The sequence below is a fragment of the Psychrobacter sp. 5A.1 genome (assembly GCF_030407455.1).
Lineage (GTDB): Bacteria > Pseudomonadota > Gammaproteobacteria > Pseudomonadales > Moraxellaceae > Psychrobacter.
The window spans coordinates 1-56,430 of sequence record NZ_JASDDJ010000017.1; the positions used below are offsets into that span (position 1 = coordinate 1).

General features: G+C 42.9%; 50 protein-coding genes. 22 read left to right on the forward strand and 28 right to left on the reverse strand.

The features are described from left to right. Window positions 1-363 precede the first annotated feature (363 nt). The 6 genes from QL982_RS05540 to QL982_RS05565 all read left to right on the forward strand — a co-directional run bounded on the left by QL982_RS05540 (window position 364) and on the right by QL982_RS05565 (window position 7,888). Window positions 364-1,590 carry a serine protease gene (locus QL982_RS05540; protein WP_290164525.1) on the forward strand — a complete coding sequence of 409 codons (1,227 nt, stop codon included), beginning with the start codon at window positions 364-366 and terminating at the stop codon, window positions 1,588-1,590. Between the two features lie 64 nt (window positions 1,591-1,654). Continuing rightward, a complete protein-coding gene (locus QL982_RS05545; RefSeq protein ID WP_290164523.1) occupies window positions 1,655-3,325 on the forward strand; it encodes an NYN domain-containing protein in 1,671 nt (556 codons plus the stop codon). Further along, complete coding sequence (locus tag QL982_RS05550; RefSeq protein ID WP_290190209.1) at window positions 3,325-4,650, forward strand: phosphoribosyltransferase domain-containing protein; 1,326 nt, start codon at window positions 3,325-3,327, stop codon at window positions 4,648-4,650. The genes QL982_RS05545 and QL982_RS05550 overlap by 1 nt, the downstream gene beginning before the upstream one ends. A 42-nt stretch (window positions 4,651-4,692) precedes the next feature. Next, a complete protein-coding gene (locus QL982_RS05555; protein ID WP_290164519.1) occupies window positions 4,693-5,523 on the forward strand; it encodes an HAD hydrolase family protein in 831 nt (276 codons plus the stop codon). A 52-nt stretch (window positions 5,524-5,575) separates the two neighbouring features. Further along, on the forward strand, window positions 5,576-6,757 hold the full coding sequence (locus QL982_RS05560; protein ID WP_290164527.1) for a cysteine protease StiP domain-containing protein: 1,182 nt from the start codon (window positions 5,576-5,578) through the stop codon (window positions 6,755-6,757). A 66-nt stretch (window positions 6,758-6,823) separates the two neighbouring features. Beyond that, window positions 6,824-7,888: an HpcH/HpaI aldolase/citrate lyase family protein gene (locus tag QL982_RS05565; RefSeq protein WP_290164518.1), complete on the forward strand. Its 1,065-nt coding sequence runs from the start codon at window positions 6,824-6,826 to the stop codon at window positions 7,886-7,888. A gap of 128 nt (window positions 7,889-8,016) precedes the next feature. On the opposite strand, the gene QL982_RS05570 is transcribed toward QL982_RS05565, so the two are convergent. Beyond that, the gene (locus tag QL982_RS05570; RefSeq protein ID WP_290164516.1) at window positions 8,017-8,829 is read right to left on the reverse strand and encodes an alpha/beta fold hydrolase; all 813 of its coding nucleotides are present in this window, start codon (window positions 8,827-8,829) and stop codon (window positions 8,017-8,019) included. Window positions 8,830-9,331: 502 nt separating this feature from the next. Between QL982_RS05570 and QL982_RS05575 the strand changes: the two genes are divergently transcribed. Continuing rightward, the gene (locus tag QL982_RS05575) at window positions 9,332-10,129 is read left to right on the forward strand and encodes an enoyl-CoA hydratase-related protein (RefSeq protein ID WP_290164515.1); all 798 of its coding nucleotides are present in this window, start codon (window positions 9,332-9,334) and stop codon (window positions 10,127-10,129) included. Window positions 10,130-10,255: 126 nt separating this feature from the next. Here QL982_RS05575 and QL982_RS05580 read toward each other — a convergent pair whose 3' ends face one another. From QL982_RS05580 to acnB, 3 genes are all read right to left on the reverse strand, one after another. Next, the gene (locus tag QL982_RS05580; RefSeq protein ID WP_290164514.1) at window positions 10,256-10,696 is read right to left on the reverse strand and encodes a PACE efflux transporter; all 441 of its coding nucleotides are present in this window, start codon (window positions 10,694-10,696) and stop codon (window positions 10,256-10,258) included. A gap of 191 nt (window positions 10,697-10,887) precedes the next feature. Then, a complete protein-coding gene (locus QL982_RS05585) occupies window positions 10,888-11,331 on the reverse strand; it encodes a DUF805 domain-containing protein (protein ID WP_290164513.1) in 444 nt (147 codons plus the stop codon). A 211-nt stretch (window positions 11,332-11,542) separates the two neighbouring features. Then, the gene (gene acnB / locus QL982_RS05590) at window positions 11,543-14,146 is read right to left on the reverse strand and encodes a bifunctional aconitate hydratase 2/2-methylisocitrate dehydratase (protein ID WP_290164510.1); all 2,604 of its coding nucleotides are present in this window, start codon (window positions 14,144-14,146) and stop codon (window positions 11,543-11,545) included. A 457-nt stretch (window positions 14,147-14,603) separates the two neighbouring features. On the opposite strand from acnB, the gene QL982_RS05595 reads away from it, so the two are divergent. From QL982_RS05595 to QL982_RS05605, 3 genes are all read left to right on the forward strand, one after another. Next, on the forward strand, window positions 14,604-15,008 hold the full coding sequence (locus QL982_RS05595; RefSeq protein WP_290164509.1) for a carboxymuconolactone decarboxylase family protein: 405 nt from the start codon (window positions 14,604-14,606) through the stop codon (window positions 15,006-15,008). Window positions 15,009-15,172: 164 nt separating this feature from the next. After that, window positions 15,173-16,216 (forward strand): lipoyl synthase, encoded by a 1,044-nt coding sequence (lipA, locus tag QL982_RS05600; RefSeq protein ID WP_290164507.1) that lies wholly within the window; start codon window positions 15,173-15,175, stop codon window positions 16,214-16,216. Window positions 16,217-16,225: 9 nt separating this feature from the next. Beyond that, a complete protein-coding gene (locus QL982_RS05605) occupies window positions 16,226-16,891 on the forward strand; it encodes a DUF6338 family protein (RefSeq protein ID WP_290164506.1) in 666 nt (221 codons plus the stop codon). A gap of 31 nt (window positions 16,892-16,922) precedes the next feature. Here QL982_RS05605 and QL982_RS05610 read toward each other — a convergent pair whose 3' ends face one another. The 4 genes from QL982_RS05610 to QL982_RS05625 form a co-directional block, all read right to left on the reverse strand. Then, entirely contained in the window at window positions 16,923-17,114 is a 192-nt protein-coding gene (locus QL982_RS05610; RefSeq protein ID WP_290190210.1) for a hypothetical protein, read from the reverse strand. Window positions 17,115-17,218: 104 nt separating this feature from the next. Further along, on the reverse strand, window positions 17,219-19,261 hold the full coding sequence (locus QL982_RS05615; protein WP_290165888.1) for a TRAP transporter permease: 2,043 nt from the start codon (window positions 19,259-19,261) through the stop codon (window positions 17,219-17,221). Continuing rightward, window positions 19,233-19,796 carry a DUF1850 domain-containing protein gene (locus tag QL982_RS05620; protein ID WP_290165886.1) on the reverse strand — a complete coding sequence of 188 codons (564 nt, stop codon included), beginning with the start codon at window positions 19,794-19,796 and terminating at the stop codon, window positions 19,233-19,235. The genes QL982_RS05615 and QL982_RS05620 overlap by 29 nt, the downstream gene beginning before the upstream one ends. Continuing rightward, a complete protein-coding gene (locus QL982_RS05625) occupies window positions 19,774-20,793 on the reverse strand; it encodes a TAXI family TRAP transporter solute-binding subunit (protein ID WP_290165884.1) in 1,020 nt (339 codons plus the stop codon). The genes QL982_RS05620 and QL982_RS05625 overlap by 23 nt, the downstream gene beginning before the upstream one ends. Before the next feature lie 793 nt (window positions 20,794-21,586). On the opposite strand from QL982_RS05625, the gene mtnP reads away from it, so the two are divergent. After that, entirely contained in the window at window positions 21,587-22,480 is an 894-nt protein-coding gene (mtnP, locus tag QL982_RS05630; protein WP_290164099.1) for an S-methyl-5'-thioadenosine phosphorylase, read from the forward strand. Between the two features lie 161 nt (window positions 22,481-22,641). On the opposite strand, the gene QL982_RS05635 is transcribed toward mtnP, so the two are convergent. The 6 genes from QL982_RS05635 to QL982_RS05660 all read right to left on the reverse strand — a co-directional run bounded on the left by QL982_RS05635 (window position 22,642) and on the right by QL982_RS05660 (window position 28,601). Beyond that, window positions 22,642-23,685 carry a methyltransferase domain-containing protein gene (locus tag QL982_RS05635; protein ID WP_290164098.1) on the reverse strand — a complete coding sequence of 348 codons (1,044 nt, stop codon included), beginning with the start codon at window positions 23,683-23,685 and terminating at the stop codon, window positions 22,642-22,644. 108 nt (window positions 23,686-23,793) lie between these two features. Further along, complete coding sequence (locus QL982_RS05640; protein WP_290164097.1) at window positions 23,794-24,456, reverse strand: TIGR04282 family arsenosugar biosynthesis glycosyltransferase; 663 nt, start codon at window positions 24,454-24,456, stop codon at window positions 23,794-23,796. 82 nt (window positions 24,457-24,538) lie between these two features. Continuing rightward, complete coding sequence (locus tag QL982_RS05645) at window positions 24,539-25,252, reverse strand: TIGR04283 family arsenosugar biosynthesis glycosyltransferase (protein WP_290190211.1); 714 nt, start codon at window positions 25,250-25,252, stop codon at window positions 24,539-24,541. A 45-nt stretch (window positions 25,253-25,297) separates the two neighbouring features. Continuing rightward, window positions 25,298-26,119, reverse strand: coding sequence for a DUF547 domain-containing protein (locus QL982_RS05650; RefSeq protein WP_290164095.1), 822 nt, complete (start codon window positions 26,117-26,119; stop codon window positions 25,298-25,300). Between the two features lie 77 nt (window positions 26,120-26,196). Continuing rightward, window positions 26,197-27,189, reverse strand: a complete 993-nt coding sequence (arsS, locus tag QL982_RS05655) for an arsenosugar biosynthesis radical SAM (seleno)protein ArsS (RefSeq protein ID WP_290164094.1) — start codon at window positions 27,187-27,189, stop codon at window positions 26,197-26,199. Between the two features lie 221 nt (window positions 27,190-27,410). Continuing rightward, entirely contained in the window at window positions 27,411-28,601 is a 1,191-nt protein-coding gene (locus QL982_RS05660; protein ID WP_290164093.1) for an FAD-dependent oxidoreductase, read from the reverse strand. A 339-nt stretch (window positions 28,602-28,940) separates the two neighbouring features. Here QL982_RS05660 and QL982_RS05665 point away from each other — a divergent pair, with 339 nt between their 5' ends. The 4 genes from QL982_RS05665 to QL982_RS05680 all read left to right on the forward strand — a co-directional run bounded on the left by QL982_RS05665 (window position 28,941) and on the right by QL982_RS05680 (window position 32,993). Then, entirely contained in the window at window positions 28,941-29,897 is a 957-nt protein-coding gene (locus QL982_RS05665; protein ID WP_290164092.1) for an alpha/beta fold hydrolase, read from the forward strand. Window positions 29,898-30,246: 349 nt separating this feature from the next. Then, the gene (dapD, locus tag QL982_RS05670; RefSeq protein WP_194363938.1) at window positions 30,247-31,068 is read left to right on the forward strand and encodes a 2,3,4,5-tetrahydropyridine-2,6-dicarboxylate N-succinyltransferase; all 822 of its coding nucleotides are present in this window, start codon (window positions 30,247-30,249) and stop codon (window positions 31,066-31,068) included. A gap of 224 nt (window positions 31,069-31,292) precedes the next feature. After that, window positions 31,293-32,024: a 7-carboxy-7-deazaguanine synthase QueE gene (gene queE / locus QL982_RS05675; RefSeq protein ID WP_290164091.1), complete on the forward strand. Its 732-nt coding sequence runs from the start codon at window positions 31,293-31,295 to the stop codon at window positions 32,022-32,024. 303 nt (window positions 32,025-32,327) lie between these two features. Further along, a complete protein-coding gene (locus QL982_RS05680) occupies window positions 32,328-32,993 on the forward strand; it encodes a trimeric intracellular cation channel family protein (RefSeq protein ID WP_290164090.1) in 666 nt (221 codons plus the stop codon). A gap of 62 nt (window positions 32,994-33,055) precedes the next feature. On the opposite strand, the gene recJ is transcribed toward QL982_RS05680, so the two are convergent. Next, a complete protein-coding gene (recJ, locus tag QL982_RS05685) occupies window positions 33,056-34,900 on the reverse strand; it encodes a single-stranded-DNA-specific exonuclease RecJ (RefSeq protein ID WP_290164089.1) in 1,845 nt (614 codons plus the stop codon). 353 nt (window positions 34,901-35,253) lie between these two features. Here recJ and QL982_RS05690 point away from each other — a divergent pair, with 353 nt between their 5' ends. Further along, window positions 35,254-35,769 (forward strand): hypothetical protein, encoded by a 516-nt coding sequence (locus tag QL982_RS05690; RefSeq protein WP_290164088.1) that lies wholly within the window; start codon window positions 35,254-35,256, stop codon window positions 35,767-35,769. 110 nt (window positions 35,770-35,879) lie between these two features. Here QL982_RS05690 and QL982_RS05695 read toward each other — a convergent pair whose 3' ends face one another. Then, window positions 35,880-36,194, reverse strand: coding sequence for a hypothetical protein (locus QL982_RS05695; RefSeq protein WP_290164087.1), 315 nt, complete (start codon window positions 36,192-36,194; stop codon window positions 35,880-35,882). A 362-nt stretch (window positions 36,195-36,556) separates the two neighbouring features. Between QL982_RS05695 and QL982_RS05700 the strand changes: the two genes are divergently transcribed. Both QL982_RS05700 and QL982_RS05705 read left to right on the forward strand, forming a co-directional pair. Next, window positions 36,557-36,946 carry a hypothetical protein gene (locus QL982_RS05700; RefSeq protein ID WP_290164086.1) on the forward strand — a complete coding sequence of 130 codons (390 nt, stop codon included), beginning with the start codon at window positions 36,557-36,559 and terminating at the stop codon, window positions 36,944-36,946. A gap of 92 nt (window positions 36,947-37,038) precedes the next feature. Further along, a complete protein-coding gene (locus QL982_RS05705) occupies window positions 37,039-37,533 on the forward strand; it encodes a hypothetical protein (RefSeq protein WP_290164085.1) in 495 nt (164 codons plus the stop codon). A gap of 289 nt (window positions 37,534-37,822) precedes the next feature. On the opposite strand, the gene QL982_RS05710 is transcribed toward QL982_RS05705, so the two are convergent. The 4 genes from QL982_RS05710 to uvrB form a co-directional block, all read right to left on the reverse strand. Continuing rightward, window positions 37,823-38,206 (reverse strand): hypothetical protein, encoded by a 384-nt coding sequence (locus QL982_RS05710; protein WP_290164084.1) that lies wholly within the window; start codon window positions 38,204-38,206, stop codon window positions 37,823-37,825. 275 nt (window positions 38,207-38,481) lie between these two features. Then, window positions 38,482-39,537: a histidinol-phosphate transaminase gene (locus QL982_RS05715; protein ID WP_290164083.1), complete on the reverse strand. Its 1,056-nt coding sequence runs from the start codon at window positions 39,535-39,537 to the stop codon at window positions 38,482-38,484. A gap of 542 nt (window positions 39,538-40,079) precedes the next feature. Continuing rightward, complete coding sequence (locus QL982_RS05720) at window positions 40,080-41,132, reverse strand: histidinol-phosphate transaminase (RefSeq protein WP_290164082.1); 1,053 nt, start codon at window positions 41,130-41,132, stop codon at window positions 40,080-40,082. A 416-nt stretch (window positions 41,133-41,548) separates the two neighbouring features. Then, window positions 41,549-43,660: an excinuclease ABC subunit UvrB gene (uvrB, locus tag QL982_RS05725; RefSeq protein ID WP_290164081.1), complete on the reverse strand. Its 2,112-nt coding sequence runs from the start codon at window positions 43,658-43,660 to the stop codon at window positions 41,549-41,551. Window positions 43,661-44,109: 449 nt separating this feature from the next. Here uvrB and QL982_RS05730 point away from each other — a divergent pair, with 449 nt between their 5' ends. The 3 genes from QL982_RS05730 (at window position 44,110) to dps (ending at window position 46,247) form a co-directional block, all read left to right on the forward strand. Next, entirely contained in the window at window positions 44,110-44,562 is a 453-nt protein-coding gene (locus tag QL982_RS05730; RefSeq protein WP_290164080.1) for an ATP-binding protein, read from the forward strand. 222 nt (window positions 44,563-44,784) lie between these two features. Next, window positions 44,785-45,564 carry a tRNA(His) guanylyltransferase Thg1 family protein gene (locus QL982_RS05735; protein ID WP_290164079.1) on the forward strand — a complete coding sequence of 260 codons (780 nt, stop codon included), beginning with the start codon at window positions 44,785-44,787 and terminating at the stop codon, window positions 45,562-45,564. Between the two features lie 200 nt (window positions 45,565-45,764). Then, the gene (gene dps, locus QL982_RS05740) at window positions 45,765-46,247 is read left to right on the forward strand and encodes a DNA starvation/stationary phase protection protein Dps (protein ID WP_290165093.1); all 483 of its coding nucleotides are present in this window, start codon (window positions 45,765-45,767) and stop codon (window positions 46,245-46,247) included. Between the two features lie 207 nt (window positions 46,248-46,454). Here the strand turns inward: dps and QL982_RS05745 are convergent, their stop codons facing one another. The 4 genes from QL982_RS05745 to QL982_RS05760 all read right to left on the reverse strand — a co-directional run bounded on the left by QL982_RS05745 (window position 46,455) and on the right by QL982_RS05760 (window position 49,868). After that, window positions 46,455-47,543: a cation diffusion facilitator family transporter gene (locus QL982_RS05745; protein WP_290165091.1), complete on the reverse strand. Its 1,089-nt coding sequence runs from the start codon at window positions 47,541-47,543 to the stop codon at window positions 46,455-46,457. 130 nt (window positions 47,544-47,673) lie between these two features. After that, a complete protein-coding gene (locus tag QL982_RS05750) occupies window positions 47,674-48,189 on the reverse strand; it encodes an acyl-CoA thioesterase (RefSeq protein ID WP_290165089.1) in 516 nt (171 codons plus the stop codon). Between the two features lie 326 nt (window positions 48,190-48,515). Continuing rightward, the gene (locus tag QL982_RS05755) at window positions 48,516-48,926 is read right to left on the reverse strand and encodes a DUF2177 family protein (protein ID WP_290165087.1); all 411 of its coding nucleotides are present in this window, start codon (window positions 48,924-48,926) and stop codon (window positions 48,516-48,518) included. Between the two features lie 39 nt (window positions 48,927-48,965). After that, a complete protein-coding gene (locus tag QL982_RS05760) occupies window positions 48,966-49,868 on the reverse strand; it encodes a LysR family transcriptional regulator (RefSeq protein WP_290165085.1) in 903 nt (300 codons plus the stop codon). 108 nt (window positions 49,869-49,976) lie between these two features. Here QL982_RS05760 and QL982_RS05765 point away from each other — a divergent pair, with 108 nt between their 5' ends. Next, on the forward strand, window positions 49,977-51,149 hold the full coding sequence (locus QL982_RS05765; protein ID WP_290165083.1) for an MFS transporter: 1,173 nt from the start codon (window positions 49,977-49,979) through the stop codon (window positions 51,147-51,149). Window positions 51,150-51,250: 101 nt separating this feature from the next. On the opposite strand, the gene QL982_RS05770 is transcribed toward QL982_RS05765, so the two are convergent. From QL982_RS05770 to QL982_RS05785, 4 genes are all read right to left on the reverse strand, one after another. Next, on the reverse strand, window positions 51,251-52,705 hold the full coding sequence (locus QL982_RS05770; protein WP_290190212.1) for a cyclopropane-fatty-acyl-phospholipid synthase family protein: 1,455 nt from the start codon (window positions 52,703-52,705) through the stop codon (window positions 51,251-51,253). Window positions 52,706-52,827: 122 nt separating this feature from the next. Further along, window positions 52,828-53,748: a DUF1365 domain-containing protein gene (locus tag QL982_RS05775; protein ID WP_290190213.1), complete on the reverse strand. Its 921-nt coding sequence runs from the start codon at window positions 53,746-53,748 to the stop codon at window positions 52,828-52,830. Between the two features lie 40 nt (window positions 53,749-53,788). Next, window positions 53,789-55,528, reverse strand: coding sequence for an FAD-dependent oxidoreductase (locus tag QL982_RS05780; RefSeq protein ID WP_290165077.1), 1,740 nt, complete (start codon window positions 55,526-55,528; stop codon window positions 53,789-53,791). A gap of 57 nt (window positions 55,529-55,585) precedes the next feature. Beyond that, entirely contained in the window at window positions 55,586-56,323 is a 738-nt protein-coding gene (locus QL982_RS05785) for an SDR family NAD(P)-dependent oxidoreductase (protein WP_290165075.1), read from the reverse strand. Between the last annotated feature and the right edge of the window lie 107 nt (window positions 56,324-56,430).

The following is a 56,430-nucleotide window of genomic DNA, read 5'->3' on the forward strand; positions in this document are numbered from 1 at the left end:
AATATATTATAATCCTATTATCACTGGTTTTTTAAATGCGAGCAAGATGCTATATGCCATTGTCCGATAGGTGGCTACATCGCCCGACTAGTGGTTGAATAGAGAAATCCTATTATCACTCAATTAAATTTATTTGTTTCAGATAACACGATGTTTTATTTAAAAATTTATTTTTTATAAAAACCATTGTTAATTTAATCTTAATTAATTATTAAATAACTTATATTTTATTATTTTATATAAAATATAAGATAAAAATTAAATTAAACCCACTTATATATTAAGGTTTTAATTTTAGACGGCAGTATTTTTGAATAACCAAAAAAATGATAATCGTATAAAAATTCAATTCAAGGAAGTGTGATGTCAAAGCAAAATGTATTAATATTAGGCGCAAATACAGTGATCGCGACTGCGAATTGTTCGGTCGCCTTTTCTACGACACATCAGCCAAAATTTGGACAGCAGCTTGGGATATTGTGGTTGCCATTAGATGCCAATCGAAAAGCAGTTTGTAGCCCTGCTTATCTGCATGAGCCTAAAGAGTGGGCACAGCTCGACAGCAAAGACAATCCAAGCGCATGGCAGCTAGATTTGGCCCAGTTATTTGAACGACAAGGCGTTAGTTTTTTGCAACTGATTGCTTATGTTTATCATGAGCCAATCCTGAACTTGCCAGCGGTAGAATTAAACGACGTAAGCCTCACGCTCAACAACGGGGATATTTACTATCACTTCACGACAAACGAGCGGCATGTCAAAGCGGCGATTGTATTAGAAATATATCAGCGTAATGGACAGTTCAAATGTCGGGCCCTTGGTGAGGCCTCAACGCAAGGTTTGGCAAGTCTTGAGCATCATGTACAGGTTAGTCTGGATATTCGTCCGCCTAACACCCATACACTTATCCAAGAAGCTCAACAGCAGCAGCGCATTCAGCCCAATAACGAGTCTCGACCACCGCGTCAAGTACAAGCAGGTGAGACTTGGACGGGAACGGCTTTTGCTATTGATCCCTATCATCTACTAACCTGCTATCATGTGATTGAGTCGGCAGCGATGGTTGGTGTGCGACAGCAAGGTCAACCTGACCGCGAAGCGCAAGTCGTGCTCAGTGATATCGGGAGCGACTCAGCCATTATTAGAGTTAGCGAACCTCTGCCTAGCTATTTACCATTAGCACAGCGGTGCGCTGATAACTTGGGCGAGACCATTACCACATTGGGATTTCCGTTGTCAGGATTGAGTAGCCAACTACAAGTCACTCAAGGCTGTATCTCAGGTTTGACAGGCTTAAACGATGATATTCGCTACATGCAATTCACCGCACCCATTCAGCCTGGCTCTAGTGGCAGCCCTTTATTATTGCCGACTGGAGAAGTCATCGGCATGGTCACATCGAGTCTGGTGCATGAGCATGCACAAAACATGAACTATGCGGTGAAATTTCAGTTATTATCTGCCCTACTGGCGAGTGCTGGCATCAGTTTGGAGGGCACGACTGATTTGACCAGCACAACGCCTCTGACAACACCTCAGCTAAGCAAGCAAAGTCGCAGTGCACTATGGCTGGTTGGCTGTCAGGGTTAAAGAATCATAAGACAAACCGAAGAAATATAAAATAGTGACTTAAGAAACGTATTAGGAAATATAAATGTTAGCTAAGCTCCATAATATTGCCGTACTGATTGATGCTGATAATGCTTCTGCAAAAAATATTGGCTATATTTTACAAAAAGTAGAAGCGTTTGGTCGTATCACTTGCAAGAACATTTACGGCGACTGGGGCAATGCTCATATTAAAAGCTGGCAAGAGGCAATGCTAAAACATGCTATCACTCCTATGCAGCAATTCGCTTACGCTAAAGGTAAAAACGCTACTGATATTGGCATGGTCATCGAAGCAATGGATTTGCTATATAGCAATAATTACGATGGTTTTTGTCTAATATCAAGTGATAGCGACTTTACTGCACTGGCGCTGCGTATTCGTAAAAACGGTATCAAAGTGTTTGGCTTTGGCACACACTCTACAGTCAATGCCTTTACTCAATCTTGTGACGAATTTTATTACGTTGAAGATTTATTGGCAGCTCAAAAAATATCAAGTGCTACTGAAATCAAATCTCAAAATATTGTAAAAGATATTAATGTAATTACTCCAATTACAGTGAAAGCATGGGACACAAATAAACTGAAACGCGATACCAAACTACTCAATAGCTTGCGTGCTTCTATCATTAACCATCCTAATGCAGATGCTCAATGTTGGCTAAATTTAGGGTTGGTTGGAAAAAGCCTGAAAGAGCACTATCCAGATTTCGATCCAAAGAATTATGGCTATGATAGACTGGCTGGCGTGCTAAAAAATATCGATATATTTGAGATCAAACTGATAGAAACTTCGTTATATATTCGTGAGAAAAATTATAAGAAAATAGCTAACGTACCTCTATCTATTATTGAAAAACCTCCTGTTCGTTTCACCACCCAACAGTTGCAATCACAAACTCACTTAATTAACATATTAAAAAAAGTTATTGAAGAAGATCCAAAATCTGATAAAGGTTGGTCCAATATTTCCTATATTGCCAGTCAAATCAAACAGCATCATGCGAATATAAATCTTGATAAATATGGGTATAAGAAATTCTCCGATCTCATTGATGCCCTAAATTTATACGAAACACGTAGAAAAAACAGTAGCGTCTCTATTAAGTTAAAATATCAGGATAAACCTTTAGAGTCTCCCGTTAAAAACAGAGAATCCAAGATAAACTTACAATCGAATAAATCAACTAAAGTTAGCCAAATTAACTTGAAAAATAGTACTCTCTCAAAATTTATCCCTAATGAGCATACAACCCTTACTATCTACTCTAGCAGTCAAACTGATGTTAGATTATTTTGTATGAACTCCAAACAAAATAATATTGGTGCTAACGATATTATTCATATCGACAAACGACATAGTAAAGACAATTTTATTTTACTAATGCGAAAAGAAAGAAATGGAGTTGCAAAGTCTACTTTTATGTGTCATTTAGATAAACAAGAAGAAAATACTGATCTACTTGTTTTTGTAGTTGTAAGCAAGCTTAATAATACTTTTAGTAAAAACTGCCCAAATATTGAAGTAACCATAAACAATCGCCTTAAAAAAGTGTTGTTTTTCGAAGAATTTAATGTTCAAAATAAGACTGGCAAAAACCTATTGCTATTGACTCTAAAGCGAATTGATAGTAAGTGGAATTTTTTGCCACAAAATACCATAATCAGCAACGATCTAAGAGAGATTTGCAACATAACGGACACCCTTGAATAATGAGAACTATCAATCATAACTTAACATCTAATAGAACTTATAAACGCAGCATTACCCTACCCCGTGGTACGCTAGATCTGACCTATCAGACCAATTTAGCCACTAATAAGAATGACTTAGAACAAAGTGACAGTTATCAATTAGAAGACTTGCTCGGATTTGCGCAGCGTATTAACCCAAAACGTGCATTTTTATTCGTATCAAAAGTCTTAGGCCGCCATGTCCCAGTGACGCCTAGTACAATGCGTAGTGCCTTTACGGATTTGGCTAACTTAGTGCCGAGCGATTTACCTGAGCCGATTTTGGTTATTGGTATGGCGGAGACCGCTGTCGGTCTATCTGCTGGTGTCCATCAAGCACTCCAAACACGCTATCCTCAAGCTCTACTATTGAACTCCACGCGTCATGCACAGCACGATGAAGATAATGATGCGAATGGTGCCGATTCCTTGCTGACGACGTTTTGTGAAGATCACAGTCATGCCAGCCAGCATTTGATTTATCAGAGCAAAGAGAGCCTCACTCAAGCGCAGCTACTGGCCAGCAAAACGCTGATTATGGTCGATGATGAAGCCTCAACGGGCAATACCTGTGTTAATGTCGTCACTGCCTTACGTGAAGCAGGATTGACACAATTAGAGCAAGTGCATCTGACAACACTGGTTGATTGGTCATTGGATCAAGAAAAACCTAATCAACAGGCAGATACTAAGCCTGCACGAATGGCGGATCGTCTCGTTGGTATTGAGTTTCATCGTCATCATTTACTGTCTGGCGCTTGGCAGTGGACAGATGCGCCCAATCCTGAACCCATTACGATGCCATCGGTTGATACCACCGCTGCTGGGAGTCAAGCGCTTGGTCATACTAGTAATTGGGGGCGTTTTCCAACGCTAGACAGTACTGATGGTTTTGATGACTATCTTTCAAGTTTTCAGGCGGCCTTTACCCGCTTCAATGATCAAGAAAGCTTTGATCTCACTCAGTTGCCAAAAAGAATCCTAGTATTGGGTAGCAATGAGTTTGTTTGGTTGCCATTTTTATTGGCTGAATGGCTTGAAACAGCATCTAAAAAGCTGAGCGGCGATACCACTGCCCTCGTTAATTTTAGTGCGTTGACCCGTTCACCGATTGCGCTTGGTGGGGCGATTACCACGATGCTGAGCTTTAGCGATAATTACGGGCTTGGTATGACCAATTTTGCTTATAACGTTGAGCCTAGCGATTGGGATTTGATTGTATTGTGCATAGAGACATCAGCTGATAGTGTGGACGCTATGTGGCGAGGTTTGGATAATGTGCTGGTGGTGAGTCCTAGTCTTTAAATTGCTCTCTCATTTTTAACCCGATTGTATATGGACGATATCATGACTATCCCACTTTTCAAGACCAATCCTAACATTATGAAGCCTTACGCCTTAATGGATTTGGATGACACGCTATTCCAAACTCAACGCAAAATTGACGCATGGGACTTACCCACTACGGAGCCTGAATCCTTGGTGTGTGCAACGGTCAATAAGCAAGACGAGCCGTTAAGCTTTATGAGCCAGCGCCAAGCGGCGCTATTTAATTGGCTACTTGCCAGCACTGATTTAATCGTAGTGACGGCACGTGACCGTAGTGAAATCAAACGCGTTAAGCTGCCTTTTGATAGCTGGCAAGTATTGACTCATGGGGCGATTATTCTCAGTAAAGATGGCAAGCTACAAGCTCAGTGGCAGCAGCATATGCATAGTAAGCTTACGCCATTGCAGGATAAATTAAATCAACTCAGTCAGCTATTTGCCAATCATAGTAAAAGTGATCAAAACCATCTGGTATTTACACCGCATATCGATAGCTTTCATAATGGCTCTATTGATGAAGAGCTAACCATTTATCTGGCTATCAAGCATGCGCAGAAGGACCATCAAGCGCTCGTAGATTTGGCGGCAAAACTGCCCACTCTAATACGCGATTTTGAGCAAGATTTCTATGTGCATGTGAATGCCAATAACCTAGCAATATTGCCTCATGCGGTTCATAAGCGTCATGCAGTGCAATTTTTATTAGAGCATCATTTAGATCATCAGCGTCCGAGTTTTGGCTTTGGTGACAGCTTGGCTGACCTGCCTTTCTTACAGTTATTGGACTGGTACGGTATGCCCAACCACGGCCAGCTGCATGAGCAATATCAGTCTAAACCATCCGTTTAAACCGCAGCCACACCATCCCACTGTTATCATTACGAGTGCTATTATTCATACTATGACTTTACCTAATATACAAACAAAAAGAGCCGCTCTGCAAAACTATGGCTCAGGCAGTTATCTTGCGAGCGATGTGACTGTCCTACTCGATATGGTTGATAAGGACGCGGTGGCTGATGTGCCTGTCAATCAAAAAGAAGCGCTTATCCAAAGTGGACAACGCCATTACTCTGACATGTTGACCTTGGAGCAAGCACCAACTGCCATGCATGAGCAGCTATACATACAGGCCTTAGAGCAAGGAACAACAAGAGCTGCCACTGATATCGCTCACTTATCTCACACACTGCATCATGTTTTTCAACACAGCATTAGTGATGAGCATCCACTGATTTTGGTCAGCTTGGTGCGAGCTGGTCTGCCAATTGGAGTGTTGTTACAGCGGGCGCTGTCGGACACGGATAGCAGCTATCGTTTACCAAGTGTACATTACGGTATCAGTATCATTCGTGATCGTGGCCTTGATCCAGTGGCGTTGCAAATGCTACTGGAAGCTTATCCAAACAGTCCGATGGTATTCGTCGATGGTTGGACAGGTAAAGGCGCCATTTATCAAGAGCTATCCCGTAGCCTAGAGGCGTTTAGTAATCCTAGCCATCCAAAATTTGCCAATATCTTTCATCAAGGTGCGGATGTCATTCCACTACTCACTCTTGCCGATCCTGCTGGCGTTGCTTGGTTGGCCGCTAGTGAGGAAGACTGGTTAATTCCATCGGGTTTGTTAAATAGCACCGTATCAGGGCTTATTTCACGCAGCTTATACACGGAGCCGCAATCAGGCCTCCATCGCAGTGTTTTTTATGATGATTTGATAGCAGTAGATCATAGCTTGGCATTCATCGAGCATATCGATGCAGCGAGGCAGTCATTGACGACGCTTCCAAAGTGTTTGCCGACTTACCAGCAGCCACGCTACCAGACTGCTGACTTAATCGATACGCTGGCAGCAGATTATGATATCGTCAATCGTAACCGTATTAAGCCAACCATCGCCGAAGCAACGCGCGCCATATTGCGCCGTGATCCAGAGCGTATCTTACTCGCCACTGCTGAGCATCCCGATACCATACTGCTGCGTCATTTATGTGCGCAACGAAATATCACTATCAGCGTATTAGGTGATAAAATACTCCCTTATCAAGCCATCACCCTTATTAAACAACGCGCCAAAGATCATTAACGCATTTAGCACAACCGAACACTTTTATTTTTACTCTCTCACTTCTCTCTATTTATGATGCCAATTATGTCAGATATTCAAAACAACGAGTCAGACCTTTACAACGATACCCAATCTTATGCGCATCTGATTACTGAGCGTCATGCGATGGTCAAACCACACACGCACCATCCGTATCAGCTCGGTGCCAGCTTGTATATGCCTGCGACGCGCCAAGATATTTGGCAAGTAATCAAACGCGATAAGCTACCGACGATCAATAGTATTATTATCTGCCTAGAAGATGCAGTCAGTCAGCAGGATGTTGAATTGGCACTTGAACGCTTGCAAACCTTGCTCGATACGTGGGCGGAGCATGTGAATAGCATCAATGCGCCATCTAAATCAGCGACGATTCATGCCCAACATCCAACGCGTCCATTGGTTTTTATACGTCCACGTAGCCCGATGATGCTACAGCAATTGGCTGACTATACTCATATCGATCTCATCGATGGTTTTGTCATGCCAAAGGTCGATATGTACAGCTTATCCAATTGGCGCATGGCTTGTCAGAACCTGAGAGTTGATCAATTGCTGATGCCAACGCTCGAAACCGCCGCGCTGTTTAACCCACATCACAATCAAGAGCTGGCCATTGCTTTTAAAGAAGCCTTTAGTCAACCAGTTTTTGCGCTACGTATCGGTGGCAATGACTTATTTGCAGCACTGCGCTTACGTCGCCCAAAAAACAGCATCGTCTATGATTCACCTATCGGCACTTTGGCCTATCAAATGCTTGGCTGCTTTGTGCCGCATGGTTTTTATCTCACCGCCCCAGTATTTGAATACTTGGATCAGCCAACACTGTTCATGCAAGAGCTAAACCGAGATGTCAGCTTAGGCATGGTGGGCAAAACCGTCATTCATCCCAGCCAAATCGCCCTAGTACAGCAAGCTTACTGCGTGCCACTAAGTACACTGGACGAGGCGCAAGCGATTCTTCATAGTGAAGCCAAAGCGGTGTTTAAATACAACAATACGATGCTAGAGCCTGCGACGCACCGTGCTTGGGCCACTGAGATTGTCAATCGTGCAGAGGCCTTTGGGACTATAAATGACGGGCATAGCCAGTACAGCTCACGATTGTAGCCATCTGCTATTTAACCTGCTCTGCCATACAAAAAGCCGCTATCACATAAGAGATAGCGGCTTTTTTGTATAGACAACTGTTTTAGCAATCAGCAGTGTCTATTTGTGAATATCAAACACGCCCCATATTAAGCAAAATTTTCCAAAAACTGACGAAGCACTTGATTCACTTGCTCAGGCTCTTCTACCGTCGACGTATGACCAGCACCTTTGATAATAGCAAGCTTAGACCCAGCGATAGCAAAATGCATGCGTTCAGATTTGGCATAAGGCGTTGCCGCATCTTCATCACCCACCACTATCAGTGTTGGCGTCGTAATATCACCCAACTGCTCATAAGTACCCGTACGCTCAATGACGCCCATTGTCGCTTTGACCACGCCGCCCTTGCGATTGCTTTGCAACATGGTAAGCCACTGTTTACGGTCAGATTTGCGCAATTTATCGGCCAAAAATGTACTGCCAAACATGATTGGCATGACTTTATTGCTCACACGCTTTATACCAAGCCAGCGAATGGCTTTGATAAGCTTACGATACTGCGGTATATTTTTTGGGTCTTCAGGATCAGCAGAGGTCTCCAAAAGTGTCAATGACAACAGCAAGTCAGGGCGTTTTAGCGCGATGCGTTGGGCGACAAACCCACCCATGGACAGCCCAACAAAGTGACATTTATCAATACCAAGTGCTGCGAGCAAACCAATAGCATCTTCCGTCAACGTTTCCATATCATAGCCAGACTTGGTCACCTGCGACTGACCTTGCCCGCGAAAATCAAAAGCAATACAACGATAGTCTGTTTGAAAATGCTCCACTTGCTTGTCATACATCTGTGAGCTCCACAGCAGACCATGAGCAAATACGATAACGGGATTTTTTGTGTCGTTCGGTGCACTGTCTTCGTAATAGATATCAGCATCATTTATAGTGATAGTTGGCATAACCACATCCTTGTTTAATCAATGAATAGTGTGAGCGTCACATGATATAGTCTTTTACACTCAGCTTGGCATATTAGGGCGTGTCCTCAATTCAATTGATCATATCTAAACGGGCTAAAAATGGCTAAATTTTGCCAAACATCGTTAAATAGCTGGTTAATATCCCGATATTATCTGCGCTATTTTCCTTGTTTGACTGCAATTTATCTCATTTTTATCACCATTTTTAAAATGAGGACACGCCCTAGCATAATCCATTAGTAACTCAGGTCATAGCCTTTTTACGAGCCAGTCGTTTTGCCTAATTAGCTAGCATTAACTTTTACGATAGAATGGCTAAATTTACCAGCGTTTAGATGTGTCTTGAGCGCCCACAAAACACGCTTTTATAATCGTAGCAAGCTGCTATAGTAATCAGCATTGAACCATTTTTGCCTTTATTTCGTACCATTATCATTCACACAAAATCTTAAAACAGTCATTTAAAATAAGGAAATCTAAAATGTCACAGCCTATCGTCGGGTATCAAAGCGACAATCATATTGCCACCATCACCATGAACGATCCTAAGACGCTCAACGCCTTTAGTACTGCGTTAAAAGAAGCGATGATGGATGCGCTTGATAAGGCCGATAAAGACGCTGACGTCCGCGTGATTGTACTACAAGGATCGAATAACAATTTTTCTAGTGGTGGTCATATCGGTGAGATGCTTGAAAATGGTATGGAATCTGAAGCATTGTTGGCAAAGCTTGATTTTATGCTAAGAGAAGTGGCTGAAGTAAGCCTAAAGCTGCGCAGTATTCACAAGCCAATCATTGCAAAACTAGAGGGTGCGGTGGCTGGAGCAGGAATGAACTTAGCGCTTACCTGTGATTTTCGCATCGCAGCTGATAACGCAAAATTCGTGCAAGCCTTTGTCAATATTGGCCTGATTCCAGATGCTGGTGGTATTTATCTACTGAATCAATTGATTGGTGCGGCCAAGACAACTGAGCTTGTGATGCTAGGTAATAAGCTAAAAGCAGAAGATGTGGCACGTCTAAACTTAGTCAATGAGGTCGTCAGCGCAGACGAGCTAGATGCCAGCGTACAGGCATTGGCAACGCGCTTAAGTCAACTACCTGGTAAAGCCTTATCATCGATGAAGCATATGATTAACGTACATGCATTCGGCGGACTAAACGAAGCGTTAGATATGGAAGTTGAACAACAAAACATGATGGCAGTGACTGACGATTTTAAAGAAGGCATCACCGCCTTTATGGAAAAGCGCAAACCGGTTTATCAAGGTAAATAACAACTTAAATAACGAGACAATAAGCTGTTCAATTGGACAGCTGAACTTGTTTCGACTAGATAGTCTGTAGTGATACTATCAAAAAAAGGCTGCCAATAGGCAGCCTTTTGCGATACTCAACACGCTCTAAGAAGAAGCAGACTCATACTGGTACGGTAACGCAAATATCTTGTCGAAGGCCATTGTAAAAAGAAAGGTATAAACCAAGAAAAATAGCAGTAATGCTACCTCCATCTTAAAGGCTTGGATCAGACCAACATCGTACCAAACCATATACAGTGGCAAGCAAATCAACACCAACCCACCTTCAAAACCAAAGGCATGGGCACTGCGTATCCACAACGTCCGACGTACCACACGTTTGCGACGTTCCCACGCTTCAAAAGCGGTATTGTAAATAAAGTTCCAGATGACAGCTGCTAATGACACCATCACAGCGACGGGTAGAGATTCAGATGCATCACTATTGCTTAGCCACATCAGTACATAGGTGGAAGAAATAATAGCGATAATTTCAAAGACAGTCACGTATAGTAGACGACGTTTGAGTGGGGATAAAGTAATCAACCAAGACTCCAAAGCACATCAGTGCCTATCAAAGTATCGGTCCGTCCCGAGATAGAAAAGATAAATATCGTGCAGAGCCACGGTTTCCGCCTGCCCTTATATTATACAGAAACCAAACTCAAAAATCAGTGAGGACATTTGTAAACAGGCGTAAGCCGTTTTATTAATCATTAGCGCCTGTTTTAGCCGGACTATTTCGCTGGTAGACCCCATTTATTGGTTTCAGGCTTGGTATCACTTGCTAGAAATACCAGCAATATAATAGAGCCTATCAGTGGCACTATCCCTATCAAAAACCACCATCCTGAGCGGCTAGTATCATGTAAGCGGCGGATAGTCACGGCAAGACCAGGCAGAAATAAACCAAGTACTGCTACTATGTAAAATAAACCTGTCTCTGAGCTGAATATTATTGCGTCTAGCAGCATTGCAACGATCATCACCCCCATTTGCACTAGAAAGAAATACCAATACTCCTTACGGCGCGCACGGCCAGAAAAGTTCGTATAATTTCTCATGCCCTTTTTAAACCAGTCAATGATGCCGTAATTTGCTTCAGCATTATGATTGTTAGCCATCGTAGATCCGGGCAATGGTGGCGGTGTCGCTTTATTGAGCTTGATATTATTTTCCATAGGGCTTTTTATCTCAGTCATGAAAAGTAGAAATCGTCAGTGAAAATTATCAACCATTGGTTTTGATTATAGATACTCAATAAAAGTTTGTAAATGAATACTAGTTTTCTTAGAGTCATAAATAAAAAACCCCGCATCATGACGATACGGGGTTTTCTTGTTTTAAATGTAAGACTTCTAGCTTTAGAAAGAAGCCTTACAACATCAAAAACTAGGTCAACTGAGCGACGTTAATTTTATCAGCTTCTTCAGTGTACTCTTCCATACGGTCGAAGTTCATGTACTGATACACTTCCTCGCCCATGCTGTCTAGCATACCAGCATACTGCTGATATTCGTCATTGGTTGGCAATTTACCAAGTACCGCTGCTACTGCTGCAAGCTCTGCAGAAGCAAGGTATACGTTAGCGCCTTGACCTAGACGGTTCGGGAAGTTACGAGTTGAAGTCGATACCGCAGTAGACTTCGGAGCGATACGTGCTTGATTACCCATACATAATGAACAACCTGGCATTTCAGTACGAGCACCGGCTTGAGCGTAGATATTGTAATAACCTTCTTCCATTAACTGACGCGCATCCATTTTAGTTGGTGGCGCAATCCATAGACGAGTCTTTAGGCTTCCTGCTGGTACATCTTTTAGCAGTTTACCAGCGGCACGGAAATGACCAATGTTGGTCATACATGAACCAATGAATACTTCATCAATGGTATCACCAGCGACGTCAGCTAGTGTTTTAGCATCATCTGGATCGTTCGGGCAGCATAGGATAGGCTCTTTGATGTCAGACATATCGATAGTCATATCGATCGTGTATTCTGCATCTTCATCAGCACGCAATAGGCTTGGGTTCGCTAGCCAATCTTGCATCTGCTCAATACGACGACTGATGGTACGTGCATCGCCATAGCCTTCTGAGATCATCCACTTAAGTAGCGTGATGTTTGAGTTTAAGTACTCAGTCACTGACGCTTCAGATAGAGTTATAGTGCAACCAGCAGCACTACGCTCAGCTGAGGCATCAGATAGCTCAAATGCTTGCTCAGCAGTCAAGTCTTCTAGACCTTCGATTTCAAGAATACGGCCGTTGAATTCGTTGATTTTACCTTTCTTATCGACAGTCAATAGACCTTCTTTGATTGCTTGATAAGGAATCGCATGTACTAAGTCACGTAGTGTGATACCAGGCTGACGTTCGCCAACGAAGCGTACACGGACAGACTCAGGCATATCAAGTGGCATAACACCAGTTGCTGCTGCGAATGCCACTAGACCAGAACCCGCTGGGAACGAGATACCCATTGGGAAACGAGTATGCGAGTCACCACCAGTACCAACGGTATCTGGAAGTAGCATACGGTTCAACCAGCTATGAATGATACCATCACCTGGACGTAAGCTTACGCCGCCACGGTTCATGATAAAGTCAGGTAGTGTGTGCTGAGTTTCAACGTCAACTGGCTTTGGATAAGCCGCAGTGTGACAGAATGACTGCATCACTAGGTCTGCTTGGAAGCCCAAACATGCCAAGTCTTTTAGCTCATCACGCGTCATTGGACCAGTCGTATCCTGAGAGCCGACAGTTGTCATTTTAGGCTCACAGTACATACCAGGACGTACTCCCTCTAGACCACAAGCTTTACCAACCATTTTTTGCGCTAAAGTAAAGCCTTTACCAGTGTCTACTGGCTCTTCTGGCTTAGCAAAGATGTCTGAATGACCAAGACCCATGTATTCACGAGCACGATTGGTCAAACCACGACCAACGATCAATGGAATACGGCCACCGGCACGAACTTCGTCAAGCAATGTTGGTGAGTTTAGCTCAAACGTTGACAATACTTCGTCAGAGTCATGCTTAGTGATTTTGCCTTCGTACGGATAGATGTCAAATACATCACCCATGTTTAGGTTATCGACATTCACTTTTTCGATTGGCAATGCGCCAGAATCTTCCATCGTGTTGAAGAAGATAGGCGCGATATTGTTACCCAATACCAGACCGCCGCCACGTTTGTTTGGCACGTTAGGGATATCATCACCCATTAACCAAAGTACTGAGTTGGTCGCAGACTTACGGCTAGAACCAGTACCGACGACATCACCAACATAAGCCAATTGATGGCCTATTTTTTTCAGCTCTTCGATTTGCTTCATTGGGCCGACAACGCCTTCGTCATCAGCATTGATGCCGTCACGAGAGTTTTTGTGCATGGCTAATGAATGCAATGGGATGTCTGGACGACTCCATGCGTCTTGCGCAGGTGACAAGTCATCTGTGTTGGTTTCGCCAGTGACTTTAAATGTCGTATAAGTTGTTTTTTCTGGTACTGCAGCGCGGTTCAAGAACCACTCTGCATCTGCCCAAGATTGAACCACTTCTTTTGCAATAGTGTTACCCGCTTCTGCTTTTTCAGTCACGTCATTGAACGCGTCAAATACTAGCAACGTCTTTTTCAGTGCTTCAGCAGCGTCTTGTGCAACATCGCTATCATCTAGTGCAGCAACCAATGGCTGAACGTTGTAGCCACCTTGCATAGTGCCTAAGATTTGAACCGCTTTTTGCTTGCTGATAAGTGGTGATGATGTTTCACCCTTAAGGATCGCAGCTAAAAATGCCGCTTTAACGTAAGCAGCTTGGTCAACACCAGCAGGAATACGGTTTTCTAGCAAGTTCATCAAGAATGCATCTTCGCCTGCAGGTGGCGTTTTTAATAGCTCAACCAACTCTGCTACTTGTTTTTCATTCAGTGGTAGCGGAACCGTTCCTAGCTCAGCACGTTCTTCGACATGTTTACGATAAGCTTCTAACACAATAGTCGTCCTCGTCAGTTGGTGTTTAGCACATGACGTTGGGTAGTCAGTATGACAGCCTGCGTCCATGTACTAGATGGAATAATTATTTGTGCAATCATAGCTCAAAACGCTCTAAATGTTAATGGCTCAGCTTGGAAAAGGCTTAGAATAAGGCCATATTGGACATTTATTATAAAAATAGTACCGTCAACAATACGCTTGAACGGTCTTTTATATCTTATACGTCGCTCGCTACGCTCATTGACTGCTTTATGATTTTCGGTTAAATAGATACTGTGTGACTGCTATACTCTTTTGTAAGATGTTATTTTTCAAACATGCCTTTTTTCAAATGCGCTTTCGTCATTTGATGCACTCTAGCACAGCAGTTTAATAAAGTAGCACATATCATTAGCATACATATATCATTAGCATACATAGCTAGCACATATAAACCGCCAGTGAGGATAATAAAATGGATGATAAAGAAAACAATGCCAACTATGACAACGGTCTAAAAGTTCGCACCGAGGTAATGGGTGAGCAACATGTCAAACGCTCACTTGATAGCGCGACTGGGTTCACTCAGCCATTACAGGATTGGATCATTGAGCATGCGTGGGGTAGCACGTGGCAAGATGACTCAGTATTACCGCGCAAATATCGCTCATTAATCACTATTGCTTTTTTAATTGCCCAAAAAAGCCCCAATGAGCTAAAAGGACATATTCGAGGCGCTATCAATAATGGTGCCAGTGTCGCGGAGATTCGAGAAGTGCTCATGCACAGTTTGCCCTACTGCGGCGCACCCGCTACCCAAGAAGCATTTCGCGCCGCCATAGATATACTGAATGAGTTAGAAATCGACATAGATATTTAAAACTATGGTTGTAAACAAAATCATAGTAGTCTTAACAAGATTGATTAAAAACAAACACCTAGAAAAACTAGCGCCCAAATTTCTGCTATAATATCGCCACTTATAAAACATTCTGATAATTCCATAAACCCTTATAGCATAAAGGGTTAAGAGGTAACGCCGTTATGACAACTGCCGTACAAACACATATACCTGCTGCCAAGGCCAAACCAAAAAAAGCCATTCAAGGCGAAAAACTACGTGGCTATGACAAAGTTGCACGCATCCCAATTAAAGTGATCCCGACCGTCGAGGCAAAGAAAAAGCCAGATTGGATTCGGGTAAAAATGTCATCGCCTGCCGAAGTCGCTCGTATCAAAGCCACCCTGCGTGACCAAAAGCTTTATACCGTCTGTGAAGAAGCGGCCTGCCCTAACTTGCCACAGTGTTTCGCTGACGGCACGGCGACCTTTATGATTATGGGTGATATCTGTACGCGTCGCTGCCCGTTCTGTGATGTCGGCCATGGTCGTCCAAATGAGCTAGATGCTGATGAGCCACGCCATACTGCTGAGACAATTGAAGGTCTAAAACTCAAATATGCAGTTATTACCTCTGTTGACCGTGATGATCTAAAAGATGGCGGTGCTGCGCATTTCGTTGAGGTACTCAATGAATCTAGAGCGCTTAGCCCGAGTTGCTTGATTGAGATTCTAGTACCAGATTTCCGTGGTCGCATGGACATTGCGTTGGATTTGCTGACAGAAACAGCACCAGACGTGTTTAACCACAACATCGAAACCGTGCCTCGTTTATACAAAGCATTCCGTCCAGGTTCTGATTATCAGCATTCACTTGATTTGCTCAAACTATATAAAGAGCGTCGTCCTGATATCGCGACCAAATGTGGCTTTATGGTTGGCCTTGGTGAGACTGAAGAAGAGATTTATGCGCTGCTCGATGACTTAAAGGCTCATAATGTGGATATGATTACGGTTGGCCAGTATCTACAACCTAGTAAAAACCATGCGCCTGTTGATCGTTATGTTCATCCAGATGAGTTCCAACGTTATATGGACTACGGCAAAAAAATCGGCTTCTTTAATATCTGGGCAGGCCCAATGGTACGCTCAAGTTACTTTGCCGATCGTCAATATTACGGCGAAGACTGCCCTGCACCAATCCGTAGCAAAAAAGCATTGGCAGCAGAAGGCAAACTTGGATGTTAGACTTTTAGCATGGGTGAATTAGCAGAAGGTACTATTCAGCTACTGAATTATTTAATTTCAGGTTTTGTAACTGCTTGGATTTTCTATAGCTTTACTCCTTTCAGAATAAATAACCAGTTTGAAAGGATTATTCAAGCTCTGATTTTCACAGTAATTATTAAATCAAGCTTTTTCTTTATTGAATGGTTACTACTACTTGTTGGAAAAGCTTATTCTTTCGGACAAATTTATGCCAATACGGAAGAGATAATCTCTCTTGTATTGGCAGTATTTTATGGACTATTATTTAGTTACCTATCTAATGGTGATTACATACATAGAATATCTAGGTATCTTGGAATTTCACAGGAGCACTCATACGTTTCTGAGTTATTCTATGCATTTAAAAGTAACCCAGACAAATACATCATACTTAATACTAAAACTGACTCTACTTTCGAAGGCAGAAGGATTTACGGATATCCTGATGAGTTTCCTTCTAAGCATTCAGAAGGTCATTTCAATATCTCTGACCCTTCATGGATTGGTGAAAAGACTGAAACTATAGAAGGAGAGGAGCAAGTAGTAAGTGTGTTAATTGCAATGTCTGGCGTCGAGAATATACTCATACCTAGTGAATATGTTGCATGGATTGAATTTATAAAGCCTGCTGAAAACTCAGACTCTTCCGATTAACCTGAAATTTAATGTGAGATAAAACTATGAATCATTCAGGAAACTCTGATAAAAATAATAGTGAACCTTCTTTTGACAGTTTAAATAAAAGCTTAAATGAGTCATTAAATAAACCAACGCCCCTAGCAGGAGTTACACGTACTAGGCCCACGAACTTTAAACCTGCAGCAATACCGCCGCCACCACCACCGCCGCCATCAAAAAATAAATAGTACTTTATCAAACTTCCAATCAATAATATTATGAATTAAAAAGGGTGAATAACAGATTTGTTATTCACCCTTTTTTTTAGCTTTATTAGATTTACGAATGATTAAACCCAACGTTTTAAACGGTTAAAGTTGGCGTCGGCTTTCCAGCTGTTTTTATATTGAATGCAGCAATACCAATGACAATGACGCCGCCTGCGATACCCGTGGTAATCTCAGGATAAATCAACAACAATGCGCCAACAACCAAAATGACACGGGTGAGTGTATTCATTCCGCCTCTAAAATAGCCTTCAAGCGCAGCGCTTAAGGCGATTACACCAGTGATTGACGTGACTACCACGGTGATGATATCTAAAATAGGAGGCAGTGGGAAATCTTTCGCCGTGACGGCCAGACCTGTTGGATCTATCATTAGCATCGTTGGATTATAGATAAACATAAATGGCACGATAAATCCAGCCAGTGCCAGCTTCAAGGATAAGAAACCTGTCTTCATCGGATCACCGCCCGAAATACCTGCACCAGCAAAGGCTGCCAGACACACAGGCGGTGTAATATTGGCAAAGATACCAAAATAGAAAACAAACATATGCGCTGATAAAATTGGAATATCAAAGCCAGCCAACGCAGGAGCCGCCATCGTTGCTGTAATGATATAGGCAGGAATAGACGGTAGACCCATGCCTAAAACCATCGACGCTAGCATGGTTAAGATGAGCGTAAAGAATAATGAGCCTGCACCTAACGTGACAATAGAGGACGTCATCACCGTACCAAAGCTGGTCAAACTCACGACCCCAATGATAATACCGACAACCGCACAAGCAGCCATGACCGCTAGCGACTGGCGCGCACCATCTTCTAGTGCGCCTAAGATATCAGACAACCCCATGCGAGTCTCAGCACGAAGCATACTGATCACAACGGTAAAGCCAATGGTATAAGCCGCTGCATAGCCGACAGGGACATTTTTGATTAATAAGAAAACCAAAAAGACAATCGGTAATAGCATATGACCACGGGCTTTTAATACTTCTTTTACCGCTGGCAAGTTCTCTTTAGCAATACCTTTTAGATCACGGCGTCCAGCACGGAAATGCACCTGTGCAATCACACCAAGATAGTACAAAATCGCGGGCAATAATGCGGCCAACGCAATCGTGCTATATGGCAGCCCTGTCGTCTCCGCCATAATGAACGCACTGGCGCCCATAATTGGCGGTAATATCTGCCCGCCAACAGAAGCACTCGCCTCAACGGCACCCGCAAAATCTTTATGATAGCCGACCTTTTTCATCAACGGAATGGTGAAGGCACCCGTACTGACCACGTTTGATAACGCAGAGCCATTGATACTGCCCATAAAGCCACTAGAGATGACCGCTACTTTTGCAGGGCCACCTTTTTTGTGACCTGCGATGGCCAATGCCAAATCATTGAATAGCTGCCCCATTCCTGAGCGTGCTAAAAATGCACCAAAGAGAATGAACAAGAAAATAAACGTGACTGATGCACCAATCGCAACAGAATATAAGCCTTCCGTTTTTAGAAATAATTGACCAAAAATATCGCCCATATCGTAAGGGCGAGTCAATAATCTATCGGGCATAAAGTCCAAATGACTGACAAACGGATAGGCCAAAAATATCCCTGCCAATATCGGTAAAATCCAACCAGTGATACGGCGGCTGCCTTCTAATACGCAGACCACGGTAATAAGCGAAAATATCACATCAACCTGATTTGCCATGCCACCGCGTGAAGTCACAATATCTTGGTACTCATAAATCAGATAGCCCATGCCAGATAACGACAGCGCAAACCAAATCCAGTCATACCATGCCACATTTTTTCGGCTACTTTTTTTGCTAGCAGGGAAAATCAAGAATATTAATGCAAAACCAACGCCTACATGCACAGAGCGCTGTAGCAATGCTGGCATCGGGTTAAAGGTAATATAAAGGTGAAATAGCGAATAGAGTATACAAATACCAGCGATAAGATATTTTACTGGTCCTTGGGTAGTATGACGCGTGATTGACTCTCGGTCATATTTTTCCAATACTGCTTTGTTGATTGCCGCAGCTTCAGCGTCGGTATCAACATGAGCGTCTGGCTTGGTAGTTACGCTACCGTGATCCGTCACTTGGGATGTCATGACAAAAGTCCTTTTTGAATCTATCAATTAAACCATACGTCTTAGGCATGATTATTACTTCAGAATAGTCTGGCACCCACTGGTGAATCAAGAAACGATGACCACCGTAATCAATTTCACCTTTGGTCAATCTGGATATGACCCAGTTAAGTTGAGGCAGTTTTTCGTCAATTTGATAACCCAGATAGCCAGGTTTTTGTATAGGAGCAAGCTTTTCGGTTGAGGGAGTGCCCGCACCGAAAGCTTCAAAATAGGTTGTGGTCAGTAGCAGCTCAGCGGCTTCTGTACTGCTGCCGTCTATGCGTTGGTATTGCTCTTCCCACCACTGCTTTTCTACAGAATGTATCCAACGCAGCTGAAAATCGGGCTCAACGAAATAACAAACCTTGTCCTCAGCACCCTCTACGCCTGTGACTCGCACTTCGACGACAGGCTGAAGCGCAAAACCCATCCATAGCGTACAAAAAACCAGCGCGGCAATGAGTGCTGCGCCAGTCGATAACCCTAATAAATTATTTGGCTGCTTGTTCGTCATAGTATTTTTTAGCGCCCGGGTGAATTGGGGCGACCATACCTTCACGAGCCGTTTCTAAGCTAATATCGTTGGCGGCTTGGTGAGCGGTTTTTAGGCCATCTAGATTTTCAAACAGTGTTTTGGTCAACTTGTAACCGTCAGACTCAGACAAGTCAGAACTAACCAATAAAGCATTCATGATGGCTGCGGTTGGAATGGCCACTTCGTTACCATACGTGCCAGCAGGAATCTCAAAGGTCTTGAAGTAAGGCTTGGTCGCAATGATTTCTTTTAGCTTATCCTGATCAATGGTAATCAGTTGTAAATCTAACCCTTGCTCTAGCTCCATCAAAGACGAGTTTGGCAGACCACTACTAAAGAATGCTGCTTCAATTTTACCTGCTTTCATGCCATCAGCCGCTTCAGCAAAGCCCAAATAGTCAACGGTGACATCATCATACGTCATCCCAAACCCTTCGAGTAAGGTTCGAGCATTCACTTCCGTGCCAGAGCCTTGATCGCCTACAGCGATGCGCTTGCCTCTTAAGTCTTCAATGTTTTTGATGCCAGATTTTTTTGACGTTACGATTTGCACGACATTGGGGTATAGGACAGCAATCTGTTGAATGTTGGTGATTGGCTTGTCAAAGTTGTTTTTGCCTTCGACGGCATCCGTGACCACGTCACTGAGCGCCAATACCATGTCGACTTTGCCTTGGGTCAGTAGATTGACGTTTTCGACTGATGCGCCTGTGGTTTGTGTCTTTGAGTTTACGCCAAAGGTTTTGACATAGACTTCAGACAATGAGGTACCGATGATGTTATAAGGGCCAGACGCGCCGCCAGTGGCGATGGTCAAAAACTTGGTATCAAGCGTATCAGCAGCTGCCGTATCCGTTGTAGCACTATCTGCTGCACTGTCGCTACTCTCTGAGCTCGGAGATGAGCAGGCCGTTAGGCCGAGCGTAGCGCTTAGCATCGCTGACAAAAGTAATGGAGATTTTACAGAATTAAGCATTGAATTCATCCTTGAAGTAATCGATTTAATACATCTAATGACATTAGTGTCTATACACTAATACGTTACAGATGAGTAATAATATAGCAATTTTGACAATAAATAAACCGACGCCAATTTTCTCTCGTGCTTTCAACACCTTATGTTTGAAGCGGTTTGAGAAAAGCCGACGGTTTTGTTAGCCAATCAGCAGATATAATGTTTTGCCATGCGGAACAAAGTTTCATTTATCAAATATTAAAACAAAATTTAGTGCTAATGTAAACCTTTATCACCCTCTACAGAAATGTCACTTGCTTGCGATATGCGCTAAAAAGCATTCATAAGAAGTAATTAGGGTCTGTTGAACATTCAAATATGGTGCTGGCAGTCACTATTTTTTAGACAATGTGCAGTGAAATTTTTGATGCCTAGTCATTCTAGGGTAAATAATTTCGCCATATATTGGCAAAAAAGAGTGCTGCCCTCCACTCGAGCACAGCTCTTGCCTTGCGAACGGGCAAAGCAGTGCTTTGCTCGCTCCGTTCTCAAGGCTGATGCTAAAATTCCCCCAAACGTTGTTGCAAACCTAGCTAAGGTCTCGACATTATCGTCGGTTTGCGCCTAGTTTGGTGTAATTTTAGCAATCAGCAGCCCTAATATTTGAATGTTCAACAGACCCTAATAGTAATTTTCGATTTATAACTATAAGCATAAAAGTTCTGCTATATTTTATCTAACCTGTTTTTTGGTTCAGGATATTACATAGCCCTAGTCTGTGCCTCTTTTTTATCAACCCATTCGGATAGCTCTTATGACAATACCTAACACGGAAGTACTGGCAACGTTATCTGCCGACATTGCGATCATTGGTGGCAGTGGTCTCTATCAAATGTCATCATTGACCAACAAACGCAGTATTACGATACAGACGCCTTACGGCAGCCCTTCTGATGATATTGTCTTGGGTGAATTAGAAGGAGTGACAGTCGCATTTTTGACACGGCATGGTCAAGGCCATAGACTGACCCCATCCGAAGTGCCTTATCGCGCCAATATCTACGCACTAAAAACATTAGGCGTGCGCTACATCGTCTCCGTATCAGCAGTTGGCTCTCTACGAGAATCGCTTAAGCCATTAGATATGGTCGTGCCTGATCAAATGATTGATATGACCAAGCAGCGAGTGAGTACGTTCTTCGGTGAAGGTGCCGTCGCCCATGTATCAATGGCAGACCCACTATGTCCTGCCCTAGCAAATATCTTGACGCGTGCTTATGACAATGCAGATATTATAGAAGGCACCCGTCACCCACAGGCGACTTATGTCTGTATCGAAGGGCCACAGTTCTCAACTCGGGCAGAGTCGGAGTGGTATCGCCAAATGCAGGCAGATATTATCGGTATGACCAATATGCCAGAAGCCAAATTGGCTCGTGAGGCCAGTATTGCCTATGCTACGCTGGCACTGGTGACAGATTTTGATTGTTGGCATCCGACTGAAGAAGCCGTCAGTGCCGACTATGCGATAAAAAACCTCATGAAAAATGCGGACAATGCTCAAAAAGTGATTAAAGAAGCCGTCGCTTTGATTGCCGCTGAGCTGCCTGAGTCAATCGCCCATAATGCCCTCGCGCAAGCATTGGTCACGCCTATAGATGCGATGGATGACCATACCAAGATTAGACTGGCCGCCTTGCTAACGTAATCTTAATACGTACTCTCCATTTTGGACTGACTGCTGCTAATCGGTCTAATTTTAATCGTGCTGTTTCCCATTGAATCAAAAAAGGCCATTATCTAAAATAATGGCCTTTTTTATAATTAAGCATGTATATTTAAATTTATGCTAAATACATTACTTTAATGTTAGCAACAACCACCTGCACCAGATGCCAGCATCATAGGTTGATTAAATGGCATCAGCTCACCGCAACCTGCAAAAATACCGTAATGGCGACTGTCATCACCGATAAACTCAAAATACGGCGCAAAGCGAGATTCTTTTAGCATTCTAAACGTGTTACCACATACTGGGAATACCCGACCAGCTTCGATAGCATGATGTTTATCTAAATCAAAACGATGCGGTGACTGCTCGATAGAGCCTTTATATATCACCGCTTGTCCGTGATCTTCGCAAGCATCCTCAAGTGATTCGATTTTAAATAGACGGTAAGTCGCAGAGAAAAACTGAATATCACCAATTTTGGCCGCCAATGCAGGATCTGTAATCTCAAGCGGACGATCCTCGACCAAACGTACGTCTAAAAACCCTGCATCTCGTGACAAACGGGTAAAATCTTTCCAGTACAATGCGCCGCTCAAACACTCTCCATATAAGACTGGGTCATCGATCAGGTGTTGCGGGATACGGCGATCGGCATAGACGTCAGAAAAATAAAACTCTCCACCAGGTTTCAGTAAGCGCTGCACACTGGCCATAACCGCGGCTTTATCTGGTGATAAATTGATAACGCAGTTTGAGACGATAATATCAAAGCTATCAGCCGCTAGATCTAACTCATCTAGTTTCTCGATATAGCCATGCAAAAATGTCACATTGTCATAACCAAACTTGTCGATGTGATATTGCTGATGCTCTTTGGCGACCGCTAGCTGCTCATCGGTCATATCCACACCGACTACGTGCCCACTCTCACCCACCAATTGCGCTAATGCATAGACATCTCGGCCTGAGCCACTGCCCAAGTCTAAAATTCGGCAGCCCTCAAGCAGTGCTGGACATACCAGACCACAGCCGTAATAACGATTCAATACCTCATCGTGAATATTTGCGAGTAAGGGCTTGAGCCACTCAGGCATATTACTAATATCACAACAAGCCGAAGTCTTTAAATCATCGGTACTCTGTAACTCTTTGCCATAGTAATTTTGTACGACGTCATGCATAACAATATCCTTATTAAATGTACAATCCGGTTAAAACTCTTAGTAAATCATCTTAGAATATACAACTACGTTGGTGAGTTTATTAATCCATTTTTCAATGAAGCGTTATCAGCTATTATCGACCTTAATATTGACGTGAGAATCTAACCAGCCTGACGGCAAATGTACTAGATCTTTAGGCTCATCAATATCATGTAACGGTGGTAACAGTGCCAATGTCCAACCCAAATCCGCCATACGCTGCTGGGTCACAGTGGCCACGCTAGCCGTACTCCAGATAATGTCCGAAAACAGGCTTTCATTAACTTGTCTAAACCCTAACAGTACATAACCACCATCAGTCGCTGGAATCATAACCGCATCGTGTTGATTTAGCTGCTGTACCGCTGTCTGAATACATGCTGACGTAAGACTAGGACAGTCCGTACCAATCAACACAACCTTTTTAAAACGTTGCAATGCTTGCTGACTGGCTATCAACATACGCAAACCCAAATCACCATCGGCCTGAGCAGACCAGCGCAACGAGTTGAGAAAATCAAGCACCTGCCAGCATGGATCTGTTGGTGCTGGACTCACACATAACTCAACGGAAAAACCAGTATCAATAGCCTGATCAATACTATGCAGTAATAGTTGCCTTGCCATACGTGCAGCGCCATCTATACCCAGTGCTGGCTGCAAGCGGGTTTTTGCCTTATTGCGCGCTGGATATTTTGCGAAAAGAATAATGCAGGTATCTTGCGGTCTTGCAGATGAATCATCTGTCACTATAACTGTCTCTCAATTGGTCAAATGCATCAGTACGAGTTTGTTTTCGCTCTTACCTACCATGTTTATAAAATAAACAATCTCACTGCTTATAGTAGCGTTGCTTTAAAACGTCAGGCGATACTCTGCGCCAATAATCAAAGCGTAAATGCCACATCAAAAAAATCGTCCGCCACGTGCCATGCTGCTGCCAACGCCGCGCTGAAGTCGTGACTTTACTTTTTAGACAAGCTGGTCGAGCAATTCGCTTGAGCCGCTTACAGAGTTCGATATCTTCCATCAATGGCTGATCAGGATAGCCATCAATCTGTTCGAATATGGATTTTTTGATAAAAATTGCTTGATCGCCAGTGGCGATACTCATTAAGCGTGAGCGCTGATTTATCATGAACCCGACGATTTTTAACAATGGCTCACAGCTGTCTAAGCGCACATCGAATCGTCCCCAGTCATACTGAGCTATTGCTTGTCGAATGTTACCTGTCGCATCAATTGGCAGCTCGGTATCGGCATGTAAAAATAGCAACACATCACCTGTTGCTAACATAGCGCCCGCATTCATTTGCTGTGCACGCCCTACCGTAGATTCGACAACATGCCAGTCAATGATTGATTGAGCAATCTCTGTACTTTTGAGCAAATTGCTGGCGATAGCAACCGAACCATCCACTGAACCACCATCGACCAATATCACTTGCTGCGGTGCTGGATCGAGACGGACAATATGAGCAATAAGCTCAGGCAAGTTATCTGCTTCATTTAATATCGGAATGATGATGGAGATGGAGATGTTCAATGGATATACCGTCACGTTAATCAGCGAGTAAGATTAAAAACTGGCTTATTTTTTGTTCAAATTCCAGTTGTAATCGGTGTAGCTGATTTTTATCTTGCCTTGTTTGAGATCCGCTGTCTGAGCTTTACTCAATCCTAATGACGAGCTATAACGACCTAAAAAACCTGCTAAATCTTTGGTGCCACGCCAGTTGGTTGCAAAGTCTTCTTTATACCATTTAAAAATTGGTGACACTCTTAGCGTATCGCCTTTGAGAGTGTTGCGACTACTGTCTGCTAAAAACTTAGACGTTGCCTGCTCTAATTGACGGTCTAAACGCTTGCCAGTAAAGGCATCATCTTGCAGTGCTGGGCAACCAATACTGGCACAATTGACCGCAAAGTGAATGCGCGGATCGTTGTAGCGTTTAGAGCCACGAATGAGATTGTGCTCGATATCATCAAGTGAGCGCGTCTTACCGAGTACCGAAACAAACTCTTGCTTCCATGGTGACCCAAACAGTCCGCCGATATCTTTGATAGATTTGACGTTTGGATATTTCGTCAATACCAAATCAACCGTACCAGCGTTATAAACGTTGATTAAAAATGCCAACTGCTCGTTTTTACTCCAACGATTGAACTCTGATTGAGATACCTTGCTCGTCGCTTCCAGATAGCTTGTCAGCTTGCTCTTATCTGCTTTCATGCCAGCATAATTGACGACTGAAGCTTTACCACCGTTGGTCATGGTCACATGCTTATTTAATAAACTATCCCAACTCTGATGATTAAAGTCAGCATGAGCGGCCACGCTTGCTAATAAAATAGTCGTGGCAATCACTGGTTGTGCGAACAACGTTTTCGCTGAAAAATTAAATACCGACATAAGGCTTACTCCGTTTACACTGATTGTTTTTTATCTATGTTTTTTTATCTATGCCAAAAGTACTTATATTAGAACGACTAAGGCGTGTCTACTAACGCTGGTTCTACTGCCTCTTCTTCTAACGCGCCGCCACAACTACTGCCCTGTCCTGCTGTACAGCCATAGCAGTGGTCAGCAATGGCGATGTCATCACCAGAAGGGTTTTGCGTTAACAAATCACTTAGGTGTCGCCGTGACTTGTTTGGGACAGGAATCTCTAACTGCTGATTGAAATCACAATCAAACAGCTCACCCAACCAGTTGACACTAATGGTCGAACGGCACATGACCTCGGCTAAATTAGCAGCCATATAATTAGCTTTGAGCAAATCCATATACGGGTGGAACTGTTTTTTTGCCAATAGCACCGCCCCAAAACGCTGAATCGGCATGTTTGTTAGGGCAAATAGATGGTTAAACTCAATATCAAAGTGTGCTTTTAACTCACGCTTATAATCCGCTTCAAGCTGCTGTTGATTGGGGGGCAGCGTCGCACCTTGTGGGTTGTAGACCAAGTTTAATGTTAAATTTGAATCAGGCTTGCCGTACCCCAACTGATTGAGCTTCTGCAATCCCAATATACTGTCGTCAAACGCGCCTTTACCGCGCTGCTTATCTACATTTTCTAAGGAATAGCAAGGCAAAGAAGCCACCACTTCCACTTGGTTGTCTGCTAAAAACTGAGCCATATCCTCATAACCCTCTTCCATAAGAATGGTCAGGTTACAGCGGTCTATCACTTTGACGCCTAATGCCCGAGCGGCCTTGACCAAATACTTAAAATCCTCGTGCATCTCAGGCGCACCGCCTGTCAAATCAAGCGTATCGATATTTTGTGCTTGCAATACTTCTGGTATCAACTCGACCAATTCACGCGACATCATCTCGGTACGATAAGGGCTGGCAGCCACATGACAATGTACGCAAGACATATTGCATAAATAGCCCATATTCACTTGCAATATGGTCAGTTGACGACGTTTTATCGCTGGAAAATCCGTATGCTCAAGTAACTCAATTGTTGATTTCATAATGGTATAAAACCCTGTTAGCGGTACAACTAAAAAAGGATAGCAACGTAACATTAAAGATTAGAAAACAAAGGTAGCGCATTGCTTTTACTGTTTATTTTTAATATTTACAACGTAAAACCTGATTGCTTACTTTACGGTTTATCTAATCAATCATACCTGATTATGAATACACATTGATGACTAATCAGATGGATTTTATGGTTTATTCCAAATGAGCATTAACCCTTATCAGCCTCTATGAAGCGCTTATCAATGTACTTTTTGAGATGCCATACCCAGCGACCTTGTAGATTTATATTGCCCCAACTACCAATGGCATATTTATCGCCGCACGATAGCAGGTATAGCGTGCGTGACTTTGGCTGATAGCTCTTCATTACGCTATCTTTCAGATAGGCCATTAAATTATCAGCTTCGACAGCACCGCCATGTACGGAGTGAACCCCCGAGTGCGCCACGTATTTATCGATTCGTGTCGCCACATCACCAACCGCAAACACATTAGGATGAGAGACGCTCTGTTGCTTATCGTTCACCGCGACAAACCCATCGCCTTCGGTTTTCAAATCCGTAGAAGCCGTCCATGCCGACCCTATGACGCCAGTCGCAGCGATGACCGCATTGATGGGCAATGATTTATGCGTGGTCAATAATTCTCCATCACGATAATCGGTCGCTCGTTCTCGAATTATCGTAATACCATGTCGATCTAGCTGCTTAATCACCCGCTGTCGAAAGCCCGAATTAAACCCTGACAAGAGATTTTCACCGCATACTAATGTCACCTGATGATTACGATTGATGTTCCGTAGTGCAACTTGAGCTGCCATGACCAACTCTATGGCCGCAGCGCCTGCCCCAATAATAGCCAATTGGTACTTTTCAGATGACTGGGCATCCTTCAAAATCCGCTGCCATTGGGTGATAAATGTTGATAACGGTCGTATGGCAATCACGTCAGTATTAGCATGGGCATTAACAGCGCCAACATCAACATCACTGTCGCTTCTGTGATCATTGTAGCCACGTAACCAACGCATGTCTGTATCTGCGCCCGTATTTAAAGACAAGACATCGTAGTTAAAAACCGTTTGTTCATCGCCAGTCGTAACCACTTTATTTGACGCTGCATTTACTTGCACAAGTGACTGCTGCACGAATCGCACGCCTGCTCGCACACAAAGCGATTTGATATCGATACTGATATCATGCAGCTGATAATGCCCTGCCATCCAACCCGGTAACATGCCAGAATAGATGGTTTGCGGTTGCTCACTAATTAAGTGAATGTCTGCATCGGTCATATCGGTATTCTTTAAACGCGCTGCGCTAAGTCGGCGCAACATGCCAATGTGAGCATGACCTGCCCCTGCCAATAGTAGTGTTTTTTTCGGTAAAAATTTTGTCATAGATGATTTTATCAAGGCAGTTGGTTGTTGTTAGTGTTGATTGATATAAATGACTTTAAAAACTCATTTAAAAGTATCATATAAATAAGACAAATCTGTTGCAGGCGAACAGTAAGAGCGTAAATGGCTTATGTAGCGTCAAAAGTACTTACTGCGCTAGGGCCTGCTCTTATTTTAAAAATAGCGATAAAAACAATAAAATAAGGTGAAATTATTTACCAACGCCCAGTACAATAGAACATTATAGGAGCCGCGTGACAGGTAACTCTGCGTGGCCTATCATCTGAATATAACCATCGAAACCATTAACGAAAATTATAAGTCATCAAGGAACCTTACATGAGTACCAACATCGATACCAGTAACGATCACATTCTGTCTTCTGACAATATTCACTACTTGCATCATGACTTTTTTGAACCAAGTCGCAAAGACATCGACATTAGCGCAACTTTATTGATTGTGCATGGCATGGCAGAGCACAGCGGTCGCTATAGCGATTTTGCACAATTTTTGGCAGACAATGGTATCGCGGTGGCGACTTATGATCATTTGGGTCATGGACAGACCATCAAAACTGAGGCCGATCTCGGGTTTTTTGGTGAAGAGCATCCGGTACAGTCGCTTTTGAAAGACGTGATTGTGATGGCAGATAGCCTAAAAGACCGTCATCCAGACGTCCCGCATTTTGTGATGGGTCACTCGATGGGGTCATTTATTGTGCGTAATGTACTCAAGCATCATGCGCACAATTTCACAGGCGCAATCCTAATGGGTTCTGCAAACGCCAACCCATTGGCCAAGGTTTTATTACCCATCAATAAACTACTGGCCAAAGTGGCACCAAGACAACCGAATACAATATTTGCCAAGGTGATGAATAAAGTCCTCAACAGCCAGCTACCTGATCGCAACTCGTCCTCACCGTTTGCCTGGTTGAGTGCAAACACGGCAAACATTGAAGTCTATGAAGCCGATCCGATGACTGGTTTTGACTTTACTAATAATGGCTTTATGACATTATTTACCTTAATGGATACGGGCTTGAATAAAAACTGGGCTGCTACCATTGCTAAAGACTTCCCGATGCTTTTTATCAGCGGTGAAGATGACCCAATTGGTGAGATGGGTCGCGGTATACGCAAGATTGTCACCCGTCTCAATAAGCGTAATTTTAGTCATGTCGATATTCAGCTATATCCCAATATGCGCCATGAAGTATTGCATGAAAAGGATAAACAGACCGTTTATCAAGATATTTTAGAGTGGATAGAGACCAATACCACCGATGATTAAATCATGATAAATGAGTTGTTTTGAGTGAATATCTTAAAACAGCTCATTCAATACTGTCATAATAAGACCCTCAACGTGTTTGCTAAAAGTGGTCAAATTAGCGACAATACGGCAAGCAAGTTTTTGGCCAAAGTCAGACGTTACAGTGAGTAGCGTTTTAGAACTATTTACCCTTTAGAACTATTTACCCTTTAGAACTATTTACCCTTTAGAACTATTTACCCTTTAGAACTACTTACCCTTTAGAATCAGTCACGTTTTAGAGCAAATAGCACTTTAGGCTAGGTCATATAAGTCTTTAACCATAACATTGAGATCCACCTCCCTGTCATTCATTTTAGGAATTTTTATGTCATTACAACAAACCATCGAACAAGCTTTTGAAAATCGCAACGAATATAGCCCAAGCACTATGCCACAAGACGTTCGTGATGCTGTCGAGCAAGTGCTGGAACAATTAGACAACGGTAGCTTGCGCGTGGCAGAAAAGAAAGACGGCGAATGGGTCGTCAATCAGTGGGCCAAAAAAGCCGTATTATTGTCTTTCCGTCTAAACGATAACTACGTCCAAGCCGCTGGCGAGCATGTGCAGTTTTATGACAAAGTACCAACTAAATTTGCTGATTGGACCGAAGCACAGTTTAAAGAAGCAGGCGTACGTGTGGTACCACCAGCCGTCGCTCGTAAAGGTTCATTCATCGCAGCAGGCGCGGTCTTGATGCCTTCATACGTCAACATCGGCGCATATGTCGATCAAGGCGCGATGGTTGATACGTGGGCGACTGTTGGTTCATGTGCTCAAATCGGTAAAAACGTGCATCTATCAGGCGGCGTTGGTATCGGCGGTGTATTAGAGCCATTGCAAGCAAATCCTACTATCATCGAAGACAATTGCTTCATCGGTGCGCGCTCTGAAATCGTTGAAGGCGTCATCGTCGAAGAAGGATCTGTTATCTCTATGGGTGTGTTCATCGGTCAATCCACGCGCATCTATGATCGCGAAACTGGTGAGATTCATCGTGGCCGTGTACCAGCAGGTTCTGTTGTCGTACCAGGTAGCTTGCCGTCAGAAGATGGCACGCACAGCTTGTACGCTGCTATCATCGTGAAAAAAGTTGATGCGCAAACTCGTGCAAAAACATCAGTAAATGAGCTATTACGCTTAGCCTAAATATTTGGCACGTACCGTTGTTTATTGAATAATATTGTTTTATATGAAGATGCTGGAGGATGACTCCAGCATCTTTTTTGCAGCTTAATATAACGCGTTACGTTATAATCCTCTTTTAGTTTGGCTTTGCACAAACACAAAACCATCCATACAACCCCCTGCCTTTTTATACGATTGATAAGTGCCCAAGCGCTTTATCGACCTCTAACTGTATTTGAAATATTATGAGTGAATCACCATTACGCACCGCCGCCATTCCTGTCACTGACCCTGAAGCAGGGTTGCGTCTGACTGAGATTTTTTATTCCTTACAAGGGGAAGCCATCACCTCAGGCTTACCGACGATATTTGTGCGCCTTACGGGCTGTCCGCTGCGCTGCGTCTATTGTGATACCGAATACGCTTTTACAGGTGGCGAACGCCAATCATTAGAAACCATCATAGCAACCATCAAAGGTTATCCATGCAAGCGTATTTGTCTGACTGGCGGTGAACCATTAGCACAGCCAAATGCCATTGAATTGATGAAACGTTTGCTGAGCGATGGTTACGAGATATCCCTTGAGACCGCAGGCGCGCTCACAGTAGAAAACGTGCCAGCAGCGGTCAGTAAAGTGATGGATCTCAAAACACCCAGCTCAGGCGAAGTCGATAAAAACCTATGGTCAAATCTCGACTATCTCACTCAGCATGACCAAATCAAGTTTGTCATCATGAACCGCGCTGATTACGACTGGGCGAAAGCCAAATTGATCGAGCATAAGCTGAATGAATTGGTCGGTACGGTGTGGTTTTCTCCAATGTTCAATGTCGCAGATGATATCGATGAACAGCTCAGCCCTGAGGTGCCTGTCTTGGCGCGAGAATTGGCGGAATGGATGTTGGCTGATGCCTTGCCTGTTCGTTTTCAATTGCAATTGCACAAAATCATTTGGGCAGATGCCAAGGGTAAATAGCACAAAAAAACGGCTAAATGACGATCTAATAATAGGACATGGTTGGCATTGTCACTTGCGCAATTGCAGGGTCTGTGACGTATTTATGCTTACCGTATTTTGGGATGGATGCCAGTATCAACGAATTTATTATGCTCGTTGTCACCTTTGCAGTACATATGCTAGCGCTCAGGTTCGATTGGCATCTGCCATCTATTCGTTTAGTCGCTTAGTGTTGGTTGGTTGGCTTAGATTGACGGCTTAGAGCAAATATTTGCTTTGTTCATTGTGATTAACCGTACTGAAAAATAGTGAGAATCGCCTATGCTGGCTATCGTATTGGATCCTGCCGTACTGATCACTACTTTTGACCCGCGCTCTTTGATTTTTTGCTTTGATATGATCGGCATTATTGCCTGTAGCATTTCAGGGACGATACTGGCCAAGCACAAGAATTTCGATGTTTTCGGCTGTCTACTAGTGTCTATTGTCACCGCTATTGGCGGCGGTACTGTACGCGATGTGATTTTGGATCGTCATCCCTTATTTTGGATGGTGGATATGAGCTACCTAACCCTCATTACGATTGCGTCGCTGGCCACGCAGATATTTTTTCATCCGAACTCAAGACGAGTCGATAAATTCCTCAAACTATCTGACACCATCGGCCTGTCAGCCTTTACGCTGATAGGTATCAAGGTTGGCGATAGCATGGGGGTTAATGTGCCTGTGGCACTACTACTGGGCGTGATTACCATTGTGGTTGGTGGCATCATTCGCGATATGATTTGCAATGAAATCCCATTGGTACTTCAGCAAGAGATTTATATCACGGCAGCATTGACTGGCGGCATTCTCTACTTTGCGCTAAAAAACCTAGGCGTAGCAGATTGGGTAGCTGACATCTCTACGATGGGTACGATTTTTACTCTGCGTATGCTGGCCATTCGTTACGATTGGCAGTTCCCCACACTAGAGTGGAAATACTGATATCCAATCAAAAAGCGACAAATGCTATAAGTGCTCTCAAACTTAAACGCACTGATATGACCTTAGCCTTGCTCTATCACAGCCAAGTCTTTTATCATCAACTGCAAGCTTTGTTTGCCATTCCATTCATTGATGTCTAGCTGAAACAACAAATGTACTTTTTTGGCACGGTAATCCCACGCGTCATTATCGAAGTTAAAGCAAATTGCCTCAATTGGATACTGAACGTCTGGATAACGCAGTGACAGTTTAAGGTGCTTATCTTTTAACACTTTAAAGCTCAGTACCTCAAAGATACCGTCAAATATTGGCGGCGCAAATCCATGACCCCAGATACTGGCTTCTGCTAAATGCTCAGCAAACCATAAGCTAAAGTCGCTCGCCTGCAAAGGTCCATCGGTGAATTTTTGCTCTGCAAATACCTCGTCATTCATCTCTGCCATGACTTCATCAAAAGCGGCCACAAACCCATCAAAGTTACCGCGCTTGAGGGTCAAACCTGCTGCCATCGCATGACCACCAAAATGACTGATTAAATCGGGATGGCGTTCAGCGACTTGTTCAATCGCGTCACGAACATGCACGCCAGCGATAGAACGTGCAGAGCCTTTAATGGCGCTATCTTCATCAGTCTGCTCAGTATTTGCTGGAGCAAACACGATACTTGGCAGATAGTGGCTTTCTTTTAGGCGACCGGCGACGATGCCGATAACCCCTTGATGCCAGTCGTCTTGATACAGAATAATACTACGAGCGTCTGTACTGCTTGTCTTAAGCGCTGTGGTCTTAGGCGTAGCAATCTCATGGGCAATGATGTCATCGCTAGGGTCATTAACATTAATATTCGCCTCATCGCTATTAGCCTCAGCAGCCAATGTCTGTACGATACTGTCGGCTTGTGCGCGCATCTCGCCTTCTACATGACGACGCGTGCGATTCAGCTGCTCAAGCTCTTGCGCCAAACGCTGTGCCGTACTCCAGTCCTCAGTCAATAAGCACTCGATACCAATGCGCATATTATCCATGCGCCCAGCGGCATTGATACGGGGGCCTAATACAAAACCAAAATCCTGTGCATGGAGCTGCTTAGGATCACGACCCGCTTGCTCCAGCAGCGCCAATATCCCCATACAACAGCGACCTTGACGAATAGCAGACAACCCATGATGCACTAAGATACGGTTGTTCTTATCGAGTATCCCAACATCTGCAATCGTCCCCAGCGCGACCAAATCCAAATATTGACTGACTTGGACGGTAGACTTGCCAGCTTCACGGCGCAATTTTGCCAAGCGCCCAAGCACATAAAACGCCACGCCGACTCCAACCAGTGCTTTACTGGCAAAATCACACGCCAACTGATTGGGATTGACCACCGCTTCCGCAGGTGGCGTCTCTTTGGTCGTGAGATGATGGTCAGTAATAATCACCGTGATACCATCAGCCTGTGCGCGCGCCACGCCTTCATGACTAGAGATACCATTATCAACTGTCACTATCACGTCTGGCGTAAATGTCTCAATACCCAATTCGACAATCTCTGGCGTCAGTCCATAGCCATACTTAAAACGATCGGGCACTAAAAAATCAACGACTGCGCCCATCTTGGTGAGGGCTCGCATCATCAGCGCCGTGCTAGTTGCACCATCACAGTCAAAGTCACCCACGATTAGAATGCGCTGACGCTCATCAATGGCCACATCTAACAGACGCACGGCTTCAGTGACACCGTGCAGTGCCTCGGCAGGTAATAGCTCTGACAAACTGGTCGTAAGCTCATCGGGCTCAGTGATACCTCGTCCCGCATAAAGACGGGCAAGCGTGAATGATTGAGCAGCAAGTGTCTGCAGCGCGGTAGGCAACTCGTCGATGCGAGTGCTGGTATAACGGGGGGTTAAATTTAGCATGAGCGTATTCTACTGGCTTTCACGGAGGGTCACAATGACATTTTATGGCGTCTATGTATACCATTTAGGATTGCAAGGCATCATCAATACTTTTAGTACGCTGGCTGCTTAATTGGCCATTCAATACGGAGGTTTTTATAGCATGCATCGAACACATCCCCGTCTTTATTTACAAAAAGGATGCACAGTGACTGTAATTTCATTCATTTTGCTACAAAGCAATGATTGTATGCCTCTTATAAATCCATAAAATAGATAGCAACTGAGATATTTGTTATTCATTAAAACTATAATTCGATATTTTAGAGTGTTTTGTTCTAATTACTTACTTCAATTACTTATAAGGAACCTTTATGAAAACCACACCAAACGCTGAAAAACTACCAAATACGATAGATCCTAGCTTAGACCTCGAACAAACAAAAAAAGAATGTCAAAAGCTGGTCAAAAAACGCGCTAAGTACTCTGCTGGTGTTGCCATCGTTCCTGTGCCTTTCTTTGATGTCGCTGTGGATGCTGGCATGCTTACCCAGCTATTGCCTGATATCAGTGAGCGCTTTGGTTTAATTGAAGATCGTCAGTCAGCCGTTGATTTAGAGTCACGAGCCGTTCATTGGGGCGCTTTAAAAGACCGTACCGTTGACTTCGCAGGTCTAATGGCAACACGTGGTATCGTGAAAAAGACAGTACAAGGCTTCGGTGGTCGTATCGCTGCCAAGCAAGTGACAAAGTTTATTCCATTGGGTGGTCAAATGGTTGCAGCAACCATGGGTTATATGATTTTCAAAAAAATCGCCAATGACCATATCAATGAATGTTACAAGTTAGCCAAAGACATTCAAACCAAGCAACACGGTAAAAACGTCTAAAAATAGCTATAAAAATAGCTATAAAAATAGAATAAAAACCAGCTTAGACCATTTGTCTTTGCTGGTTTTTTTTCGGCTTAGCAGCGCATATATACGTTTGATTTTCCTATTCAATGACAGCCTTTTTCATAATAAACCTCCAACTCAGAATACTCCATATCGCTAACTATAATGATGTTATCAGCATATAGACGATACTTTCTAAGCATTATTTGTGCTGTTGGTTGCTTACCCAAGTGAATGACACCCTCTTCAAGCCGAACATAGTTATCAAAACTAAATGCATCTCCCATGACTTTTGATCCAGAGCCTTTCCAATGACATTGCTGTATATGATAATCAGACATTACATATATGCTTCTTATAAAAAACAGGCTTGGTATCAAAGCCATTAAGACACATAAGATAAGTAACTTACGATTCATATGACACTCAGCTTATAGTTAAAATATATTGTGACATGGTTATTTGTCGTCGGTGGTTTACTAACGATGGTTGGATAGATTGGTTATAAGGTCTACGCTTATTATCATCCTTACGCATGGCTGGATTAACATAAAAAACAGCTTAATTTTTCTTAAGTAACTGTTGATAGTGTTATTAACGTATTTTGCTGATAATATACGACTTGCTAACAAAGAAGATATGTGTCGACTGGCAAATCTTAAAGTGTGTTGAACATTCACCATGAGTTATTATGCTGATATGGTTGAATAGTCAACATGGCTTAAAGCGTGTCATCAAACATAAACCGCGAAAATTCATAAAAATATTAAAGGAATAACCTGTGAAAAAAATCTTGGCTTCGACAGTAATGCTAGCGACTTTTGCCTTAGCTGGATGTACGACGACAGGCGGCCTGAACAATAGTACAGGTAATGCTATCGGCACTGCAAACGAGATCGGCATGAACGTCTTCAAAGCGGCAATCGATAACCAATGCCGTAGCGAGATTGAAAAACAAAACGCGTGGCGTATTGCAAGCGTTGCCATGACTGAAGCACAACAAGAAGCGGTTCAAAGTAAGGTATGTGGCTGTGTCAGTGAGCAAGCACCGCAGCAAGTCACGATTGTTGAACTGGGTAATGCTGCCTTTGACACTCAGTATCGCACTCAGTTGGTGGCGAGAGTCGTCGCAAAATCTCTACAAAGTTGCTATACCAGCTTTGTTAAATAAGTGATTTATTAATGGCTGATAGATAAGAAAAAGGCTAGGTTATCTATGATAACCTAGCCTTTTTTATTTATAAACTAACGTGGTGAACCACTATGAAACACCTGTTATTCGCTTTAACCATGGCATTGTTTGGGGCAGTTAGTGGTCATGCCCATAGTCAAAGTGACCTGGAAGGAAAACTACGGGCCGATATCAACGCAGAATTTAATAGAAATATCTCAAAATGTGGTATAGAGGTAGATGTCGTTACTGACTTTGGTAAGAAAAAAGAGTTTTGGCGAATCTGTCACTTAGATAACAACAACCGAATTATCAAAATAGAATCTCATAGTGAAGATACTTATTATCAAGAAGCCTATTTTGAAAGAAACGATAGTTTGGTTTATGCTGCAGAGACAGAAAGATATATGCCAAAAAACCACTTTACCCAACAAGTCTGGCATTGCGAGTTTTACATCAGTAATGGAAAACTGGTGACTATGATGTCGCTTGGACATGGCAAAACTGAGAGGGATGACTGGGATCCAAACATTATTTTTGAGATGTATAAAGATCGACTAAATGAGCTGAAAAGAATAAAAAAATAACTATTCAAAACATCTCTCTTAAGCCGGCATGCCCATAGTCAGTTTTGATTCTCATCAGCTATAGAGCGCCTTATTTCTTGAATAAAATTCGTGATCAGCATATATCATCAATTAAATCTAGGGCGTGTCTTCATTTCAAAAATGGTGATAAAAATGAGATAAATTGCCGTCAAACAAGAAAAATAGCGCAGATAATATCGGGATATTAGCCAGCTGTTTGACGATGTTTGGCAAGATTTAGCCATTTTTAGCCCATTTAGAGGACTATCGAGTGAATTGAAGACACGCCCTAGTATTTATCAGCCTCTGTGACAACAGCGTCATTTTTCAACGCGCCAGTGATAGGCAGCAACTGACTACGGCGAAAGTACTTGGAAGAGCTATCAACGATCTTATCTACTTCTTTGATCAAGTCATTGATGACGTCATCATAGACACCATGATACAGCTCTTTTTCGAACGCTGTAAATGGATGCTTACGCGTGGCTGAGCTGACTTCTGTCACTCCTTGCTTAGTATAAAAAATATCGACTCGACCATCACTATTCAACACACAGTTCAATAGACCACCTTCGAGTTCCATCTCTACCCGTTCTGGCATAAAAATATAGTTATCGACATCGATGAGCTTTTTTTCTACTTCTCGTTTAAAAAATGATTTGATATCAAACATAGGTACATCCCTGACTTTATAATTATAAGATATAGATATATGAGCACACCCGATTTTATGGTTATCACCCAGTATTTATCTGGGTGCTTAATGGGTCATGCGTTACTAAGTAATCTTATAAGATAGCATCAGATTATTTAAGGTACGATATGTAAAACTGCGTTTGATGTTGGTAAAAATGTGCTGTTAACTTTAACGCTAATACAGAATCAAAAAAGGAAGCTGCCAATCAGCAACTTCCTTTTTATATTATCGAACCGTCTTACCTAACTTGATTAAACCCAACCCTTTTCACGAAATGATTTGAGCACCTCTACAAATACTGCCATCTCATCAGGTCTGCCAAGCGTCAAGCGATTGAAACCAGTAATAGGCGCAAACTCGCGCCCAACAGCGATGCCATGCTCGCGCATTCTATCGATATAGGTTTGCACATCACCTTTAATCTCATGGAATATAAAGCTGGCTTGTGATGGCAAATAGCGCAGACCAAGCTCATCTAATGTTTGCTCAACCAGCTGACGCGATTGATTGGCCGTGCGTAAGCTCAATGCCAAAAACTTCTCATCATCAAGCGTCGCTAACGCAGCTACGGCACCTGACAAATTGGTATTATCCAGCGAGATAAACGCCTCTAGCGTGGCAATCATTTGCGGGCTCGCAACTGCATAGCCGACACGCATGCCAGCAAGCGCACACAGTTTTGAAAACGTACGGACCACAACAATATTTTCTGAGTACTCTTCTCGTATCCATGCGATACCACTCTCAAAGCTTGGATCTGTCACGTACTCTGAATAGGCCTCATCCAATAAAAAATAATGATGGTCTGGCGCCAGCGCTACCCAGTTTTTTAATGCCTTGGTGTCGGTAATCGTCGATGTTGGATTATTAGGATTACACAGATAAAACAGGCTGATACCATCAAAGTCATCTGCCACTGTTTGCATAGCTTGTAAGTCAAAGGCATAGTTTTCGGGCGTAAGCGCTACTCTTACCACAGGCACGTCGATAGAGGTCGCATATAGCTCAGCATAAGAAAACGTTGGATGCGGCGCAATCACTTGGAATTTTTTGCCTGCTATCAATGCTTTATTTTGTAGCATTTGAATGACAGTACGGATGTTTTCACTAGAGCCACTTCCGAGTGAAATCTGACTCTCTGTCACGCCGTTTATGTCGGCAACTTTGCTAATCAGTGCCGCACGTTGGTCATCTGGATAACGAAAACCGATGTCTAGTGCTTCGATAATGGCTTGCTTGGCAGCATCTGACATGCCCAATGAATTTTCGTTAGAGTTTAACTCTATTAAGGTGTTGGTAAGCACCATAAATAATACGCCTAGATTCTGTCCATTCCAAAAACTTGATGTGCAAGGGTAAGCAGTTGAGCTTAACAAGCGCGGTACTCACACTAGGGCGTGCCCTCAATTCAATCGATAGTTATCTAAATGGGTTAAAAATGGCTAAATTTTGCTAAACGGCGTCAAATAGCTGACTAATATCTCGATATTATCTGCGCTATTTTCCTTGTTTGACTGCGATTTATCTCATTTTTATCACCATTTTTAAAATGAGGACACGCCCTAGGCTTTCTTGCTACACAATATTTTGGAATGCTATATGGATGGTGAGGTTTACACCGATATGGTAAGTGGCATTGCATCGTATTACAAGCATTCTACGCGATGAAAACCATCATCATTCCATTATAGAATCTTTGGCATGGCCTTTTTAAAATAAAATCGATACGTTAATTCTCTTGTGCTAGGGCATGTCTTCAATTCAAACGACTGTCATCTAACTGGGCTAAAAATGAGGACGCACCCTAATAGGATAAGTGTTTCAATTTAATGATCTTTTACTGCACGATTCAGACCCAGCCTTTTTCACGAAACAATCTTAATGTTTCAATAAAGACCGTCATCTCATCAGGTGTGCCAAGCGTGACACGGCTAAAGCTTTGAATAGGTGGAAACTCTCGACCCACCACAATTCCGTGCTCGTGCATTCTCTCGATGTATACTTTTACATCACCTTTGACTTCATGAAAAATAAAGTTGGTTTGAGATGGTAAATAGCGCAGTCCCAACTCGTCCAACGTAGTTTCCACCATTTGCCTTGATTGATTGGTCGTATGCAGACTCAATGCCAAAAATGCGTTGTCATCTAACGTTGCTATCGCGGCGACAGCAGCAGACAGATTGGTGTTATCCACCGACATCAATGCCCCAATCTCTGAGGCCATTTGAGGATTGGTAATCACGTAGCCGACTCGCATGGCCGCCAGCGCAAACAGTTTTGAAAAGGTGCGAGCAACGATAAGATTGTCTGATATTCCTTGTTTTATCCACTCAATCCCGCTCTCAAAACTTGGGTCGGTCACATATCCTGAATACGCTTCATCCAATAAAAAATAATGATTGTTTGGGGCATTGGTTACCCAGTTTCTAAGCTTGGCCGTTGAGGTAATGATGCCAGTTGGGTTATTTGGATTACAAATATAAAGTAAGCTAATGCCATCAAATGCATTGGCAATGCTCTGTAGTTCGTCAAAATCCAAATCGCAACTGTCAGGCATGAGCGGTACACTGACCACAGGAATGCCAAGTGAGTCTGCATATAATTCTGCACAAGCAAAAGTGGGTGTTGGCGCGACCAATTGAAACGGCTGGCCAGTCTTCAATCCTTTTTGATACAACATTTGTACAACCATTCGAATGCTCTCAATGGATCCGTTACCCAGTAAAACGTGGTCTTCGGTCACCGCATTGGCCAGCGCAATCTTACCAATCAATTTGGCTCGTTGCGCATCGGGATAGCGAAAGCTATTGTCCAAAGTATCGACAACCGCTTGTCTGGCAGACTCTGCCATGCCTAATGAGTTTTCGTTTGCGTCTAACCTTAATAAATTATCAGTATGCATAATTAATGATACGCCTAAATGTCAGTGGATAATAAAGTATAATTTAGTGATTCATATCATATTAAGTGGCATTTGGTATAAATACAAGTTTTGTAATAGCCAAACATTAGTTATTTATTATCATGGATAAAATCATGCTTATTTTGGCTTTAAACAATCCATAAAAAAGGTGAGCGGCACGATATGCCACTCACCTTTTTATTCAACACACACGATCAAAAGTCAGACTATGAACAGCCGCCTTATTAGGGCGTGTCCTCAATTCAATTGATCATATCTAAACGGGCTAAAAATGGCTAAATTTTGCCAAACATCGTTAAATAGCTGGTTAATATCCCGATATTATCTGCGCTATTTTCCTTGTTTGACTGCAATTTATCTCATTTTTATCACCATTTTTAAAATGAGGACACGCCCTAGATTAAATGCGCTTTTAACTCTAGTACTTTGTCACGCGTTTTTGCTGCATCCTCAAACTTCAAATCACGCGACATCTGCTTCATGAGTTTTTCAAGACGATTGATTTCTTTGGCCAGTAAATCAGGACTACGTAAGATGCTAATATCGACATCAGGCAGATTACTCTTGATTGGAATCACTTGATTGTCATTGGCATTCTGGTCATCACCCGTATCGATTTTATCCGTAATACTACGACGCGCACCTTTCGGCGTGATGTTATGCTCTAGGTTAAACGCCACTTGTTTTTCACGGCGGCGGTCCGTTTCGTCTATCGCCTTTTGCATACTGTTGGTGATGCGATCCGCGTATAAAATGGCTTTACCATTGATATGACGCGCGGCGCGTCCGATGGTCTGAATCAAAGCACGCTCAGAACGCAAAAAGCCTTCTTTATCGGCATCAAATATCGCGACCAACGATACCTCAGGCATATCCAAACCCTCACGCAACAGATTGATACCGACCAGTACATCATGCACGCCAGTTCGTAGCTCGTGAATGATTTGCATACGCTCGACAGTATCGATATCAGAATGCAAATATGCCACTTTGACATCGTATTCTTTGAGGTAGCTGGTTAAATCTTCTGACATGCGCTTGGTCAACGTGGTAATCAATACACGCTCATCTTTTTCGCGGCGTTTGGTAATCTCGGATAGCACATCATCGACTTGCGTCAATACGGGACGTATCTCAATTTCAGGATCAATCAAACCAGTCGGACGTACGACCTGCTCTACGACTTGCTCGCTGTGCTCAAGCTCATACAAGGCTGGCGTGGCACTCACGTAAATGGTTTTCGGCTTGATACGCTCCCACTCTTCAAACTTCATCGGGCGGTTGTTCATCGCACTTGGTAGACGAAATCCGTAATTGACCAAGTTTTCTTTACGTGATCTATCACCTTTATACATCGCGCCAATTTGCGAAACGGTCACGTGTGACTCATCGAGGAACAGCAACGCATCTTCTGGAATATAATCAAACAACGTCGGCGGTGCTTCTCCTGATGGACGGCCAGACAGATGCTGCGAGTAGTTTTCGATGCCATTACAGTAGCCGAGCTGCTGTATCATCTCAAGATCATACTGGGTACGCTCTTTGAGACGCTGTGCTTCAATCAACTTATTGTTTTCACGGAAATATTCCAATCGTGGCTCTAGCTCCGCACGAATGGTATGACTGGCCGCTTCTAGTTTATTGCGCGGTGTCACATAATGTGATTTTGGATAAATGGTAATACGTGGCACGCTACGTACGGTCTTACCCGTTAATGGATCGAACCAAGTGATTTTCTCCACTTCATTGTCAAATAAATGTACTCGAACGGCCAATTGCTCAGATTCAGCTGGATAGATATCTAGCAGCTCACCACGCAAGCGATACGTACCACGGCCAAAATCCAATTCGTTACGCATATATTGCATTTCAACTAGACGCTTAATCGTCGCCGTACGATCTATGTTATCGCCCACGACCACATGCAGTAGCATTTTTAGATAGCTTTCAGGATCACCCAAACCATAGATACAAGATACTGACGCCACGATAATCGCATCACGGCGCTCTAGTAAGGCACGCGTGGCTGACAGACGCATCTGATCGATATGATCGTTGATGGCACTGTCTTTTTCGATAAAAGTATCACTCGCCGCTACATAAGCCTCAGGCTGATAATAATCATAATAACTGACGAAGTACTCAACCGCATTGTTAGGAAAGAATGATTTAAACTCACCATATAGCTGAGCGGCAAGGGTTTTATTATGCGCCATGATAATGGTTGGACGCTGAGTTTCAGCGATGACCTTTGCCATGGTATACGTCTTACCAGAACCCGTCACACCTAGTAGCAACTGCTCATCCATGCCCGAATTGATACCGTTGACCAGTTTTTTGATGGCTTGCGGCTGATCGCCTGCTGGCTCAAAATCCGTGACCATCTCAAAGGCACGACTCGATATTTGCGTCCCTGACGCATTGACACCACTGATTTCAGCTTCACCTTGGAGCTGAGTGGCCAATTGATTTAACTGACGCGATGAGCGCGGTTCAGGCATACGCATAATGGCTTTCTTCCTAATTCTTATAATGAGGTAAGGTTTATAACAATATGGGGTCTGAATGTCGGTTTTTAAAGGACAAGAATGAGACTTACTGTATGGCTGAAACGCTGTTAATTCGTACAGAAAATTTGGGCGTATCATCAATGAGCACATTGATACATTCGGTGGTATTAAAACGGCTGAATTTTGCCAAACATCATCAAAAGTTTAAGAATGTCTCGATATTATCTGCGCTATCTTCCTTGTTCGACGGCCATTTATTACACTTTTATGGCCATTTTTAAAATGAGAACACGCCCTATAGATTTTAAAATAAAATGTATAAATTAGGGTCTGTTGAACATTCAAATATTAGGGCTGCTGATTGATAAGTATTGCGAATAAAGGTAGCAATTGAGATGATTAGTAAATATGATAATATTTTATGACAGCTCAGGTTTGATAGCTCTATGCAACTTATTCTGTTTATTGGCATCCAAGGTGCTGGAAAATCTACCTTTTATCAGCGCCAATTTTTTCATAGCCATCTGCGCTTAAACAAAGATATGCTCAATACCAATCACCGATTACAGCGGCTGTTTGAAGCTTGTCTTGCCAGCAAAACTCAAGTAGTAGTGGATAAGACCAATGCCACATCGGCAGAGCGTGCCGACTATATCCACGCGGCAAAAGCGGCAAATTTTGCAGTTATTGCCTATTACTTTGATTGTCCATTTAAAGACGCCTTAGCACGTAATAACAATCGCACAGGCAAAGCGAAAGTTCCTGAGATTGGCGTCAAAGGTACGGCTAAGAAGATGCAACACCCCCGCTTTGAAGAAGGTTTTGATAAAATATTTACTGTAACGGTCAGCCATGATAATTTTCGTATTAAAGAAAACTTGGAAAATCCAGTTTACTAGGGTGTGTCCTCATTTCAAAAATGGCCATAAAAATGAGATAAATGGCCGTCAAACAAAAAAAATAGTGTCGATAATATCGGGATATTATCGATACTATTTGACGATGTTTGGCAAGATTTAGCCATTTTTAGCCCAGTTAGATGACTATCGTTTGAATTGAGGACATACCTTAAGCCGTTTACTTACCGAGCACCCTATTCATCAATTAATATTGAGAGCTTTATGCGTTTTGAAGAGTTAGATACTCGCCTACGAGTGTATGAGACGGCTCATGACCTTTGTGTTATGCCAGAGATGTTTGTTGTTGTACGTTTAGATGGACGCGGCTTTACCAAAAAAACTAAAGAGACTTGGCAACTTGATGCTCCTTTTGACACTCGCTTTCATGAATTAATGGTAGCCACTACAAAGCATCTTATGAGCTGCGGCTTCAATATCATTTATGGCTATACTCAGAGTGACGAAATATCATTATTATTCCATCCTACAGAAGACACATTTAAACGCAAACTTCGTAAAATTAATTCAGTGCTAGCTGGTGAAGCCAGCGGCTTCTTTAGTGTTACTCATGGACAATTAGCAAGTTTTGACGCTAGAGTCTCACAGCTACCCAATACATCATTAGTGCAGCAGTATTTTCGCTGGCGGCAAGAAGATGCTCATCGCAATAGTCTAAATGCTCACTGTTACTGGTTACTGCGTAAGCAAGGTATAGATTCCAATTCGGCGACGATGCAAATGGCAGGTAAGGCGTTAGAAGACAAGCACGAGCTCCTTTATCAGCATGGTATTAATTATAATGAACTCCCCAATTGGCAAAAACGTGGTACAGGTATATATTTTACAGAAGTCAATAAAACTGGCTTTAATCCTAAGAGCAACAGTCCAACCGTCACACAACGCCGTATATTAATAGCAAATACAGATTTACCACTTGGCGAAAAGTATGATGCTTTTATCGCAAAATTATTACCAACTGATTTGACGATACAATCTGTATAAATTAAGCATTTATTTTTACAAAGCTTTTCATGGTTAACAAACTCGTTACACGACCACCTAACAAAGCCTAACACTCAAGGGTTCCAACATTGATTTAAGCTGCTATCATTTATAACGAATCAACAAGCAGTACTTATACAACCTATTAAATAACAATAAGTTAAATATTCAATAAAACAAAATATATAACGGAGTAAAATATGAGAGAACGTTACGCAAGTGGCATTTCAGACGATACTGCCAAAAAAATGATTGATTTGCTAAACGCTAACTTAGCAAATGTTATCGATTTAACGTTAGATGGCAAACAGTGCCACTGGAATCTACAAGGTACTGGTTTCATTGGTGTGCATCAATTACTGGATGAGACATCAGCTCGTATCCTTGAAGTATCAGATACTATCGCAGAACGTATTGTTATCTTGGGTGGTCAGCCGAACGGTTTGGCCAGTCGCGTGGTAAAAGAGTCTATCTTAGACGATTACCCAACTGATATCACTGAAGTCGATCAACATGTTCGTGAGTTGACTAGCCGCTATAAAAAAGTCGCAGAGACATTGCGTAAAGCAATCGCTACTGCTGGCGATGCAGGTGACGAAGATACCGCTGATTTATTTACAGAAGCCAGTCGTATCATCGATAAAGATGCATGGTTCATCGGTGCAAACGCACCAAAGAAATAAAGACTGTCCGTTGACATACGCTTAGCGTCTGTTGAATAACATATTTATAATCTTACATGAAGAAAAGCCGTCATTATCGACGGCTTTTTTGTGTCTTAGATTTCTACACTCTTAGATTTCTACGCTTTGAATACAGAAAAAGCAACAAATAGCATTGGGGAAAATCATCCTAATATTGCTATGTACTCTTCCTATCAACTGTATAAATCAAATATCCTCTAGACTCAGCAGCTCAGCGTTAGGTTCTGATAGTGTCAAAATAGCTTCTTGAAAGACAGGATTGCCTCGGAATAAATTTTCAATCTCTTCAAATTTTTGGGCAATTTCTTTTTCTTTTTGATTACCTGCGATGTCTACTGCCGCCACCATAAATATCTTTTTTGGGCCGACCCATTCTAAGTGCAAATAGGACACACTATCGATATCTGGATGATTAAGCAGCTCACTTAAGACATATTCATGCATACGGTCAGTGACTCTATATCCCACTAAAAAATCTCGGTTGCGACTGATTAAAAATATGGCGACAACGCCCAGTAGTAGACCGACGATAATAGACCCTAGAGCATCCCAATACGGCTCTCCCGTATAAGCATGCATACCCATGGCGGCGGCGGCGATAACCAAACCAACGACGGCGGCTAAATCCTCAAAAAACACGCCACGCAAGGTCGGATTGGAAGTATCAACGACATAGCCAAGTGCACTGATATCAAGTGCCTCACCATGTTTTTTACTTTGTCTGTAGGCTTGAATCAATGAAATCCCTTCGAGCACAAACGCCACTGCCAAGACGATAAATCCAATCGTGTAATTGGTCTCAGATTCAGCAGCATTCCATTCTTTGATACCCGTATAAATAGAGACAATCGAGCCTGCCGTAAATACACCAAAAGCAGCAATCATCGACCAGACATAAGACTCTTTGCCGTAGCCTAATGGATGGCTCTTATCAGCAGGTTTGATGGATTTTTTTTCTGCGACGATGAGCAAAGTACCGTTACCAGCATCTGCCCATGAGTGGGCTGCTTCCGCAATCATGGAGGCTGAGCCTGTCATAAAGGCGGCAACTGTTTTTGCAATCGCAATAACGAGATTGGCCCCGACCGCAATCAATACGGTGACGAGTGAGCCTGAATGCTCATCATTGGTTTCAGGGCTTTGGTTAAGGGTGTGTTTTACATTAGGGTCATTTGGAATTTTAGGATTACCTGCCCCCCGTGCACGAGGTGTTTGCGCTTTAGGAGAAGCGGGTAAATGGCGCTGGGGATTAGCAATAGATGGCTTTAGACTCATGCTAGACTCACTGAAATAACGTATTGATGGTAAATATATTCACGACAAATGAATGGCTTTAGATAGATACGATCTTAGAGTAAGTCCTTTACAATATCAGTGTTTTTTTAGTGAGTCCTTGTATGAGTTATTAAGGTGTATTGACGTCGCAGCTAGGGCGATGAGCGCTTTCCATACGTAATTCTTTTCGCTCTTTGGCGGCATCAGCTCGGCATTGCTGCATTTTATTCTTGATATCAAGTGGCGGCACTGCGGTTGGTTTACCTTTGTCATCGATTGCGACCATCGTAAAATAACAACTGTTGGTATGACGGACCGTACGACCACGTACATCTTCTGCTTCGACGCGAATACCTACTTCCATTGAGGTATTACCAACATAATTGACACTAGCTGCAAAAGTAACCAACTCGCCCACATATATCGGCTCACGGAACATGACTTGGTCGACAGACAGTGTCACCACATAGTTCCCACTATAACGACTGGCACACGCGTAAGCGACTTGATCGAGCATCTTTAGCAAATCACCACCGTGCACATTGCCAATGAAATTTGCCATATCAGGCGTCATGAGTATCGACATGTATAGCTCATGATTTAAAGGAGCTTTTTTGGCAGTTGAACTAGTATTGTATTGCGGCATAACGTTCCTTAAATGGTTTGACACTTATTAGGGTCTATTGAACATTTATACAGCAGGTCACCCTATAGCACAAACAGCCCTCTGTCGGTGAATGGTCTAGGTTATGTAAATTGGGACTATTTAAACAACATTTGGGCGTGTCCTCATTTTAAAAATGGTGATAAAAATGAGATAAATCGCAGTCAAACAAGGAAAATAGCGCAGATAATATCGAGATATTAGTCAGCTATTTGACGCTGTTTGGCAAGACTTAGCCATTTTTAACCCATTTAGATGACTATCGATTGAATTGAGGACACGCCCTAGATAAGCCAAGATAATAAGCTTTAGGCCAACCAATGAAAGCGATAAGCAAGCCATGCAACGAGAGCGCTAACTGAACCTGTCAAAATCCCACCCCAAGCAAAGTCTACTAACGCAGTATCTAAGGTAAACCCTTTATATAATGCTAAATTGGTAAAATCATAAGTACCGTAAGCCATCAAGCCAATCAGCCCGCCGAGTAAGAAGATATGACCAACGGATGCGCCTGCTTTGATTTGCGGATACAGTACCAAAATACAAAGTGCCAATATATAAAACATATAAAACACGCCAGCCGCCATCATGTTTGGCTCATCAGCCAATAGATGCCCGATACGTGACTCATAAAAGGCGCCTTTCATAGTCGTCAGCCAGACAGCATCGACACCCAAAAAGATAACCACAGCAGCGAGATAAATAAAAACGTAACCCATGATATTACCTCTTATAAAATGAATAAAAACGGATAAAATTTATAGTGTTAGTCTTGGTTGGATAAAGTCTAAAAATGCCAGAATACGCGAAGATACGGCACTGTTTTTGTAATATACCGCCTGTATGGCTTCACGGTTATTTGGTCTGACTATCGCCTCAGGCAATACTTCAACCAATCTGCCAGATTCTAAATCTTCGCCAATCATAAAATGTGACAGTAAAGCAATGCCCTGATGATTCAAACATAGCTGACGTAAGGTCTCGCCGCTACTTCCAGTCATATGAAAATTGAGCTTCACTGGAGTTTTTAGTGGCCAACTATTTAGTTTTGACGCATCGTTAAAGCCAATTAACTTATGAGTGCTTAAATCATCAACATTCAAATCATCAATATGAGTCACTTCATTATGCTGGTGTAAGTATTCAGGACTGGCTACTAGCCGCAGCTTACTGTTACCTAATAGACGCGCATGCAGATTTGAGTCTTTTAAATCGCCAATTCTGATAGCCAGATCCGTTTTGTGCTCAAGCAAATCGATAATACTGTCATGCGAGGTTAGGTCGAGCGTAATGTGTGGATATTGCGCTAAAAACTCACCAACTAAAGGCGCCAGTTGATGCAACACAAACGGGCTGGCAGCGTCAATTCGTAGATGCCCACTCGGCGCTTGTTTTAACAGCTTAATCGCTTCTTCACCTGTATATAATGTATTTAAACTCTCACGCGCATATCTAATAAAGACATGCCCCTCCTCCGTCAGCTCCAAGCGCCGTGTCGTTCTATTTAGCAGCGTACATTGCAGTGTATCTTCGAGCCTAGATACCGCTCGAGAGACTTTGGCAACCTGCTCATTCAGTAAATTGGCAGCGCCAGTAAAGCTCCCCGTGTCTACTACCGTCAAAAATATCTCTATGTCTTCTGTTTTAGCATGTCCCATCATCATGATTACCTTTACAAAATTGACAAAGGTATTTTGTCATTTGTGCTGTTTTTTGCAAACTATAAATCGGTCAAACTACGCGCATCATTTAATTATTAGGATGTCGTTATGCCACTCGCTTTATGGGCGCTTACTTTAAGCGCATTTGCAATTGGGACAACCGAATTTGTCATCGTTGGATTGGTACCAACTATTGCCACCGATTTGGGCGTGAGCTTACCTTCAGCAGGATTGCTCGTTAGCCTATATGCCGTCGGTGTTGCTATCGGTGCTCCTATACTTACCGCGCTCACTGGCCGCTGGAATCGCAAAATAGTACTGATGAGCCTAATGGGTCTGTTTGTCATCGGCAACTTGCTGGCTTGGCAAGCACCCAGTTATGAAACCTTAATACTCGCGCGTATATTGACCGGTCTGGCGCATGGTGTGTTTTTCTCCATTGGTTCTATGATTGCTACCAGCCTTGTCAGTAAAGAAAAAGAAGCCAGCGCGATTGCCATTATGTTTACTGGACTCACTGTAGCGCTCGTCACTGGCGTACCTCTTGGCACATGGATTGGACAGCACTTCGGTTGGCGCGCTACGTTTTTAGTCGTCTCAGTACTGGGTTTAATCGCTTTAATTGGTAGCGCCATATTAGTACCAAAAAACCTAAAAAAATCTATCCCTGCAACGTTCAAAGAGCAACTACAAGTCATTGTAAAACCACAGTTACTGCTGGTTTATCTCATGACTATCCTTGGCTATGGTGGTACGTTTACGGCATTTACCTACCTAGCACCTATCTTAGAACAGCAGACCAAATTTGCGCCATCAGCTATTGGTCTCATCATGCTCGTATATGGCGTGTCCGTTGCGATCGGCAATATCTGGGGCGGCAAGCTTGCAGATAAACGCGGCCCTATTAGTGCGCTTAGCATTATATTCAGCGCCTTAAGTGTCATTCTTTTATTATTCACCTTTACTATGCAATCCAAGATTGCCGCAGTGCTAACTATTCTGGTATGGGGGGCTTTCGCCTTTGGTAATGTACCAGGCCTACAAATCTACGTAGTCAAGCAAGCTGAAAAATATACGCCGAACGCTGTCGATGTCGCTTCTGGATTGAATATTGCTGCATTTAATATCGGTATCGCATTAGGTTCTATTATCGGTGGTAGCGTGGTTGAAAACATGTCATTGCAAGACACAGCTTGGATAGGTGCTGCCATATCTTTGATGGCGTTAGCGGTGACACGCTATTCTGGCTTTCTTGATAAACGTGCCACTCAAGCAACATAAAATATCTCAATGTACAACCTTTCAATACATGGGTCTCAAACGGTTAATGCGTTATGAGACCTTACAAGCGCTATAACGAAGCCATATCCACATCAAAATATTTACACCGACGCGGTGTCTGCCATCTCTGCTTCATTAAAGACCGTCTCATCATTCAAAACCGTTTTATGATTTAAGACGGCTGATGGCAAATCAGAGAAATGCAGCGTATCGATGTTGTTTGGCTTCACCGCCGTTACTTGTACCACACCGATCGTGCGCTCCAAAAACCCCCCTTCGCAATAGCAAAAGTAAAACTCCCACAGGCGGATAAACGCTTCATCATAGCCAAGCGCAACTATCTCTTCACGCTGCGACATAAATGCTAAGCGCCAATCTCTGAGCGTATGCGCATAATCAAAACCATAGTCATGTAATTGTTTGACGACCATATCGGTCTGCTCGGTGAATTGAGTGGTCAACTCTTGATTTGAGAGCAAACAGCCGCCTGGGAATATGTGCGTTTGAATAAAATCGACCGAATTGACGTAGTCTTGATAATTTTGGTCGTTAAAGGTAATTGCCTGCAGGACCATCAATCCTGTTGGCTTGAGCAAACTATTACATTTAGCAAAGAACGTCGGCAAGTATTCGTGCCCGACTGCTTCAATCATCTCGATACTGACTAACTTGTCATACTGCCCTGTCAGCTCACGATAATCTTGCTTGAGTAACGTCACTTTATCAGACAGTCCAGCTGCTTCGACTCGGCGCTGTGCCTCGCCATACTGCGCGTCAGAGATGGTTGTCGTGGTGACTTTGCAGCCATAGTGTTTGGCTGCATAAATAGCAAAACCACCCCAACCAGTACCGATTTCAATCACATGGTCATCAGCAGTCAATTGTAGACGCTGACAAATGAGCGCCAGTTTGTGCTGTTGGGCATTGCTAAGAGACACATCGGGCGTACGGTATACCGCTGACGAGTACATCATTGTGTCATCTAAAAAACGCTGATACATGTCATTGCCCAAATCATAATGGGCTAGAATATTTGACTTGGAGCCAGACTTGTCATTGCTACGCAGTTGATGCTTTGCTTTTTCAAAGGCTTTACTGACACCTGCAAAGCGATTCTCTAGTTTATTCAATACAGCCAAGTTACGAGCTGCCAACCGAATCAAACCCGTCAAATCATCCGTATCCCACTCGCCGTTGATATAGCTATCTGCTAGCGCAATAGAGCCGCCAAGTAATAGCTGGCGATAGACAGCTGGATCATGAATGGTCAAGGAGACATGTAAGGAGTGACGACCCACTGCCGAACTACTGGCTACGGTAGTAGACTCACTGCCAAAACAGCTGGTCTTAGACGCCTCATTACCGAACGACTCAATGAGAGTAAGGCTGCCAAACTGTATATGCTGCAACGCGCGAAATATCAACTTTCTTGCCACTTTATTGACCCCGCCACTGACGGGTTTTAAGACAGCGCTCTCATTGACCACTTTACTCATCTGTGCAGTTAATCTCTCTGATGTTGAAACAGGTGCTCGATCGGTCAGTCTGGCTGGCATCGTGTATTTATCCTTGTCTAAATGCTTTATTGGTTGGTCTAACATTCATGAAATTTTGGGATTTCTAATGACTTCAAATAGCTAATGGCTTTGAATTGCTAATGGCTGTCTTTTGGACTGTTTTATTTTTGCTGTTGGCTATCTGCTAGCTTTTCATCGTATTTGATATAAGGGACTTTTTTGACGGCATAGAGTTTAAAAGCATGCCAGTAGATACGAGTCAAAGAAGTCAGATTCATCACTGGATTCTGTCGTAAGCTTTTGCGAATAGAGATATCAGTCATTGGTACGCCAGACATCTTTATACCCGTCTTTAGCACTTCACCACGCTCATCACTGATATTAATGGCGATACGAACTTGCAAACAGTTACCTGGCTGTTTTTTTACCTTAACCTGCCAGCGATAGAGCTGATCGATGGGATTAAAAGGTGAGACATGAAAATCTTTATCATGACAAAACTCCGTGTCTTCACCGTCGAGTAAAAACCCATAACAATGACGCTTATCCCATGGTGTATTGGTTACTTCAGCTAACAAGTGCGTTGGTATTTTCTGCTCATCGAAACCTAAATAAAAATTGACTGGGCTGAAGTACAAGCCTGCATCACGACAGACTAGCAAACCGACCATATCGCCTTTCGGCGCGCTACCCGAATACTTAACGAAAGCATCACGCAGACGATTATTAAGTGCTTGAGTAGGATTTAAAGCAACATTGCCATTGGTACCGTCGTTGCTGTTATCTTCATTGCCGCTTAAACCCTCTAATTTCTGCAAATAATCATCTGGGCAAAATTGCTGCAAGGCTTTTTTCTTTGCTGAAAACAACGGCATTTTTTTTATAAGGCTATTTTCGCCAAAAATATTTTTGCTTACTTCAGGAAGTGCCTGCCCTGCAGCTAGTGCGCTGATATTGATGCCCCAATAGCGATACGGGTAGACAAATTTATTCACACTTGGCAGTAACCGGCTGTGCCATGTTGTCCCATGAAATAACTGATGGGGTAAGGCATTATTAGACGAGTAGTCTTCGTTAGACATAGCACTCTCTTTGGTAGTATTTTTTGTTTTAATTCTAAAATTACTTCGGATTACGATAGCCAAATAAGCCACGTTTTTTCTTCTGACCACCATCTATGACGGTAGACTGTAAACGCTCAGCATACTCAACCAGCTCCTGATTGGTGGTCGCTGTGATGACTTCACGCTTATTAAGTTTACGTAACTTGGTATCTGCCTTTACTGGCATGTCTTTATAACGAAATGGCGTATGAGCCCTATCAGCATCAGGCAAGTGAGTCGGATCAACGTCGTCTTTTATCTCAATATCATGGCCCAATGCCTGACAGACACGTAGACCACTGCGCACACCATCTTCATGAAAGCCATTAAACCAATACGCACCGCAAAAATGCGTGTGCAAGCCGTTACCAGAGATGCTCGACCACTTGGTTTGAGCATCAATCATCGCAAGGTCAAATACTGGATGGCTATAATCAATGCTTTTAATGATTTGCTTATCATCGATATTTTTATTAACCGTTTCTGGATTAAGCGTCACTAGATAATTATGCTGCTTGGTGAGTCGCTGCAGGATATTCATATGATAGGTCAGTACAGGCTTGGCAGGGGTTTGTGCGCTTTCAACAGCTTGCTCAATCTCCGTCGTGCTGCCCGATGCTGTTTCATCAATGAGGTAGTTCCAACTTGCCCATGCCAGCGGTTTTTTAGGTAGGACACTGGTGTCGGTATGAAGTACGGCAGTATTTTTTGTAAAACGAAAATGCCCCAGCAATTCAGACTCTTCTGTACTGGCATCTTTTAAAATCTTCAGCGCAGTATCTGCATGACAAGCAAAGATAACTTCATCAAATACAAGGTTTTCGAGCGTGTTATCAGCGTTACCTTTGTCCTGAACCGTCAATAATACTTGCTCACCATCACGAACCACAGACTGTACTGGGCTATTGACTCGTATCTTGCCACCCGCTTTGATAAAGCGTGGCACTAACTTATTAACGTACTGTTTGGAGCCGCCTTTTATCGTAAACCACTGCGGACGATTGACCACATCGAGCAAGCCATGATTGTCGAAGAACTGCGCAAAAAACACCAATGGGAAATCTTGTACCTCATCCAAGCTGGTCGACCAAATAGCTGAAACCATTGGTAGTAGATAGTTATCTGTGAACAATTTACCGTAGTTTTTCTGTGTAAGGTAATTACCAAGTGTTTGCTCAGTGAAGGTGCTCACATCTTGCCCTTGAGCACGTGCCATTTCGTAATCTTGGCGTAGCTGCTTGATGTGCTTATTGAACTGTAAGATATCCTTGATAAATCGCCAGAATTTTGGATTGAGCACGTTTTTACGCTGTGACAATAAAGTGTTAAGCGTATGACCGTTGTATTCAAAATGACGTGCAATATTTTTTACCGAAAAGCTCATGTCTGTAGACTGGAACGGTACTTTTAAGTCGTATAACAACCGAAAGAAGTTAGGATAGGTACGCTCGTTAAAAACAATAAATCCCGTGTCTATCGCACTGGTTTCCACATTGCCCGTTTTTGCTTTTTTGCCATCTTGGAGTGTCACATCAATCGTATTCACATGCCCACCGATGTAATCATTGGCTTCAAAAACTGTTACCTCATGCTGCGCACTCAAGTAATGCGCGCAGGTTAATCCTGAGACACCTGAGCCAATGATGGCGATACGCTTTTGGTCTGTGGTTTGCTTAGAGTCTATCGCAGTCTCACTATTGGTAATCTCATTATTGGCAGCCGATTGACGGTTTGCACGTTTGAAACGAGTAAACGGCATAAAAGCATTTCCTTTGGTATTTTTATGATAAATGACAGGTTTGTTAATGCTGATAAATTATTTTTTATTGAGCTTTTCGCTTACTTGCTGCCAGACCAGATCAGGCAACGCCCCCAATGCCTTTAATGGCACAGTCAGCTTTTTGGGAAATTCAATCACATCATGCCCGCTAGCTATACCGTCACGGATGGCTTGGCTTGCCTGCGCTGGCGTCTGGATAAATGGCATCGGAAAGTCATTTTGTTTGGTCATTGGTGTTTCGACAAAACCAGGCACTACCAAGCTGACCGATACATCATGCGGTGCAAGACTAATCTGTAGAGTTTTCATTAGATAATGAATGGCCGCCTTTGAGCTGCCATAAGCCTCAGCACGGGCAAAAGGCACATAAGCGGACGCTGAACCAATACCAACCAAGCGACCTTTTGAGGCGATTAACTTAGGTAAAACGCCTTCAATAGCGTGCGACAATGTTCCCATATTCACTGACATAACTTTCATAAATGACGCACTATCAAAATTAGGCATATCTAAATATTCACACATGCCAGCACCGCAAATCGCTAAGTCAATCACATCAATCTTCTCAAAAGCTTCTATTACTTTTTCTCGATCCATGAGGTCTAAATCAATGGTCTCAGCCCCCAATGATTTTAGCTCAGCCAATGCGGTATCATCACGGCCAACAGCGTAGACATGATGGTCGTTTAACAAATAATCTTTTGCTAATTGATTGCCGATACCTGACGTTGCGCCAGTAATGAGAATGTGTTGTTTCTTGGGAGAGTTTGTCATTGTCAGTATCCTTTGTTATGTCTTCTATAATATATAGTCAGTTCAAAATAAAACTGTTATGGCTAGGACAAATATCATAAAACAATTTAGATAAGTCATTTTCCATC

Excerpts from the sequence above, each read along its gene's own strand:
- QL982_RS05595 (WP_290164509.1), top strand. The coding sequence starts at position 14,604 with ATGGATGATAAAGAAAACAATGCCAACTATGACAACGGTCTAAAAGTT.
- QL982_RS05665 (WP_290164092.1), top strand. The coding sequence starts at position 28,941 with ATGAGTACCAACATCGATACCAGTAACGATCACATTCTGTCTTCTGAC.
- QL982_RS05605 (WP_290164506.1), top strand. The coding sequence starts at position 16,226 with ATGGGTGAATTAGCAGAAGGTACTATTCAGCTACTGAATTATTTAATT.
- QL982_RS05780 (WP_290165077.1), bottom strand. The coding sequence starts at position 55,528 with ATGCCGTTTACTCGTTTCAAACGTGCAAACCGTCAATCGGCTGCCAAT.
- QL982_RS05660 (WP_290164093.1), bottom strand. The coding sequence starts at position 28,601 with ATGACAAAATTTTTACCGAAAAAAACACTACTATTGGCAGGGGCAGGT.
- QL982_RS05695 (WP_290164087.1), bottom strand. The coding sequence starts at position 36,194 with ATGAATCGTAAGTTACTTATCTTATGTGTCTTAATGGCTTTGATACCA.
- QL982_RS05550 (WP_290190209.1), top strand. The coding sequence starts at position 3,325 with ATGAGAACTATCAATCATAACTTAACATCTAATAGAACTTATAAACGC.
- QL982_RS05715 (WP_290164083.1), bottom strand. The coding sequence starts at position 39,537 with ATGGTGCTTACCAACACCTTAATAGAGTTAAACTCTAACGAAAATTCA.
- QL982_RS05635 (WP_290164098.1), bottom strand. The coding sequence starts at position 23,685 with ATGCATGACGTCGTACAAAATTACTATGGCAAAGAGTTACAGAGTACC.
- QL982_RS05540 (WP_290164525.1), top strand. The coding sequence starts at position 364 with ATGTCAAAGCAAAATGTATTAATATTAGGCGCAAATACAGTGATCGCG.
- dapD (WP_194363938.1), top strand. The coding sequence starts at position 30,247 with ATGTCATTACAACAAACCATCGAACAAGCTTTTGAAAATCGCAACGAA.
- QL982_RS05730 (WP_290164080.1), top strand. The coding sequence starts at position 44,110 with ATGCAACTTATTCTGTTTATTGGCATCCAAGGTGCTGGAAAATCTACC.
- QL982_RS05760 (WP_290165085.1), bottom strand. The coding sequence starts at position 49,868 with ATGATGGGACATGCTAAAACAGAAGACATAGAGATATTTTTGACGGTA.
- QL982_RS05720 (WP_290164082.1), bottom strand. The coding sequence starts at position 41,132 with ATGCATACTGATAATTTATTAAGGTTAGACGCAAACGAAAACTCATTA.
- queE (WP_290164091.1), top strand. The coding sequence starts at position 31,293 with ATGAGTGAATCACCATTACGCACCGCCGCCATTCCTGTCACTGACCCT.
- dps (WP_290165093.1), top strand. The coding sequence starts at position 45,765 with ATGAGAGAACGTTACGCAAGTGGCATTTCAGACGATACTGCCAAAAAA.
- mtnP (WP_290164099.1), top strand. The coding sequence starts at position 21,587 with ATGACAATACCTAACACGGAAGTACTGGCAACGTTATCTGCCGACATT.
- QL982_RS05745 (WP_290165091.1), bottom strand. The coding sequence starts at position 47,543 with ATGAGTCTAAAGCCATCTATTGCTAATCCCCAGCGCCATTTACCCGCT.
- QL982_RS05750 (WP_290165089.1), bottom strand. The coding sequence starts at position 48,189 with ATGCCGCAATACAATACTAGTTCAACTGCCAAAAAAGCTCCTTTAAAT.
- QL982_RS05650 (WP_290164095.1), bottom strand. The coding sequence starts at position 26,119 with ATGTCGGTATTTAATTTTTCAGCGAAAACGTTGTTCGCACAACCAGTG.
- QL982_RS05570 (WP_290164516.1), bottom strand. The coding sequence starts at position 8,829 with ATGCCAACTATCACTATAAATGATGCTGATATCTATTACGAAGACAGT.
- QL982_RS05775 (WP_290190213.1), bottom strand. The coding sequence starts at position 53,748 with ATGTCTAACGAAGACTACTCGTCTAATAATGCCTTACCCCATCAGTTA.
- QL982_RS05555 (WP_290164519.1), top strand. The coding sequence starts at position 4,693 with ATGACTATCCCACTTTTCAAGACCAATCCTAACATTATGAAGCCTTAC.
- QL982_RS05770 (WP_290190212.1), bottom strand. The coding sequence starts at position 52,705 with ATGCCAGCCAGACTGACCGATCGAGCACCTGTTTCAACATCAGAGAGA.
- QL982_RS05585 (WP_290164513.1), bottom strand. The coding sequence starts at position 11,331 with ATGGAAAATAATATCAAGCTCAATAAAGCGACACCGCCACCATTGCCC.
- QL982_RS05560 (WP_290164527.1), top strand. The coding sequence starts at position 5,576 with ATGACTTTACCTAATATACAAACAAAAAGAGCCGCTCTGCAAAACTAT.
- QL982_RS05565 (WP_290164518.1), top strand. The coding sequence starts at position 6,824 with ATGTCAGATATTCAAAACAACGAGTCAGACCTTTACAACGATACCCAA.
- QL982_RS05785 (WP_290165075.1), bottom strand. The coding sequence starts at position 56,323 with ATGACAAACTCTCCCAAGAAACAACACATTCTCATTACTGGCGCAACG.
- QL982_RS05690 (WP_290164088.1), top strand. The coding sequence starts at position 35,254 with ATGAAAACCACACCAAACGCTGAAAAACTACCAAATACGATAGATCCT.
- QL982_RS05620 (WP_290165886.1), bottom strand. The coding sequence starts at position 19,796 with ATGACGAACAAGCAGCCAAATAATTTATTAGGGTTATCGACTGGCGCA.
- QL982_RS05735 (WP_290164079.1), top strand. The coding sequence starts at position 44,785 with ATGCGTTTTGAAGAGTTAGATACTCGCCTACGAGTGTATGAGACGGCT.
- QL982_RS05575 (WP_290164515.1), top strand. The coding sequence starts at position 9,332 with ATGTCACAGCCTATCGTCGGGTATCAAAGCGACAATCATATTGCCACC.
- QL982_RS05625 (WP_290165884.1), bottom strand. The coding sequence starts at position 20,793 with ATGCTTAATTCTGTAAAATCTCCATTACTTTTGTCAGCGATGCTAAGC.
- QL982_RS05765 (WP_290165083.1), top strand. The coding sequence starts at position 49,977 with ATGCCACTCGCTTTATGGGCGCTTACTTTAAGCGCATTTGCAATTGGG.
- uvrB (WP_290164081.1), bottom strand. The coding sequence starts at position 43,660 with ATGCGTATGCCTGAACCGCGCTCATCGCGTCAGTTAAATCAATTGGCC.
- QL982_RS05755 (WP_290165087.1), bottom strand. The coding sequence starts at position 48,926 with ATGGGTTACGTTTTTATTTATCTCGCTGCTGTGGTTATCTTTTTGGGT.
- recJ (WP_290164089.1), bottom strand. The coding sequence starts at position 34,900 with ATGCTAAATTTAACCCCCCGTTATACCAGCACTCGCATCGACGAGTTG.
- QL982_RS05615 (WP_290165888.1), bottom strand. The coding sequence starts at position 19,261 with ATGACATCCCAAGTGACGGATCACGGTAGCGTAACTACCAAGCCAGAC.
- arsS (WP_290164094.1), bottom strand. The coding sequence starts at position 27,189 with ATGAAATCAACAATTGAGTTACTTGAGCATACGGATTTTCCAGCGATA.
- QL982_RS05710 (WP_290164084.1), bottom strand. The coding sequence starts at position 38,206 with ATGTTTGATATCAAATCATTTTTTAAACGAGAAGTAGAAAAAAAGCTC.
- QL982_RS05680 (WP_290164090.1), top strand. The coding sequence starts at position 32,328 with ATGCTGGCTATCGTATTGGATCCTGCCGTACTGATCACTACTTTTGAC.
- lipA (WP_290164507.1), top strand. The coding sequence starts at position 15,173 with ATGACAACTGCCGTACAAACACATATACCTGCTGCCAAGGCCAAACCA.
- QL982_RS05545 (WP_290164523.1), top strand. The coding sequence starts at position 1,655 with ATGTTAGCTAAGCTCCATAATATTGCCGTACTGATTGATGCTGATAAT.
- QL982_RS05705 (WP_290164085.1), top strand. The coding sequence starts at position 37,039 with ATGAAACACCTGTTATTCGCTTTAACCATGGCATTGTTTGGGGCAGTT.